The organism is Chishuiella sp. (genome assembly GCF_032109125.1).
In the GTDB taxonomy this organism is placed as follows: Bacteria; Bacteroidota; Bacteroidia; order Flavobacteriales; family Weeksellaceae; genus Empedobacter.
In genome coordinates, this window is record NZ_DAMCLZ010000002.1 from 173,015 (window position 1) to 230,685 (window position 57,671).

General features: G+C 27.9%; 59 protein-coding genes (2 of these 59 running past the window's edge). 27 read left to right on the forward strand and 32 right to left on the reverse strand.

Features of this window, described 5'->3' with window-relative positions; translation table 11 throughout:
• The 4 genes from RT575_RS03665 to RT575_RS03680 all read left to right on the forward strand — a co-directional run.
• Positions 1 to 426 carry the end of a cupin-like domain-containing protein gene (locus RT575_RS03665; RefSeq protein WP_313385307.1) on the forward strand. The gene continues 441 nt to the left of window position 1, outside the view, so 426 of the gene's 867 nt are visible here — the last part of the coding sequence; its start codon lies off the left edge, out of view; it ends in the stop codon at positions 424 to 426.
• Positions 427 to 528: 102 nt separating this feature from the next.
• Complete coding sequence (mnmA, locus tag RT575_RS03670) at positions 529 to 1,722, forward strand: tRNA 2-thiouridine(34) synthase MnmA (RefSeq protein ID WP_409515943.1); 1,194 nt, start codon at positions 529 to 531, stop codon at positions 1,720 to 1,722.
• Positions 1,723 to 1,788: 66 nt separating this feature from the next.
• The gene (locus RT575_RS03675; RefSeq protein ID WP_313578909.1) at positions 1,789 to 2,280 is read left to right on the forward strand and encodes a GNAT family N-acetyltransferase; all 492 of its coding nucleotides are present in this window, start codon (positions 1,789 to 1,791) and stop codon (positions 2,278 to 2,280) included.
• Positions 2,281 to 2,381: 101 nt separating this feature from the next.
• Complete coding sequence (locus tag RT575_RS03680; protein WP_313578911.1) at positions 2,382 to 3,416, forward strand: alpha/beta hydrolase; 1,035 nt, start codon at positions 2,382 to 2,384, stop codon at positions 3,414 to 3,416.
• 41 nt (positions 3,417 to 3,457) lie between these two features.
• On the opposite strand, the gene RT575_RS03685 is transcribed toward RT575_RS03680, so the two are convergent.
• Entirely contained in the window at positions 3,458 to 3,910 is a 453-nt protein-coding gene (locus tag RT575_RS03685) for an NAD(P)H-dependent oxidoreductase (RefSeq protein ID WP_313578913.1), read from the reverse strand.
• On the reverse strand, positions 3,894 to 4,385 hold the full coding sequence (locus tag RT575_RS03690) for a metallophosphoesterase family protein (RefSeq protein WP_313385313.1): 492 nt from the start codon (positions 4,383 to 4,385) through the stop codon (positions 3,894 to 3,896). The genes RT575_RS03685 and RT575_RS03690 overlap by 17 nt, the downstream gene beginning before the upstream one ends.
• A gap of 35 nt (positions 4,386 to 4,420) precedes the next feature.
• Here RT575_RS03690 and truA point away from each other — a divergent pair, with 35 nt between their 5' ends.
• From truA to RT575_RS03710, 4 genes are all read left to right on the forward strand, one after another.
• Positions 4,421 to 5,176 (forward strand): tRNA pseudouridine(38-40) synthase TruA, encoded by a 756-nt coding sequence (gene truA, locus RT575_RS03695; protein ID WP_313578915.1) that lies wholly within the window; start codon positions 4,421 to 4,423, stop codon positions 5,174 to 5,176.
• A complete protein-coding gene (locus tag RT575_RS03700) occupies positions 5,163 to 6,923 on the forward strand; it encodes an ABC transporter ATP-binding protein (RefSeq protein WP_313578917.1) in 1,761 nt (586 codons plus the stop codon). Before truA ends, RT575_RS03700 begins: the two co-directional genes overlap by 14 nt.
• Before the next feature lie 58 nt (positions 6,924 to 6,981).
• On the forward strand, positions 6,982 to 7,398 hold the full coding sequence (locus RT575_RS03705; RefSeq protein ID WP_313385318.1) for a hypothetical protein: 417 nt from the start codon (positions 6,982 to 6,984) through the stop codon (positions 7,396 to 7,398).
• A 119-nt stretch (positions 7,399 to 7,517) separates the two neighbouring features.
• Entirely contained in the window at positions 7,518 to 8,471 is a 954-nt protein-coding gene (locus tag RT575_RS03710; protein ID WP_313385320.1) for a LysR substrate-binding domain-containing protein, read from the forward strand.
• Positions 8,472 to 8,528: 57 nt separating this feature from the next.
• Here the strand turns inward: RT575_RS03710 and RT575_RS03715 are convergent, their stop codons facing one another.
• Positions 8,529 to 9,113, reverse strand: coding sequence for a porin family protein (locus RT575_RS03715; RefSeq protein ID WP_313385322.1), 585 nt, complete (start codon positions 9,111 to 9,113; stop codon positions 8,529 to 8,531).
• Positions 9,114 to 9,244: 131 nt separating this feature from the next.
• Positions 9,245 to 10,462 carry a glycosyltransferase N-terminal domain-containing protein gene (locus RT575_RS03720; protein WP_313578920.1) on the reverse strand — a complete coding sequence of 406 codons (1,218 nt, stop codon included), beginning with the start codon at positions 10,460 to 10,462 and terminating at the stop codon, positions 9,245 to 9,247.
• Positions 10,463 to 10,601: 139 nt separating this feature from the next.
• On the opposite strand from RT575_RS03720, the gene RT575_RS03725 reads away from it, so the two are divergent.
• From RT575_RS03725 to RT575_RS03735, 3 genes are all read left to right on the forward strand, one after another.
• The gene (locus RT575_RS03725) at positions 10,602 to 11,717 is read left to right on the forward strand and encodes a DegT/DnrJ/EryC1/StrS family aminotransferase (RefSeq protein WP_313578921.1); all 1,116 of its coding nucleotides are present in this window, start codon (positions 10,602 to 10,604) and stop codon (positions 11,715 to 11,717) included.
• Positions 11,718 to 11,814: 97 nt separating this feature from the next.
• A complete protein-coding gene (galE, locus tag RT575_RS03730) occupies positions 11,815 to 12,822 on the forward strand; it encodes a UDP-glucose 4-epimerase GalE (RefSeq protein ID WP_313578922.1) in 1,008 nt (335 codons plus the stop codon).
• A gap of 9 nt (positions 12,823 to 12,831) precedes the next feature.
• Positions 12,832 to 13,233 carry an NUDIX domain-containing protein gene (locus RT575_RS03735; RefSeq protein WP_313578924.1) on the forward strand — a complete coding sequence of 134 codons (402 nt, stop codon included), beginning with the start codon at positions 12,832 to 12,834 and terminating at the stop codon, positions 13,231 to 13,233.
• Positions 13,234 to 13,258: 25 nt separating this feature from the next.
• Here the strand turns inward: RT575_RS03735 and RT575_RS03740 are convergent, their stop codons facing one another.
• Complete coding sequence (locus RT575_RS03740) at positions 13,259 to 14,260, reverse strand: AraC family transcriptional regulator (protein ID WP_313385331.1); 1,002 nt, start codon at positions 14,258 to 14,260, stop codon at positions 13,259 to 13,261.
• A 94-nt stretch (positions 14,261 to 14,354) separates the two neighbouring features.
• Between RT575_RS03740 and RT575_RS03745 the strand changes: the two genes are divergently transcribed.
• Both RT575_RS03745 and RT575_RS03750 read left to right on the forward strand, forming a co-directional pair.
• Positions 14,355 to 16,775 carry a TonB-dependent receptor plug domain-containing protein gene (locus RT575_RS03745; protein ID WP_313578926.1) on the forward strand — a complete coding sequence of 807 codons (2,421 nt, stop codon included), beginning with the start codon at positions 14,355 to 14,357 and terminating at the stop codon, positions 16,773 to 16,775.
• A gap of 4 nt (positions 16,776 to 16,779) precedes the next feature.
• Positions 16,780 to 17,937, forward strand: coding sequence for a PepSY-associated TM helix domain-containing protein (locus RT575_RS03750; RefSeq protein WP_313578927.1), 1,158 nt, complete (start codon positions 16,780 to 16,782; stop codon positions 17,935 to 17,937).
• Between the two features lie 79 nt (positions 17,938 to 18,016).
• Here the strand turns inward: RT575_RS03750 and RT575_RS03755 are convergent, their stop codons facing one another.
• A complete protein-coding gene (locus tag RT575_RS03755; RefSeq protein ID WP_313578928.1) occupies positions 18,017 to 19,426 on the reverse strand; it encodes an amino acid permease in 1,410 nt (469 codons plus the stop codon).
• Between the two features lie 279 nt (positions 19,427 to 19,705).
• Here RT575_RS03755 and RT575_RS03760 point away from each other — a divergent pair, with 279 nt between their 5' ends.
• Positions 19,706 to 20,299, forward strand: coding sequence for a phosphoribosyltransferase family protein (locus RT575_RS03760; RefSeq protein WP_313385339.1), 594 nt, complete (start codon positions 19,706 to 19,708; stop codon positions 20,297 to 20,299).
• Positions 20,277 to 20,900, forward strand: coding sequence for an HAD family hydrolase (locus RT575_RS03765; RefSeq protein ID WP_313385341.1), 624 nt, complete (start codon positions 20,277 to 20,279; stop codon positions 20,898 to 20,900). The genes RT575_RS03760 and RT575_RS03765 overlap by 23 nt, the downstream gene beginning before the upstream one ends.
• Positions 20,901 to 20,912: 12 nt before the next feature.
• Here the strand turns inward: RT575_RS03765 and RT575_RS03770 are convergent, their stop codons facing one another.
• The 6 genes from RT575_RS03770 to rsfS all read right to left on the reverse strand — a co-directional run bounded on the left by RT575_RS03770 (position 20,913) and on the right by rsfS (position 25,906).
• Entirely contained in the window at positions 20,913 to 21,182 is a 270-nt protein-coding gene (locus RT575_RS03770) for a hypothetical protein (protein WP_313578930.1), read from the reverse strand.
• Between the two features lie 81 nt (positions 21,183 to 21,263).
• Positions 21,264 to 21,914 (reverse strand): phosphatidylserine decarboxylase family protein, encoded by a 651-nt coding sequence (locus tag RT575_RS03775; RefSeq protein ID WP_313385343.1) that lies wholly within the window; start codon positions 21,912 to 21,914, stop codon positions 21,264 to 21,266.
• Positions 21,911 to 22,759, reverse strand: a complete 849-nt coding sequence (locus RT575_RS03780; protein WP_313578932.1) for a phosphatidate cytidylyltransferase — start codon at positions 22,757 to 22,759, stop codon at positions 21,911 to 21,913. The genes RT575_RS03775 and RT575_RS03780 overlap by 4 nt, the downstream gene beginning before the upstream one ends.
• 2 nt (positions 22,760 to 22,761) lie before the next feature.
• Positions 22,762 to 23,370, reverse strand: a complete 609-nt coding sequence (locus RT575_RS03785) for a hypothetical protein (protein ID WP_313578934.1) — start codon at positions 23,368 to 23,370, stop codon at positions 22,762 to 22,764.
• Between the two features lie 132 nt (positions 23,371 to 23,502).
• Positions 23,503 to 25,515, reverse strand: a complete 2,013-nt coding sequence (ftsH, locus tag RT575_RS03790) for an ATP-dependent zinc metalloprotease FtsH (protein WP_313385348.1) — start codon at positions 25,513 to 25,515, stop codon at positions 23,503 to 23,505.
• Positions 25,516 to 25,537: 22 nt separating this feature from the next.
• Entirely contained in the window at positions 25,538 to 25,906 is a 369-nt protein-coding gene (gene rsfS / locus RT575_RS03795; RefSeq protein ID WP_313375582.1) for a ribosome silencing factor, read from the reverse strand.
• Positions 25,907 to 26,001: 95 nt separating this feature from the next.
• On the opposite strand from rsfS, the gene RT575_RS03800 reads away from it, so the two are divergent.
• From RT575_RS03800 to RT575_RS03815, 4 genes are read left to right on the forward strand one after another with little or no spacing between them, the layout of a single operon-like run.
• Positions 26,002 to 26,715 carry a biotin--[acetyl-CoA-carboxylase] ligase gene (locus tag RT575_RS03800; protein ID WP_313385350.1) on the forward strand — a complete coding sequence of 238 codons (714 nt, stop codon included), beginning with the start codon at positions 26,002 to 26,004 and terminating at the stop codon, positions 26,713 to 26,715.
• Between the two features lie 26 nt (positions 26,716 to 26,741).
• Positions 26,742 to 27,257, forward strand: coding sequence for an isopentenyl-diphosphate Delta-isomerase (gene idi, locus RT575_RS03805; protein WP_313385351.1), 516 nt, complete (start codon positions 26,742 to 26,744; stop codon positions 27,255 to 27,257).
• A gap of 12 nt (positions 27,258 to 27,269) precedes the next feature.
• Positions 27,270 to 27,680, forward strand: coding sequence for a 6-carboxytetrahydropterin synthase (locus RT575_RS03810; RefSeq protein WP_313385353.1), 411 nt, complete (start codon positions 27,270 to 27,272; stop codon positions 27,678 to 27,680).
• Entirely contained in the window at positions 27,677 to 28,129 is a 453-nt protein-coding gene (locus tag RT575_RS03815; protein WP_313578937.1) for a peroxiredoxin, read from the forward strand. Before RT575_RS03810 ends, RT575_RS03815 begins: the two co-directional genes overlap by 4 nt.
• Here RT575_RS03815 and RT575_RS03820 read toward each other — a convergent pair.
• From RT575_RS03820 to RT575_RS03830, 3 genes are read right to left on the reverse strand one after another with little or no spacing between them, the layout of a single operon-like run.
• Positions 28,126 to 28,308, reverse strand: coding sequence for a hypothetical protein (locus RT575_RS03820; RefSeq protein ID WP_313375589.1), 183 nt, complete (start codon positions 28,306 to 28,308; stop codon positions 28,126 to 28,128). The genes RT575_RS03815 and RT575_RS03820 overlap by 4 nt on opposite strands.
• A gap of 16 nt (positions 28,309 to 28,324) precedes the next feature.
• Positions 28,325 to 28,717, reverse strand: coding sequence for a hypothetical protein (locus tag RT575_RS03825; RefSeq protein WP_313375591.1), 393 nt, complete (start codon positions 28,715 to 28,717; stop codon positions 28,325 to 28,327).
• Between the two features lie 14 nt (positions 28,718 to 28,731).
• Positions 28,732 to 29,457: a YiiX/YebB-like N1pC/P60 family cysteine hydrolase gene (locus tag RT575_RS03830; RefSeq protein WP_313578939.1), complete on the reverse strand. Its 726-nt coding sequence runs from the start codon at positions 29,455 to 29,457 to the stop codon at positions 28,732 to 28,734.
• A gap of 43 nt (positions 29,458 to 29,500) precedes the next feature.
• Here RT575_RS03830 and RT575_RS03835 point away from each other — a divergent pair, with 43 nt between their 5' ends.
• Positions 29,501 to 29,863 (forward strand): hypothetical protein, encoded by a 363-nt coding sequence (locus RT575_RS03835; protein ID WP_313578941.1) that lies wholly within the window; start codon positions 29,501 to 29,503, stop codon positions 29,861 to 29,863.
• Between the two features lie 81 nt (positions 29,864 to 29,944).
• Entirely contained in the window at positions 29,945 to 31,021 is a 1,077-nt protein-coding gene (gcvT, locus tag RT575_RS03840; RefSeq protein WP_313578943.1) for a glycine cleavage system aminomethyltransferase GcvT, read from the forward strand.
• Positions 31,022 to 31,382: 361 nt separating this feature from the next.
• On the opposite strand, the gene RT575_RS03845 is transcribed toward gcvT, so the two are convergent.
• From RT575_RS03845 to RT575_RS03925, 17 genes are all read right to left on the reverse strand, one after another.
• Positions 31,383 to 31,826, reverse strand: coding sequence for a PLDc N-terminal domain-containing protein (locus RT575_RS03845; RefSeq protein ID WP_313578945.1), 444 nt, complete (start codon positions 31,824 to 31,826; stop codon positions 31,383 to 31,385).
• Positions 31,804 to 33,612 carry an excinuclease ABC subunit UvrC gene (gene uvrC / locus RT575_RS03850; RefSeq protein ID WP_313578947.1) on the reverse strand — a complete coding sequence of 603 codons (1,809 nt, stop codon included), beginning with the start codon at positions 33,610 to 33,612 and terminating at the stop codon, positions 31,804 to 31,806. The genes RT575_RS03845 and uvrC overlap by 23 nt, the downstream gene beginning before the upstream one ends.
• The gene (locus RT575_RS03855; RefSeq protein WP_313578948.1) at positions 33,605 to 36,718 is read right to left on the reverse strand and encodes a UvrD-helicase domain-containing protein; all 3,114 of its coding nucleotides are present in this window, start codon (positions 36,716 to 36,718) and stop codon (positions 33,605 to 33,607) included. Before RT575_RS03855 ends, uvrC begins: the two co-directional genes overlap by 8 nt.
• Positions 36,719 to 36,973: 255 nt before the next feature.
• Positions 36,974 to 38,269, reverse strand: coding sequence for a TlpA disulfide reductase family protein (locus tag RT575_RS03860; RefSeq protein WP_313578950.1), 1,296 nt, complete (start codon positions 38,267 to 38,269; stop codon positions 36,974 to 36,976).
• A gap of 66 nt (positions 38,270 to 38,335) precedes the next feature.
• The gene (locus RT575_RS03865) at positions 38,336 to 38,578 is read right to left on the reverse strand and encodes a hypothetical protein (RefSeq protein WP_313578952.1); all 243 of its coding nucleotides are present in this window, start codon (positions 38,576 to 38,578) and stop codon (positions 38,336 to 38,338) included.
• A 5-nt stretch (positions 38,579 to 38,583) separates the two neighbouring features.
• A complete protein-coding gene (locus tag RT575_RS03870; RefSeq protein WP_313578954.1) occupies positions 38,584 to 40,632 on the reverse strand; it encodes a T9SS sorting signal type C domain-containing protein in 2,049 nt (682 codons plus the stop codon).
• 104 nt (positions 40,633 to 40,736) lie between these two features.
• Positions 40,737 to 41,885, reverse strand: coding sequence for an ATP-dependent Clp protease ATP-binding subunit ClpX (gene clpX, locus RT575_RS03875; RefSeq protein ID WP_313578956.1), 1,149 nt, complete (start codon positions 41,883 to 41,885; stop codon positions 40,737 to 40,739).
• Positions 41,886 to 42,123: 238 nt separating this feature from the next.
• Positions 42,124 to 42,789: an ATP-dependent Clp endopeptidase proteolytic subunit ClpP gene (gene clpP / locus RT575_RS03880; RefSeq protein ID WP_115001487.1), complete on the reverse strand. Its 666-nt coding sequence runs from the start codon at positions 42,787 to 42,789 to the stop codon at positions 42,124 to 42,126.
• 50 nt (positions 42,790 to 42,839) lie between these two features.
• Positions 42,840 to 44,162: a trigger factor gene (tig, locus tag RT575_RS03885; RefSeq protein WP_313578958.1), complete on the reverse strand. Its 1,323-nt coding sequence runs from the start codon at positions 44,160 to 44,162 to the stop codon at positions 42,840 to 42,842.
• A 238-nt stretch (positions 44,163 to 44,400) separates the two neighbouring features.
• Positions 44,401 to 45,765 carry an acetyl-CoA carboxylase biotin carboxylase subunit gene (gene accC, locus RT575_RS03890; RefSeq protein WP_313385375.1) on the reverse strand — a complete coding sequence of 455 codons (1,365 nt, stop codon included), beginning with the start codon at positions 45,763 to 45,765 and terminating at the stop codon, positions 44,401 to 44,403.
• Between the two features lie 21 nt (positions 45,766 to 45,786).
• The gene (gene accB / locus RT575_RS03895; protein WP_313385376.1) at positions 45,787 to 46,263 is read right to left on the reverse strand and encodes an acetyl-CoA carboxylase biotin carboxyl carrier protein; all 477 of its coding nucleotides are present in this window, start codon (positions 46,261 to 46,263) and stop codon (positions 45,787 to 45,789) included.
• Between the two features lie 124 nt (positions 46,264 to 46,387).
• A complete protein-coding gene (gene rpmF, locus RT575_RS03900; protein ID WP_313385378.1) occupies positions 46,388 to 46,585 on the reverse strand; it encodes a 50S ribosomal protein L32 in 198 nt (65 codons plus the stop codon).
• A gap of 54 nt (positions 46,586 to 46,639) precedes the next feature.
• Positions 46,640 to 47,212, reverse strand: a complete 573-nt coding sequence (locus RT575_RS03905; protein ID WP_313578961.1) for a DUF177 domain-containing protein — start codon at positions 47,210 to 47,212, stop codon at positions 46,640 to 46,642.
• A 71-nt stretch (positions 47,213 to 47,283) separates the two neighbouring features.
• On the reverse strand, positions 47,284 to 48,357 hold the full coding sequence (pdxA, locus tag RT575_RS03910) for a 4-hydroxythreonine-4-phosphate dehydrogenase PdxA (protein WP_313578963.1): 1,074 nt from the start codon (positions 48,355 to 48,357) through the stop codon (positions 47,284 to 47,286).
• A gap of 9 nt (positions 48,358 to 48,366) precedes the next feature.
• Positions 48,367 to 48,843: a hypothetical protein gene (locus RT575_RS03915; RefSeq protein ID WP_313578965.1), complete on the reverse strand. Its 477-nt coding sequence runs from the start codon at positions 48,841 to 48,843 to the stop codon at positions 48,367 to 48,369.
• A gap of 9 nt (positions 48,844 to 48,852) precedes the next feature.
• Complete coding sequence (locus RT575_RS03920; protein ID WP_313385384.1) at positions 48,853 to 49,239, reverse strand: RidA family protein; 387 nt, start codon at positions 49,237 to 49,239, stop codon at positions 48,853 to 48,855.
• A gap of 12 nt (positions 49,240 to 49,251) precedes the next feature.
• Complete coding sequence (locus tag RT575_RS03925) at positions 49,252 to 51,864, reverse strand: putative LPS assembly protein LptD (protein WP_313578967.1); 2,613 nt, start codon at positions 51,862 to 51,864, stop codon at positions 49,252 to 49,254.
• A gap of 72 nt (positions 51,865 to 51,936) precedes the next feature.
• Here RT575_RS03925 and RT575_RS03930 point away from each other — a divergent pair, with 72 nt between their 5' ends.
• From RT575_RS03930 to RT575_RS03955, 6 genes are all read left to right on the forward strand, one after another.
• Entirely contained in the window at positions 51,937 to 53,235 is a 1,299-nt protein-coding gene (locus tag RT575_RS03930) for an N-acetylmuramoyl-L-alanine amidase (RefSeq protein WP_313385388.1), read from the forward strand.
• 60 nt (positions 53,236 to 53,295) lie between these two features.
• Positions 53,296 to 54,249, forward strand: coding sequence for an MlaD family protein (locus RT575_RS03935; protein WP_313385389.1), 954 nt, complete (start codon positions 53,296 to 53,298; stop codon positions 54,247 to 54,249).
• Positions 54,250 to 54,292: 43 nt separating this feature from the next.
• Positions 54,293 to 55,618, forward strand: coding sequence for a 4Fe-4S dicluster domain-containing protein (locus RT575_RS03940; RefSeq protein WP_313579162.1), 1,326 nt, complete (start codon positions 54,293 to 54,295; stop codon positions 55,616 to 55,618).
• Between the two features lie 69 nt (positions 55,619 to 55,687).
• Positions 55,688 to 56,116, forward strand: coding sequence for a phosphoheptose isomerase (locus tag RT575_RS03945; protein ID WP_313385391.1), 429 nt, complete (start codon positions 55,688 to 55,690; stop codon positions 56,114 to 56,116).
• 41 nt (positions 56,117 to 56,157) lie between these two features.
• Positions 56,158 to 56,949, forward strand: a complete 792-nt coding sequence (locus RT575_RS03950) for a (Fe-S)-binding protein (protein WP_313385393.1) — start codon at positions 56,158 to 56,160, stop codon at positions 56,947 to 56,949.
• Positions 56,950 to 57,395: 446 nt separating this feature from the next.
• Positions 57,396 to 57,671: the 5' portion of a cold shock domain-containing protein gene (locus tag RT575_RS03955; RefSeq protein ID WP_313385395.1), read on the forward strand. It continues 144 nt past the right edge of the window; only the first 276 of its 420 coding nucleotides appear in the window; it begins with the start codon at positions 57,396 to 57,398; its stop codon lies off the right edge, out of view.

Below are 57,671 nucleotides of genomic sequence, written 5' to 3' on the forward strand. Positions count from 1 at the left end.
GCTAATATCTTGCATTTCCATTTTGCAGGAAATAAAAGATGTATTATTGTACCTCCTCAGGATACGAAGTATATGTATAAAATACCTCATTCTGTTATTTGCCGAGAAGATATTGATTTTGATAACCCTGATTTTGATAAATGGCCAGCTCTAAGATATATTAATCCTATGTATGCTGATTTAAAACATGGAGAAATGCTTTACATGCCTGAAGGTTGGTGGCACTATATGAAGTATTTGACACCAGGCTTTTCAATGAGTTTAAGATCATTAGCACATAAACCTAAGAATCTTTCTGAAGCTGTATATAATGTATTTTTAATGAGGACTTATGATAATATCATGAGAGGAATAAAAGGTCAGCAGTGGATCAAAGAAAAGAATGAAAAGGCAATTATTAATACGAATAAGCTTATTTTAAAATAGAGATATATAGATATATCTTATTGAACAATTAAAACAATAGAATAATAGATAACTATTTTCAAGAATTTTATTTTGTAACTTTGTCGTCTGAAAAAATATAAAATGAAAAGAGTTGTCGTAGGACTTTCTGGAGGAGTAGATTCAAGTGTTACAGCATATTTGTTAAAAGAACAAGGATATGACGTAATAGGTTTATTTATGCGTAATTGGAATGATGCATCTGTAACATTAGAAGATGAATGCCCTTGGATAGAAGATAGTGCAGACGCCTTGCTTGTTGCAAAAAAATTAGATATTCCTTTTCAAGTGATTGATATGTCTGATTCGTACAAAGAGCGAATAGTAGATTATATGTTCAATGAATATGAACAAGGGAGAACACCAAATCCTGATGTTTTATGTAATAGAGAAATAAAATTTGATCTATTCTTAAAAACAGCATTAGATCTTGGCGCAGATTATGTTGCAACAGGACATTATGCACGAAAAACATCAACGATAGATGAAAATGGAAAAGAAATTTTTCAATTATTAAAAGGTGCTGATAATAATAAGGATCAATCATATTTCTTATGTCAGCTATCTCAAGAACAATTAAGTAAATCATTATTTCCAATCGGAGAGATAGAAAAACCTGAAGTGAGAAGAATTGCTAAGGAGCAAGACTTAGTGACAGCCGATAAAAAAGATTCTCAAGGTTTATGTTTTATAGGTAAGGTAAGCTTACCAGAATTTTTACAACAACAATTAAAACCTAAGGAAGGTGTAATTGTAGAAATTGCAAAAGATTGGAAACAATATAACAGAGAAATACCAGTATTCAATAATAAGTATGAAGAATTAGCTCACGAAGCAAATGGTTTTTCTTACACTAAAGAAGATGGAGAAATTGTAGGTAAACATCAAGGAGCTCATTATTTTACTCGTGGTCAAAGAAAAGGACTTGGAGTAGGAGGGAAAGTAGAACCTTTGTTTATTATTGATACAGATGTTAATGAAAATATTATTTACACTGGACAAGGTGCAAATCATCCTGGTTTATTAAAAAAAGCTTTATTTATTAAAGAAGACGAAATTCATTGGGTTAGAGAAGATTTGACTTTAAAAGAAAATGAGGTAATGGAAGTTTTAGCTCGTATTCGTTATCGTCAACCTTTACAAAAAGCAATTTTGCATAAAGCAAAAGATGGTATGTTTGTAGAATTTGAACAGCCACAATCTGCAATTACAGAAGGTCAATTTTGTGCTTGGTATTTGGGAGAAGAATTAGTAGGTTCTGGAGTTATAAATAACTAGTAAGAATTAAAAAATATAAAAAAAACGTTTAAGATTATTCTTGAACGTTTTTTTTATATTTAATATATGGGAGAAACTATTTTTTTAAAATCATATCATAAAAGTCATTATGATGAATTAATAAAATTTGATTTACCTCAAGATCAAATTAATTTTACTGCATTACCTGGACATGCAATAGAACAAATGAATAATCGAATAGATCAAGAAAATTTAAAAGCTATTACAATAGTATTGAAGGATAAACCAATCGGTTTTTTCATTTTAGATTATGGAAAAGATAAATTAGAACTTACTAATAATATTAATTCGCTTTTATTGCGTTCTTTGTCTATAAATCATCTTTACCAAGGCAAAGGCTATGGTAAAAAAGCAATGTATTTATTAGATGAATTTATAAAAAGCAATTATACAAATATTGAAGAATTAGTACTTGCTGTTAATTTTAAAAATAAATCAGCTTATCAATTATATTTAAAAGTTGGTTATATAGACGAAGGAAAATCAAGAGAATGGTTACAAGGATTTCAGCACTTATTAAAAAAGAAATTAATATAACCTCATGTTGTTATTAATGAGTTATATAACTTTAATTTTGTATTTGATATTTTTTTATTTATTGAAATTTTAGTATTTAATTTGCAAAATATTCAATCCAAATGAAACCTATATTTTATCTATTTTTAATAAGTATTCTTACTTCTTGTGCTGCAATACATAATGTGCCAGATTCTCAGCGTCCTAATAATTTTATCCAACCTAATACAACAAGTTCTTTTGTTGATCAAAATGGTAATTTTTATCCAGATAGTTGGTTAAAAGAATTTGGGAAACCTCCAAGAAATGCAAGTAGAAATGATTATTCTTTGATGAAAATAGCTACAGAGAAAAGTTTTCAAGATGAATTAATTAATTACGAAAATCTAAGATTGAAAGCTATATCTGAAAGAATTAGGAATAAAAAAAGAGTTATCATATTTGTTCATGGAATAGATAATGATTATTTGTCTAGCTTATCTAGTTATAATAAAGCTAAAAGCTACATGAACATTAATAATTCTAATGATGAAATTCTTAATTTTTATTGGGATGGATTAGTAAATGAAAGTTTATTTGGAGCAGCTAAAGTTTGGGTTTCTGCAACAACAAATAGTCAATTAGCAGGTGTTTTTGGATTGAGGAGAATATTGAATTCTATTTCTAACAAAGATGTGTATCTTATATCTCATAGCCGTGGGGCATCTGTTGTTCTTAGTGCTTTAGTAAATCCTTCTTTAAAAAGTAGTGAAATAAAAAGAGCTAAAAAAGTTCATCATGTTGATTATTCGGATGCCTTAGAGTTAAAAGAAAATAATAATAGGTTCTATAGTATTATGCTTGCTCCTGCAATTGGTAGAGTAGATTTTGTAACAGATGCAGATGAATTAAAACAATTTACTCCTCAATTAAAGAAAATGCATATTACTATAAATAATACAGATTATGTTTTAGGTAAAGGAAGAGTAGGTTTTCTTTCACGTAGTTTTACACCAACAGATTTTGGTTATAAAGATGATTTATATAATGAACTTAATAAAACATATACTTTTTTAGAGAAAACGGATTTTACAGGACAAGATTCTCACGAATTTAAAAAATATATAAACAATCCTAAATTTATAACAATCCTAAAAGAATTTAAATTGAGTAAATAAGATAGTTAAGACAGTATATATTGTCTTAACTGTCTTATAAATTAATAATGTTTACCATCAATATATTCTAAGTGTAGATAATCAGCAGTTTCTTTAAAAGGTAAAAAGAAATTATCACCAAGATTATTCCCGTTAGAAGTTGTTATTACTTCTATTTTTTTACCCATTAATTTTCTACCTAATTCTTCTTGCGTACCAATTAAATCAGTTATTCTATCAAAGAAAATTTTCATTAAACTACTCATAGAATACCAATATACAGGAGTAGCAAAAATTATTTTATCGTATTTAATAATTTCATTGATAATCAATAAAAATTCATCGTCATCAGAATATTTTTCATCATAATTATATAATTCTATTTTATAATCAATAAGTTTAATTGATTTTGAATTAGGATATAATTTTTTAATTAATTGAGATGTATTACCATCTTTATTATGAGTTGAATTAATGATGATTTGTGTTTCTATTTTTTTATTTTTTAAATTCAATAACTTCTAAATTTTCAATTTTTCCATCATTCAGCTCGAATCGTAACATTGTTCGTACTTTCTGGAAGCCATGTTTACCAACAGCACCAGGATTCATGTGTATTAAGCCAAGTTGTTTATCTGGCATTACTTTTAAGATATGAGAATGTCCACAAATAAATAATTTGGGAGGATTAGAATAAATTTCTGAACGAATAGAAGGATTATATTTACCAGGATATCCACCAATATGTGTTATCCAAACATCTACATTTTCTACTGTAAATCTATTATTTAAAGGAAAATCAGCTCTAGCTTTTTGATCATCAATATTTCCATAAACTGCACGGAGTGGTTTTATAGTAGCTAATTGATCAGTTACAGAAATATCTCCAATATCTCCAGCATGCCAAATTTCATCAGCTTGTTTAGCATATTCTATAATTCTATCATCAATGTAAGAATGTGTGTCCGAAAGTAAAAGAATTTTCTTCAAAAGGTTGTATTTTTGTATTTTCAAATTTACAACAATTGCGTTATTTTTTAGAATTAGCATACAACGGAAAAAATTATTTTGGTTATCAAATTCAACCTAATCAAATTTCAGTTCAGGAAGTTATAGAAGATCGTTTATCTAAAATACTTAGAGAAAAAATATCTATTGTAGGAGCTGGCCGTACAGATTCTGGTGTTCATGCAAAAAAAATGTTTGCTCATTTTGATTATGAACAAGATTTGAATATAGATTTAATCAAAAAATTAAATTCTTTTTTACCAAAAGATATAGCTATTTATTCTATATTTTTAATGGATGATGAAGCTCATGCACGTTTTGATGCTACTTCAAGATCATACAATTATTTTATTTCACCATTCAAAGATCCATTTTCTTTTGAAAGCGCTTGGGTTTTTAGCCGTGAATTAGATATAGAAAAAATGAATGAGGCTGCTAAATTTTTAATAAAAAAGGGAGACTTTGGAAGTTTTGCTAAATTACATACAGATGTAAAAACAAATATCTGTGATGTTAGAGAAGCTTTCTGGAAAAAAAATGAAAATGGACAGCTTGTTTTTCAAATAACAGCGGATCGTTTTTTACGTAATATGGTAAGAGCAATTGTAGGTACATTGGTAGAAGTTGGTTTAGAAAGAATTTCTATCCAAGAATTTATAGAAATCATTGAACAAAAACAACGTTCATCTGCAGGGGCTTCTGCACCAGCTCATGGATTATATTTAGTTGATGTTCAATATCCAAAAGAATTATTTAAAAATGAGTTCAAATAACGAAAATTCATCGTTTGATTTTAATGGATTAAAAAGGGTATTACAAATTGGGGCTCAAAGTAAATATTTATTTTGGTCTGTTATTTTTGTTGCTGTTTTTAGTGCATGTTTTTCTGTTTATAGACCTTACTTAACAGGAAATATAATAGATGATTATATACAAACTAAAAATTTACCTGGGCTTAAAGTTCAAATTATAAAATTAGCTTTAATTCTAGTTTTCGAAGGGATTTTGTCTTTTTTCATGGTTTATTTAGCAAATGTAGTTGCGCAACGTGTAATACGTTTACTTCGCGTTCGCTTATATAATCATCTTATCAAGTTTAAACTTGGTTATTTTGATAAAACACCAAATGGTGTTTTAGTTACACGCTCTGTTTCTGATATAGAAACTATTGCTGAAGTTTTTAATGATGGAATTTTAGTCATGATGGGTGATGTATTGAAAATAGTCTTCATTGTTTTTGTTATGTACTGGATGAATTGGGTTTTAGCAACCGTTGTAATTGTGATTCTACCATTAATGATGATTATAACAAGGTTTTTTCAGAAAGCATTAAAAAATGTTTATCAAGAAGAGAGAACAATTGTAGCAAAATTGAACACATTTGTACAAGAACGATTAACAGGAATGAATATTATTCAAGTTTTTAATCGTCAGCAAGCAGAATATAATAAGTTTGTAACAATAAATGATGATCTTAAAAAGAATTATCTAAAAACTGTTTTTTATTTTTCTTTATTATTTCCTGTTGTCGACATTATTTCCGCATTAGCAACAGGTAGTTTAATTTGGTTTGGAGGATTAAGGACAGCTGTCTATGGAGATGTTTCTGTTGGAGATTTAATAGCTTTTACACAATATGTAACTCTACTTACAGCACCTATGCGAGCAATTGCAGAACGATTTAATACAATTCAACGTGGTTTAGTAGGAGCTGATCGAGTATTTAAAATTTTAGATGACGACCAAACTTTACTAGATAAAGGAAAAATAGAGCTACAAAATGTAAAAGGAAAAATAGATTTTGAAGATGTAAAATTTTCTTATGTTCCTAATAATTTAGTTTTAAAAGGTATCTCTTTCTCAACTCAGCCAGGAGAAAAAATTGCCATTGTAGGAGCTACAGGAGCGGGGAAATCAACCATAATTAATTTATTAAGTCGTTTTTACGATATCGATTCAGGAATTATAAAAGTAGATGATGTTGATATCTATGATATGAATTTGAAAAATTTAAGAGAGCATGTAGCAGTAGTTTTACAAGATGTCTTTTTATTTAATACAACAATATACGACAATATTGTTCTAGGCAATAAAGCAATTACATTAGATGAAGTACAAAATGCAGCAAGAATAATAGGTATTGATGATTTCATAAATTCTCTCCCAAAAGGATATTATAGTGAGGTAAGTGAACGTGGTGCGACACTTTCTGTAGGACAAAGACAATTAATATCTTTTTTAAGAGCATATATATACAATCCGGCAATTTTAGTTTTAGATGAAGCTACTTCTTCTATTGATACAGAGTCTGAAGAATTAATACAAAAAGCTACAGATAAATTAACAGAAGGACGAACTTCGATTATAATAGCACATCGTTTAGCTACAATACAAAATGCTGATAAAATTATAGTAATGGATAATGGGTTGATTGTTGAGCAAGGAACACATGAAGAGTTATTAGCAAAACATGGGTATTATTCTAACCTATATGAAGTTCAGTTTTCTAAAGAAAGTTAAATAAAAAATAAAAAATAATTATACATTTACAATTATTAACTCGATAATACTTAAACTAATGAATAAATTTTTTATAGCTGTTGCTGCAATTACTGTTGTTTCTTTTTCTTCTTGTAAATCAAAAAAAGAAAAAGTTGATGAAAATGTAGAAAACACTCAAAAACAACTTGAAGAAACTGTAACTGATCAAATCAAAAAAGGGCAAGAAAATGTAGATAAAATCGATGATTTTATTAATGATATACCAACATTTTCTTCTCCTGAAGCAAATGAGTGGATAAAAAAATACGGAGAATTAGCTAAAGAAATGAAGGTTGCTGCAACAACAGGTGACCAAGATAAATTAGCTGAATTAACTAAGCAAGCAGTGGATTTATCATCTGAGTTAAGAAAAATTACTCAGAAGTTAACACCAGAAGATGCTAAAAAATTAAATGACTGGACTTCAAAAATTCAAAATGAATTAAGTAAGTAAAATAATAAAATAAATGAGGCTCGGTTTTCCGAGCTTTTTTTATCTCTATTAATTATATATATTAATAATATTATTTCTTACCTTTATCACAAATATTTATAGAATATTATTCTTAATATATGACATTAGTACAATTACAATATGTATTAGCAGTAGCAGAGCATAAAAACTTTACAATTGCTGCTGAAAAATCATTTGTTACTCAGCCAACGCTAAGTATGCAAATACAAAAATTGGAAAAAGAATTAAATATTGATATTTTTGATAGAACTTCTCATCCAATTAAAATAACTCAGATAGGAGAAAAAATAGTAGCCCAAGCAAAAACAATTTTGATGGAGGCTAATAGAATGAAACACCTTGTAAACGAAGAAAAAGGTTTACTAGAAGGTGATTTTGTTATTGGAGTTATTCCAACTGTTTTACCCTCTCTAGTTCCATTATTTTATAAAACTTTTCAGAAGAATAATCCTAAATCTAATCTTATAATAAAAGAATTACAGACGGATAAAATAGTAAAAGGAATAAAAGACGGTTCGTTAGATTTTGGAATTGTTGTATCTCCATTATATGAAGATCAGATTATAGAAAAACCATTATATTATGAACCTTTAATTGCTTATGTTCCTAAAGGACATCGTTTATCTGATAAAGATAGAATTAAAGAATCTGATTTGGATACAGCTGATTTATTAATTTTACAAGAAGGTCACTGTTTTAGAAATAATGTATTAGCTTTATGTGATACTTCTCATATGAAGAATAGACCAATAAAATTAGAATCAGGTAGCTTTGAAGCTTTAATAAAACTTGCTAATGATGGATATGGAATGACTTTATTACCATCTTTAGTTGCAGAAGATTTACCAAATGATTTAAAAGGTAATATAAAAGATTTTGAATCTCCTGTTCCTACAAGAGAAGTTGCTTTAATCTATCATCAATCTCAATTGAGAAACTCTTTTGAGAAGGAATTAATTAATACAATCCAAAGTATTTTACGAGGTAAAATATTTTTAGAAAAAGATCAGAGAATAGATTCTAATATGATCTCACTTCCAACAAACAAATAATTAGAATACATAAAAAAAACTTCAATTTTTTAATTGAAGTTTTTTTTATGTATTCTTTTAAAGTTCAGATAACTTATAAGCTATTCCAATATTAAAATAGGTATTGGTTGTTTTTCGACCGTCAGGATTATGATTGATATCTGTAAGCCCCTTAGTGATACGAGCATTTATTTCTATTTCATCCGAAATTTTGTATCCAGCACCAAAATTAAGACCAAAATCAAATGTCTTAAAATTATCAGTTACATTAGTTTTTATATCTGTTTTCCCATCTTTAATTTTTTGTTGAGCAGAAACTAAGAAACCTAATTGAGGACCAAACTCAACATTGAATCCATCCATAATTTCGTAACGTCCCATTAATGGAATATTAATGTTATGAGTGACTAATCTAGATTTAGCATTAGAATTTGTTTTTAAACCTGCACCTTGTTTAGAATATAAAATCTCTGGTTGAAAACTGAATTGGTCAGTAATTGCGTAATTAGCATATCCTCCAAGAGAATAATCCACTTTAAATTTTGAAGTTGGATAATTAGATAGTGTTGAAAAATTAATTCCTCCTTTTACACCTAAATCAATTTGTGCATGTGCTGTATTTAAACCACCAAATATTGCTAGTCCAAAAATTAGTTTTTTCATGTATATTATTTTAATATGTTACAATAGCTTGTATTTGTAATTTTGCTAGAGTAAAGCTATATCCATAGTTATAGTTGAATAGAATTAAACAAGAATACAATTTTTGTGCCTATTTGTAACTTCTAATTAAATTAATTGAAATTATATTTTTCTAAGTACTGTAATATAATTTTGGTTGAGTTAGGGGAATTCATAACAAAATTTTTAGCCTTATGACCAGCTTCAGTTCTAAAGCTTTCATTATCCATTAATTGTTTAAAAATGGTATTGAAATCTGTTTGGTTACTTATAGAAAATCCACCTCCTATTTCTACTAAATCAACAGCTTCTTGAAATTTTTTATATCTAGGTCCAAAAACTACAGGATTCCCAAATGTTACAGCTTCTAAGGTATTGTGTATTCCAGCACCAAATCCTCCACCAATATATGTTATATCTGCATAAGAGTAAACTTTCGATAGAATACCAATTGTATCAAGTATAAAAACTTTTGCTTTTGATAAACTTTCTAGTGATGTTTTCTCTAAATCAGAAAATTTTACTGTGGATTGATTGATTTTAGAAATAAAAGAATCTATTTCGTTGTTATTTAAGTTATGTGGAGCAAAAACAATTTTCCAATCATCATTTAATTTATTTGTGATTAATTCTATAAATAATTCTTCATCTTTTGGCCAAGAACTTCCTACAACAATTAATTTTGAATCATTTTTGAATGAATCCATAAAGTCTAATTGATTGTTTTGATGAATGATTTGTTTCACTCGATCAAAACGTGTATCTCCAGCTATTGTAACTTGTTTAATATTTATTGATGATAGTAAATCTTTTGACTTTTGATTCTGAACAAAAAAATGATTAATTAAACTCAATTTCTTCGCAAACCAATTATTCCCATTTTTTTTGAAAAAATTTTGACTTTCTCTAAAAATAGATGAAACAACAATTGTGGGTATTTTATTAGTATTTAGTTCTGTAATTAAATTAAACCAATATTCGTATTTTACCAGTATTAATATATCAGGATGTAATAATTTTATTAATTCTTTGGTGTTTGATTTTGTATCTAATGGTAAGTAAAAAATTAAATCTGCACCTTCATAATTTTTTCGAATTTCATAACCAGAAGGAGAAAAAAATGATAAAGCAATCTTGTGTGTAGGATATTTTTCTCGTAAAGCTTCTATAACTGGTCTTCCTTGTTCAAATTCCCCTAAAGAAGAGCAATGAACCCATAAAATTTTATCATTTTTTTGGATTGAAGATATTATTTTTTCTTGCCAATTTTTGCGTCCATCTACCCAAAGCTTAGCTTTCTTATTAAAGTTTGAAGCCAATTTTAACGCCATTCCGTACGCCTTAATTGATATGTTATAAAATTCTTGCACAATGTTGCAAAGTTAAAGATTTGTAATGAGCTTTTTTTGTACATTTGTTTGAATAGTAGCAACTTTTTTTAGTTGCGTTTTTTGAAAGATTCATTGCATTATGAAAAAAATACAAATGGTTGACTTACAAAGTCAATATCAAAAAATAAAAGAAGATGTAGATACTGCGATTTTGAATGTATTAGGATCTGCGGCATTTATTAATGGACCAGAAGTAAAACAATTCGAAACAGAATTACAGGATTATTTAGATGTAAAACATGTAATACCTTGTGCTAATGGGACAGATGCTTTACAAATAGCTTTAATGTCTTTAGGGTTAGAGCCAGGAGATGAGGTTATTACAGCAGATTTTACATTTGCAGCAACAGTAGAAGTTGTTGATTTATTGAAGTTAACTTCTGTATTAGTAGATGTTGATTATACTACTTTTACAATTGACATTGAAAAATTAAAAGCTGCGATTACTCCTAAAACAAGAGCTATTATTCCTGTTCATTTATTTGGTCAATGTGCTAATATGGATGAGGTAATGGCTGTAGCAAAAGAATACAACTTATTTGTAATAGAAGATACTGCACAAGCTATTGGTGCTGATTATAAAGGTAAAAAAGCAGGTACAATAGGACATATTGGTTGTACATCTTTCTTCCCTTCTAAAAACCTTGGTTGTTATGGAGATGGAGGAGCAATTTTTACAAATGATGATGAATTAGCTCACAAACTAAGAGGAATTGTGAATCATGGAATGTATAAAAGATATTACCATGATGAGGTTGGTGTAAATTCTCGTTTAGATTCTGTACAAGCTGCAGTTTTACGTAAAAAATTACCTTTATTAGACAGTTATAATGAAGCTCGTAATAAAGCCGCTGCTTATTATTCTGAAGCTTTTAAAGATATTGAAGAATTACTAACACCAGAAGTAAATGAAAACAGTACACATGTTTTTCATCAATATACTTTACGTGTTACAAATGGTAAAAGAAATGAATTACAAGCTTTTTTAACAGAAAAAGAAATTCCTGCGATGATTTATTATCCAGTTCCTTTACGTAAGCAAAAGGCATATAATAATGGACATTATAACGATGCAGATTTCCCAAATACAAATAAATTAGTAGAAGAAGTAATTTCTTTACCAATGCATACAGAATTAGATGAAGAACAATTAATGTTTATTACGTCTGCTGTAAAAGAGTTTTTTGGAAAATAATTTAAAAAAAATATTTTTATTTAAAAGCTTCTGATTTGTTTCAGAAGCTTTTTTAATTTTTATACATTTGGATAACTAAAAAACTAGAAATAAAAAAATGAATAAAATACTTGTCACAGGAGGATTAGGATATATAGGATCTCATACAGTTGTCGCACTACAAAATGCAGGTTATGAAGTTGTTATTATAGATGATCTTTCTAATGCGAATGTAGATTTTGTTGATCGTATTACATCTATCACAAATATAAAACCTTCTTTTTATGAAATTGACTTAAAGAATCAAGAAAAAGTAAATCAATTTTTTAATGAAAATAAAATAGATGGTATTATTCATTTTGCAGCACATAAAGCTGTAGGAGAATCTGTAGAAAAACCATTAATGTATTATAGAAATAATTTAGTTGGATTACTAAATATTCTTGATGGAATGAAAGATTTCAATACAGATAATATTATATTTAGTTCATCTTGTACAGTTTATGGGCAAGCAGATAAAATGCCTATAGATGAAAATACATCACTTAAAAAACCAGAATCTCCCTATGGTAAAACAAAGCAAATGGGAGAGGAAATTTTAGAAGATTTTTCGAATGCTTTTAATAAAAAAGTGATTTGTTTGAGATATTTTAATCCTGTTGGAGCTCATTCATCTTTAAAAATAGGAGAACTTCCTAATGGAATACCAAATAATTTAATTCCTTATGTTACACAAACTGCAGCTGGTATTAGAGAATATTTGTCTGTTTTCGGTGGTGATTATCCTACAAAGGATGGAACTGCAATCAGAGATTATATTGATGTAAATGATCTTGCTGATGCACATGTTCTAGCTATAGCACGTTTATTAGAAAATAAAAATAAAACGAAATTAGAATTTTTTAATTTAGGAACAGGAACAGGATCTACAGTTTTAGAAGTTGTACACGCTTTCGAAAATGCAAATAATATTAAAGTTAACTATCAAATAAAAGAAAGAAGATTAGGTGATATCGTGGAAGCCTATGCAAATAACTCTTTAGCAGCACAAGAGTTGAATTGGCAACCTAAAATATCATTGACGGAAAGTATGCTTACTGCTTGGGAATGGCAAAAATCTATCTAATTTGTTATCATGAATAGTCTTTATACATCAGGATTACTTGTGTTAGATCATAATAAATTATTGCTAACTTATAGTAAGAATAAAAAAGCTTGGTATTTACCTGGTGGTAAATTAGATAATAATGAAACATCTTTAGAAGCTTTAGTTAGGGAGATAAAAGAAGAGTTGAGTTTAGAATTAAATTCAAAAGAATTAACTTTTTATACTCATATTTCTGCACCAGCATACGGAGAAGATAATTTACAAATGGAACAAGATTGTTTTCTTTATGATTTGAAAACAGAAATAAAACCAACAAATGAAATTGAAGCGATTAAATATTTTAGCTTTGATGAATATAAAGAAGAAGAAATTCAAGTAATTGGAGTTCTTCAGGTATTTGAAAAATTAATTAAAGATAGTTTGATATAGCAAATATCAAAAAAAGAGTAATTATTTAATAATTACTCTTTTTTGTATTTACTTTTTTTTGTCTTATTTTATTAGGATTGACTCCACATTCTTTTTTAAATGCAACAGAAAAGGCAGATGAAGAAGAATAACCTGTTTTATATGCTATTTCTTTAATAGATAAATCACTATTTTTTAAAAGTTCTAATGCATACTTCATATGTACTTGTGATGAAAATTGATAAATTCCCATTCCAAATAATTCTTTGAATCCTTTTTTTAATTTAAATTCATTTATGTAAAATTGATTAGATAATTGTTCAATTGTGTAATATTGTTCAGGATTCTTTTTTATGAAATTTTGAATATCATTCAATATATTGATATCATCATTTTTTAATCTAGAATTATTTTCTTTTTTTTGATTAGACAGCTTCTCATCAATCCATTCAAAAATCAATTGAAGAAGATACATGATACGTGCTTTTATAAAATATTCTTTTGATATTCCTTTTAATTCACATTCTTTTATTTCTTTTAAAGCATAAAACATTTGTGGGGATATAGGAATTCCATCATTTATTAAACGTGTAAATTTTTTACTATCAATTGATGATATAAAAGGATCAATGTATGATGTTTTTTCAAAAAAGTCATGAAAAAAATCTGGAGAAACATAGATATCTAAATTACGATAAGTTACATTCTTTTTATAATAAATTTCAACATTAACTCCATTAGGAGTATAGTAGATATAATTATGATTTGGTAAATAAATATTTTTTTTATCATTTATTTTATCTTCAATAACTTCATCATTCAATATAAAAGCAAGTTCAATATGTTTACTAGATGAATTTGTAATAGATTTTAATGTATAATCTTTAAAATAAGTATATTTATATTCATTTATAACAAAATCAGAATTATTAAATATTTTATTTACATGAAATTCTACTAATTCATTTTTTAAATAATTATTTTTATTCTGACTTAAAAAGTTAAAAAATTCTTTCTCTGATGTAGAATAAGTTTCTACTGCTCCCATATTCGAATGTTTTTATTCTAAATCCTAAATTTTAACAAGATTTTTAGAATTATTTTTGCCTCAAATTTAATTAAACTAATTCTAAATAACTAACATGTTAAGAAAGAAAATGTTATTGAGTTTAATTGCTTTACCAGCAATTGCATGGGCTCAAGAAAAAGGAAGTGTAGAAGGGAAAGTAACAAATCAAAATAATGAAATTGTTGCAAATGCAAAAGTATTGTTAAATAATGGAGAGCAAGTTACATATACAAATAATTTAGGAAATTATAAATTTGATAATTTATCCAAAGGAAATTATACAATTAATATAGAAGATCCAGAAATATTAGACACGTATACATTCACTATAGATGGTAATAATACAATAAAATATAATTTTGTTCGATCAGATGTTGATTATCAATTATCAACTGCAAATGTCGTTGCAAATAGAACAACAATTCCATCATCTACATTACGTTTAGGAGAAAATTTATTAGTAACTCCACAAAATATACAAGTTATTGATCAAAGATTATTAAACGATCAAATGATTTTTACAACAGCAGAAGGTTTATCAAGAAATGTTAGTGGTGTAAGAACTATACTTCATCAAGAAGAAGGTAGTGTAGGTATTGCTGTCAGAGGTTTTCAAGCTTCAAATTTAAGAAATGGTATGGATGTTAGTGGTAGTTTTGGTCCACTAAGAGAGGATATGTCATTTGTTGATAGAGTAGAGTTTGTAAAAGGACCTGCAGGTTTCATGATGGGAAATACTCAACCAGGAGGTTTTTATAACATAGTGACTAAAAAGCCAATGGGGAACAATAAAAAAACTGTTCAAATGACATTAGGTAGTTATAATTTATATAGAGCTACAGCTGATATAGATCAAGTATTATCTAAAGATGGAAAGTTTTTAGGGAGATTAAACTTAATGGGAACTAAAAAAGGAAATGTTCAGCAATATACAGATAATGAGCAATTTGTTATAAACCCATCTTTAAAGTATAACATTTCTGATGATACAAATGTAACATTAGAATATATTTATTCTCAAAATAATTATACGGGAGGATTTTCTAAATATATTTATGGAATAGATGGTTTTAAAGAAGTTAAAAAATCTTTCACTTTTAGTGACCCTATTATTGACCCAACAAAATCTTGGGAACATAATGTTTACGGGACAATTAACCATAATTTTAATCAAGATTGGCTATTAACAGCTCAATTTGGTTACATAAGATCAGAGATGGAAGGTTCATCACTTTATGCTCAGTATAATAATATAGCTCTTAAGGATGATCCAGATAAAGGAGTTAAAAAAGGTGATGTTGTTAGAAACTTAAGCATAGGAGATGCATTAAATACTTCAACTGTAGGTCAGGTTTTTACAAGAGGTAAATTTAGAACTGGTAATGTAAATCACAATATATTAACAGGTTTAGATATGGGGAAAAAATTCTATGTCGCTGATTGGTCAATTGCAGGAACTATAAAAGATCCTTCAGGTAAACTACCTACAAATGAAAAAGGTGAAGTTATTTTCAATATTTATAATCCTGTTTATGGCAATTTAACAAAGGATATGATTCCAACATATGATCGTTCTAAATCTTTAAGAGAACGAGGAGCAATGTATCTATCTAATTATTCTTATACATCATTTCATATTCAGGATGAAGCACGATTTTTAGATGATAAATTAAGAATTGCAGCAGGTATTCGTTATACTTCTACAAATAAAGAATCTGCAGCAAGTAGTGGAAAACAAGTTAAAAATAATGCATTTACACCTCGTTTTAGTATAACAGGTTTGATAACTCCTACTTTTACAGCCTATGCATTATATGATGAATCTTTTCAAGAGCAAGTAGGTGTTCTTGTAGGGGGAGGTGCAGCAGATCCTTCTTATGGTAAGAATAAAGAAATAGGAGTGAAGAAAACATGGTTTGGAGGACGATTAATGACAAATTTAACTGCATATCATCTTACAAAAACAAATATACTTACTTCTGCAGGAGCTGATTATCCAGGAATGTCTGAGCAATCAGGAAAAGCAGTTTCTAAAGGGATTGAGTTGGATGTAAATGGTTCTATAAATAAAAATTGGAATATTATGTTCAATTACTCATATACAGATGCTAAAGTTACAGAGGATAATGATCCAACAAAAATTGGAGGTATGTTGTATGGTACAGCTCGTCATATTTCTAATGCTTGGATAAAATATACAATAACAGAAGGAGAATTAGAAGGTTTAGGATTTTCTGCTGGTTATGAGTATCAAGCAAAACGAGCTGTATGGCCAGTTGTTAAAGATCATAAATTTTTACCAGATGATTTATTTTCAATTGATTTAGGAATGTCATATCAAAAAAATAATTATCAAATCTCACTTCTTGTAAATAATGTAACAGATCGTTATAATTATGTAGGTTTTTATCCAGGAGCTTGGAGTTATACACATTATGGTTGGAGAGTTGTAAATCCTTTAGGATTTAAATTAAACTTATCATATACATTTTAATAAAATGGAAAAAAGACAGAGTAAGGTTAAAAAAAAAGTAAATAAAAGAAGTTTATTCTATCGAATATCAGCCTGGCTACATTTGTGGCTAGGCTTATTTTCTGGAATAATAATCGTTATTATAGCTATTACAGGAGCTATATTATCTTTTAAAGATGAAATATCAGATATTATTTATCCTGAGTTAATAGTAAGAGATGAGGGTTTACAAATGGTTTCTCCTAGTGAATTATATTTATTAGCTAAAAAAGAATATCCAGATAAAGAAGCTACTTTTATTTGGAGACCGACTGGACAAGCAGCTGCAATAGGTTTTGGAGAAAGAAATACAGGTTTCTTATTGTATGTGAATCCATTTTCAAAAGAAATTATAAAAAGACCATCTTTTCAAAAAGAATTTGATTTTTTTAGTTGGGCCTTAAAAGGTCACCGTACACTTTGGTTACCAAGAGAAATAGGTAGACCAATTATTAATTATAGTACACTAATTTTTCTTATTACTTTACTTACAGGTTTAGTTTTATGGTGGCCCAAAAAATGGACTAAAGCAATAAAAAAACAAAGTTTTACAATAAAATGGGGGGCAAAAACAAAACGTTTAAATTATGATTTACATAATGTATTAGGATTTTACTCTTTAATTATATTAATCATTATTTCTATGACAGGTATGTTTTATGGTTTACCTTGGTTTAATAAATTTTTATATTGGTCTACATCTTTTGGAAAATCAATAGAAAAACCAAAAGAATTAAAATCCGATATAACGAATTATAATCCTGATAAATTATCAGAAATGATGCATATTTCATGGGAAGATGCAATAAAATCTTCTAAACTGAAAGGTTATTACTTCACAATACCAAAAGATTCGGTTTCGACAATCAATATTTTTTCATATCAATCTCATCGTAAATTTTATGATATGAAAATGGCTTCTTATGATAGAAATTCAGGACAGAAATTAGATGATGGATCTATTTATGCACAAGAATTTAATCAAGCAGATTTTGCGGGAAAAATTGTAAAATTAAATTATGATTTACATATAGGTTCATATGCAGGTTTATTCGGAAGAGCAGTTTATTTTTTTATAACATTAATAGGAGCTTCATTACCAATAACAGGTTTTCTAGTATGGTGGTTTAAGAAGAAAAAATAATATTTGATATTAAAATATAAAAAAAATCAGATTAAAATAATTTTAATCTGATTTTTTTATATGAATGTATTATTTTTATCTAATCATCAATTTTGCTATGTTTTTTACCATAAAAGAAATAAATAAAAACACCTATAATTAACCATATTATAAGTCTATACCAACTTTCTTTTGTAAGTGAAGTCATTAAATAAACACATACAACAACACCTAAAACAGGGATTAATGGAACTAATGGAACTTTAAATTTTCTTTCTGCATTAGGCATTTTTTTACGCATAACAATAATACCAACACAAACTAAACAAAAAGCAAATAGTGTACCTATACTAACCATATGACCTAATTCTTTTATAGGGACAAATCCTGAAAAAATACTTACAAAAACTAAGAAAAATAAATTAGTCTTCCAAGGTGTATGAAACTTTTTATGGATATTTGAGAAAAATGGAGGTAATAAACCATCATTGCTCATACTATAAAAAACACGACTTTGTCCAAGTAGCATAACTAAAATTACAGACGTATATCCTGCAATAATAGCAATAATTAATATTGTTTGTAAAAATGTATATCCAGTTGCAGCAAAAGCTGTAGCCGCAGGTGAAGCATCACCAGCAAATACAGTATAGGGAACTAAGCCTGTCATAACCCAAGAAAATAATACATATAGTATAGTACAAATTACTAAAGATCCTAAAATTCCAATAGGCATACCCTTTTGAGGATTTTTAGCCTCCTGAGCAGCTGTAGATACTGCATCAAATCCAACAAAAGAAAAGAATACAACTGCAGCTCCAGCTGCTATACCAGTCATCCCCCCAAAGTCTGTTCCAGGAATATTTTTAGGAATAAACGGAACATGGTTAGCTGGGTTTATATGGCTCCAGCCTAAAGCTATAAACACTATAACAACAGTAATTTTTAAAATAACTAAAATATTATTTATTATTGCAGACTCTTTTGTACCTCTAATTAGAACTAGAGAAAGTAAACAAACAATAATAATCGCAGGTAGATTTACAATTCCTCCATCAGCAGGAGCATGTAATAGTTCTTGCGGAATATGAATATTAAACTGGAGTAGTAATTTATCTAAATATGCCGACCAACTAACACTAACGGTTGCTGCAGCTAATGCATATTCTAAAACTAAATCCCAACCGATAATCCAAGCAACAAATTCTCCCATGGTAGCATAAGAGTATGTATATGCACTTCCTGCAACAGGTATCATTGATGCAAATTCAGCATAGCAAAGTCCGGCGAAAGCACAACCAACAGCAGCGAGTACAAATGATAATGTTACAGCAGGGCCAGCATGATCAGCAGCTGCAATTCCAGTTAAACTAAATAAACCTGCGCCAATAATAGCACCAATACCTAAAGCTATTAAAGCTCCTGAGGAAAGAGATCTTTTTAAACCACCATCAGACTCTTTAGAATCTTCAATTAATTTTGATAATGGTTTAATTTTCCAAATAGACATAAAATGAGAGTTAATAAGATTAATAAATTATTTTTTCAATATATTACTATTACATTAATATTTAATTTAATATATAAAATAAAAGTTAAATAAATAAAAAATATGTAATTATCATCCTTTTTTTATGATATAAATGTAATATATTGTGCTCTTATTTCTTAGTAATTAAATTATTCATAATTCAACAGAGATAAGTAAAAAATAAATTTTATTTTTTTTGTTTTACAGCAATAGTTATAGACAATATTAGTTAATATATTAGATTGATTCTAAATTTTAATGGAAGTACTTAATTTTAATCATAATTTATTTGATAAATTTTTAACGAATAAAATTTCTAAATTTTTAGATAATGATACAACGTGTTTAGTTATAGGTATCAAAGAAGGAGGAATGCCTTTAGCTGAGATAGTAGCACAAAAGTTACAATCTTATACATCAGAAAAAGTAGATTTAGTAGGAGTCATATGTCAACGATCTTCAACTAAAATTAAAAAAAATAAAAGAACAAGATTTATTTTAAAGAAAGGTCTTAATATTTTACCTGAATTACTATTAAATAAATTGAGAGTTTTAGAGCATTCAATTTTAATTAATAATAAGGATTTACATAGAGATATATTTATACCAAATGATATTGATTATTTGAAATATGACAAAATATTGATTGTTGATGATGCTGTTGATTCTGGTGCAACTCTTAAAAAAGTACTAGAAGGAATTAATAAATATATTAATTCTGATATTAATATTACAACTTTATCTGTTGTAGTTACTGATACAAAAGCATCAATTATTCCAGATTATTATTTATATTCAGATGTATTAATTAGATTCCCTTGGTCATTGGATGGACAAAAAAGCAATTTTTGATTTTGATAAAACTTTAATCTCTGTAAATTCATTTACTTATTGGGTTTTATTTCTTTGGATAATTAGTTTAAGAAAATTTAATTTTAGATTATTTTTTAAAATATCGTATTTAATTTTTTTAAGAAAAATAATAAAAAAAATATCTCACAAAGATTTTAAGAAGGAATTGTTATTACTTAATTATGAAGAGAAATATGATATAATTTTTTGTGAAAAATTACATAAATATATTAATCATGATGTATTAAATGAATTAATAAAGTTAAATAATTTAAATTATAGTTTAGCGATTTCTTCTGCTGCTCCAGAAAAATATTTAAAGAAATACATAAAAAATTATTTAAAAATTGATACTATTTTAATCGTAGGATCTGTCGTAAAAAATGGATTGCTTTTAGATAATTTTAAAGAAAATAAATTATCTAACTTAATTAAAAATAACTTTCTTACTAACGATGAGGAATATGATTTTTTATTTACAGATTCTAATGATGATATTTTATTGGCTAAAAATGCAAAAAAAATATATTTAATTTCACCCAATAAAGAAACTGTACAAAGCTATGTTAATCTTTATTCATCAAAAATAGAAATAAAATAAAAAAGCTGAATCTTAATGATCAGCTTTTTCTGTATTTTCTTTTGCTTGAGCAGATTCTTCTGTTGCAACTTTCGTAGAATCTTTTACTTCTTCTTTATGAACTTCTGCTGCTTCAACATGCTCTTCGTGTTCTTCATGCTCAGCATGTTCAACTTTATGGTGCATTTCTTCAGCAGTAGCTGGCTCATGTTCTAGTTCTATTACTCCATGATTTCCACTTGCTTTGAAATTACAAGAAGTAGCAAGAGCTGCAATAGCTACTAAAAGAGTTAATTTTTTCATGTCGTACAAATTTATTGTAAGGTTATTTTTACTATTGTTTACTACAAAAGTAGTCAAAAACATTGATTTCTACTAAATGATTTATCTTAATTGAGCAATTTTTTGAATTCCTCCTTTGGTTTTATCTCCAACTTTTACATTGATTTCAGTATCAAGAGGTAAAAATATATCTACACGAGAACCAAATTTTATAAATCCATATTCTTTTCCAGCGACAGCAATATCATTTTCTTTACTGTAACAAACAATTCTACGTGCTACAGCACCAGCGATTTGTCTAAAAAGAACTTTTGTTTTATCTTCATTTTCAACAACGACAGTTGTTCTTTCGTTTAATTCTGATGATTTTGGATGAAAAGCTACTAAAAATTTTCCAGGATGGTATTTAGAATAAATAACTTTACCATTGATTGGATAACGAGTAACATGAACATTAAGCGGTGTCATGAAGATTGAAAGTTGAATACATTTTTGATTTAAATATTCATTTTCAAAAACTTCTTCAAGTACAACTACTTTACCATCAACAGGTGCAATTATACAATTTTCTGAAGAATCTGATTCTCGAATAGGATTGCGAAAGAACCACACAATAAAACCATACAAAACCCATAAAGGTAAAGCGAAATATAATCCATAAATTGGAAAAAAGTGATGCAAAACTACTGTAGCTATTGCAAAAATAATTAAACAGCCTATTAAAATTGCTGTTCCCTCTCTGTGAAGTTTCATAAAGTATATATGAATAAATAATATAAATAAACAAATGGAACGACAAATATAAAACTATCTAGTCGATCTAAAAAACCACCATGTCCAGGAATTAAATTACTACTATCTTTTACATTAAAAAATCGTTTTAATTTAGATTCTGTTAAATCTCCTAAGGGTCCTAAAATAGCGATAATAAGACTTATAATAATCCAATTACCTTGTAGATTACCTTTAAAAAAGGTTTCAATAATAAATCCAGCTATTAGTGTGAAAATAATTCCTCCAAAAAAACCCTCCCATGTTTTACCGCCAGAAATTTTAGGAGCAAGTTTATGTTTTCCTATTAAACTTCCTGTAAGATAAGCAAATGAGTCACTACACCAAAGTAATAAAAATATAAAAAATACTTCATAATGCATAACTTTTTCTCCTAAATTGTAATCGTAACTTGGTAAAGTTAAGGCTAGAGCAAATGGACAAATAATATATGTTATACTTAATGTAAATTTACCAAAGTCATTTAGTAATTCATTTGTAGACTTAAAAATAATATAAATACTGAATACAAAAAGAACTGGTATAATAAAGTATAAACTTTTTAAATAAAAAAAGTAATGATTTGAAATTTCAAATGAATTTAGAAATTCTTTACTATAATAAGCAAAAATTACTATAGTTGTTAATATAGAACCAAATTGGAATAATTTATTTTTAAGATTTGTAATTTTTAGAAATTCATACAAACAGAAAAGACCGAAAATCATCATCAAGACAATTAATCCCTTTGGATGTATAGTGGTTCCTAAATAAATGAAAAGAGCATAAATAATACCTGAAATAGCTCTCATTGAAAAATTCTTCATAGTTATTCTTCAACCAATAACAAATAAATATTCTTCGCATTCTGGATGTTCGTGAATCTGTGCATATTCTTGCCGCGAATGGAAGTTATTTTAGATGGAAGGTTTTCTTTTTTTAATGTTCGTAATTTTTGTAATGCTGCACCTACATTCTCTACTAATTGAGATGGGCGTGCATAGATAATAAAATTTGATGGAAAATCATCTATATTTCTTCCAGAAGTTTGATGAGCTGATAACATTATACTACCATCAAATGCGATCAAAAATTCACAATTAAGAAAACTAAGCGTATATGGTGAATTTGTGGGATTGCTAACAAAAGGGATATTGTTTTTGTATAAAATATCTTGTAAATTACTATCCAAACAAATTAATTCAGTAACATTTTCATACTTTATAATTTCTTTTAAATTTTGAAAGGCTTCATTATCATTTTCACAGAACAAAAAGTGTCCACCACCAGCATTAAAGTTTGTTGCAAAAACTTCATCTACAGATGTATTATTTTCAGAGTAATTTGGATGAAATAAATCAATATGATTTTCTTCATTTGTATTTTCCTCAGTTATTTTTGTTGCTTTTTTAAGTAAATTTTTAATTGCTTTCCACATGAATATCTTTGACTTTTAGAATCAGAAAATTCAATTTAAATTTAAAGGTACTAAATTTAAATTGAATTAGTAGTATGCAAAAAAAAATCGTCTTAAACAAGACGATTTTTTTTATATATAATAATGAATTAATTAGATATCATTTCCAGCTTCTGGCTGAATTACTTGTTCAGGTCCAGCTTCAATGGCTTCTTCTTCTTTTTCTTGAATTTGATCTAATTCGTTCACAAATTTTCTAGGTCCAAAGATTTCTTCTAAATCTTCTCTAAAAATAACTTCTTTCTCAATTAATTTTTGAGCTAAAATATCTAGTTCACCTTTGTGTTCTCGTAAAATGTCTTTTGCTCTTTCATATTGAGCTTCGATCATTTTTTTAACTTCTTTATCAATTGTTTGAGCTGTTTGTTCAGAATAAGGTTTACTAAATCCATATTCATTTTGTCCAGAAGAATCATAGTAAGAAACGTTACCAATTTCTTTATTTAAACCGTAAATACTTACCATTGCAGAGGCTTGTTTTGTTACTTTTTCTAAGTCACTTAAAGCTCCTGTAGATATATTATTAAATATTACTTCTTCTGCTGCACGACCACCCATAGTCATACACATTTCATCCAACATTTGTTCTGTTGTAGTAATTTGTCTTTCTTCTGGTAAATACCAAGCTGCACCTAAAGAACGTCCTCTAGGAACAATAGTTACTTTTACTAATGGAGCAGCATGTTCTGTTAACCAACCAATAGTAGCATGTCCAGCTTCATGATAAGCGATACGCTTTTTCTCAGAAGGTTTAATAACTTTATTCTTTTTCTCTAATCCACCAATAATTCTATCAACAGCATCTAAGAAATCCTGTTTTTCAACAACATCTTTGTTTTTACGTGCAGCAACTAAAGCAGCTTCATTACAAACATTAAAGATATCAGCTCCAGAAAATCCAGGAGTTTGTTTAGCTAAAAATTCAATTTCAACATCTTCTCCTAATTTTAAAGGACGTAAATGAACTTGGAAAATTTCTTTACGTTCATTTAATTCAGGTAAATCTACATGAATAATACGATCAAAACGACCTGGACGCATTAATGCTTTATCTAATACATCAGCACGGTTTGTAGCAGCAATAACAATTACGTTAGATTCTGTTCCAAAACCATCCATCTCAGTTAATAATTGGTTTAATGTATTTTCACGTTCATCATTAGAACCTGTAAAGTTAGATTTTCCACGTGCTCTACCAATAGCATCTATTTCATCAATAAATATGATAGAAGGTGATTTTTCTTTAGCATTTTTAAATAAATCTCTAACGCGAGATGCTCCAACACCAACAAACATTTCTACGAAATCAGAACCAGATAAAGAATAAAAAGGAACTTTTGCCTCTCCTGCAACAGCTTTTGCTAATAATGTTTTACCTGTACCAGGAGGGCCTACTAATAATGCTCCTTTAGGAATTCGACCTCCAAGTTTTGTAAACTTGTCTGGATTTTTAAGAAACTCTACAATTTCTTCTATTTCTTCTTTTGCACCTTCTAAACCTGCAACATCTTTGAAAGTAGTTTTGATATGATCTTCTCCTTCAAACAATTTAGCTTTAGATTTACCTACAGAAAAAATACCGCCTCCGCCTCCAGCAGAACCTCCAGCACCCATTCTTCTAAATAACAAGAAGTAGATTAATCCAAAGAAAACTAGAGATACAAAAAGATTCATGAATAATCCTCCAAATCCACTAGGAACCTGAGTATTTAATTTAGCAGTTTTATTAGGGCTTTTTTCTACGTTATCGTAAAAATCTTTTTCAAAATTTCCAGCATCAGCAACATTAAAAACAAAATTTGGTGTTGCACTAGAAAAAAAGTTTAATTTTTCGTTAGAATTTTTGAATTTTTTAAATTCTTCAGTATTAAGAGCTGCATCTGTTAAGAAAACACTTACTCTACCTGTTTCTTTTTCTAAATCAGCTTCTTTTACGTAACCTTTTTCTACATATGATAAAAACGTAGTACGGTCAATACTTTTTGTAGTACTTCCTACTCCACCTATATTATCAGAAAATAATAAAAAGGCAATCAGTAATAATCCTATAATGGCATAAATCCAAGTAGGATTAAACCCCGACGGTTTAAAATTATTTTTTTTCAATTTTTTTTGGTTTCAGTTATGATTAATATTCCATTTCGATACGTGTCTCTATAGCATCGCCCCAAAGACTTTCGATATCGTAATATTCTCTTTGTTCTTTTTGAAAAACATGGACTATAACATTAGTATAATCTAATAAAATCCATTGATTGTTTTGAGTTCCTTCTACATGAAAAGGTCTTTCTGACATTTCTGTTTTCACAGTTCTTTCTACAGAAGCTGCAATACCACTTACTTGTGTATTTGAATTACCTGTACAGATGACAAAGTATTGGCAAAATGCGTTTTCAATTTCTCTTAAATCTAAAATAGTGATTTCTTCACCTTTTACGTTTGTAATTCCGTCAACAATGCTATCTAGCAAGTCCTTTGTATATTGAGTATCTATCATTTTTAATTTTGTAATCGACAAATTTAGTGAATCCTTATTAAAGTTTTGAACATTTTAAAATAACTTTAACCTCTGTATAAAATTAATAAAAAAAAATGAACTTAATAAGTTTTGATTCTTTGCCTAGTACCAACGAATATTTAATTGATTTATCCAAAAAAGATGCCAACAGTTGGACTGTCATACATACTAAAAATCAAACAAAAGGTAAAGGTTATGCTGGTAACGAATGGAAAGTTGCTGCAGGAGAAAATTTGACTTTTAGTTTTTTACTAAAAACAAATTATTCTTTTCAGGAAATGATTTATTTTAATGAATGGATTTCTAATGTTATATGTTTATTTATAAAACGTTATGGTTTTGAAACAAAAGTAAAATGGCCAAATGATATTATACTTAATCAAAAAAAAGTTTGTGGTATTTTGATTGAAAATCATAGGTCAAATAAAGTTATGAATTCTATTATAGGGATAGGCTTAAATGTAAATCAAACTGATTTTAATCACTTACCTAAAGCAACTTCTATACAGAATGTAACTGACAAAAAATATGACATAAATGAAATTTTGACAGATTTAATGTCACTATTTAAAGATCAATATTATATTTTGGAAGAAAAAAAAATCGAATTGATTCATAAAACTTATTTAGATAATTTATTCAAAAAAGATGTTGTTTCTGAATTTAGATTAAATGGAGAATTAATTAATGGAATAATTCGGGATGTAAATGATGCAGGAAATTTGATGATTGAGATTAATTCAGTTTTAAAAGAATTTAAACATAAAGAGATTGAACTTATTTTTTAATTCTATAAAAAAGCTATTTTTGTTATATGAAAGAATTTGTTGTATTAGTAGATGAAAATGATAATAAACTTGGGTTGATGGAAAAACAACAAGCTCATGTTGCAGGTTTATTACATCGTGCGTTTTCTGTTTTTGTATTTAATTCTAAAGGAGAATTAATGATACAACAACGTGCAGCAAGTAAATATCATTCACCAACATTATGGACAAATACTTGTTGTAGTCATCCAAGAGAAAATGAAACCTATATAGAAGGTGCTCATAGACGTTTGGAGGAAGAAATGGGATTTGATTGTGAATTAGAATTTAAATTTAGTTTTATTTACAAAGCTCATTTAGATAATAATTTGACTGAGCATGAATTAGATCATGTTTATATAGGTATATATAATAATGAGCCAAATCTTAATCCTGATGAAGTTATGGCTTATCGTTGGGTAGAATTGGATGAATTAAAAAAAGACATCGAAAAGAATCCTCAATTATATACAGCATGGTTTAAAATAATTTTTGAACACTATGTTTCGTATATTGAGGCATAAAACTATAATAAGATGAAAGTAACTGTAAATAGAAAAGCTCATTTTAATGCAGCGCACAGATTATTTAATCAGAATTGGAGTAAAGAAAAAAACTTCGAAGTTTTTGGAAAGTGTTCTTATCCTAATTATCATGGTCACAATTATGAACTTATTGTTGCTGTAAAAGGAGAAGTAGATCCAGAAACAGGATTTGTAATGAATTTAGATGAGCTTCGAAAAATAATAGAAGTAGAAGTAGAAGATTATTTAGATCATAAAAATTTGAATGTAGATATAGAGGAATTTAAAAATATAAATCCTTCTGCAGAGAATATTGTTATTTTAGTCTGGAATAAAATTAGAGCCAAGCTTTCTAAGGAATTAGAATTAAAAGTTACGCTTTATGAAACACCAAGAAATTTTGTAGAATACGCTGGAGAATGAAAATAGGAGAACATATACCAACTTTTTCGTTGGAAGATAATAAAGGGAATTGGTTTAATTCGGATGAATTTTTACATAAAAAATATTTTGTGTTGTTTTTTTATCCAATGGATTTTACACCAACTTGTACAAAAGAAGTTTGTGAATTTCGTGATTTGAATGCAGATTTTATAGAATTAGATGCAATTGTTGTAGGAATTAATGGACAATCTACATCTTCACATGAAAAATTTTATAATAAACATCAATTAAATTTTCCGTTATTGTCGGACAAAGGAGGGAAGCTATCTAAACTTTTAGGTATTAAAAAGAAATTTGGATTGCTAACACCAAGAGAAACCTTTGTATTTAATAAAAATGGATTTTTAATAGAACATATTGTTTCAAATTTAGCAAATACTCATATAGAAAAAGCAATTGATGCAATAAAAAAAGACCAAGAAAATTAATCTTCTTGGTCTTTTTGTTTATATAAATATTTACGTACAATAACTCGGTAAATAAAAAATATAGCTGTTCCTATAAGTGAAGTTATCAGCATAGATTCTGTATCACTTTTATCAAACAAGTATTTTAATCCAAATAAAACGAAGAAAAATACAATAGAATAAATAATGTTCTGTTTCATGTGGTAAAAATATACATTATTTAACAGCTTTTATACTGTTTTGTTGACTGTCCTTCAAAATATCTTTTTGTATGTTAGTATCGCTCAATAATAAGATTTGAAAAATTGTTATTAGAAGTGGGGAAATAATTCTAAAAATGATAAATCTAAATTTTATGAATTTTTCAGTACCATTAATTTTATCATTTAAAGGAGCATATTTTTCAAATAATTTAGCAAAAATAGTTCCTACTGAAAATAGTAAAACTAAATATATAATAAATGAGTTTTCAAATGTTTTAAAAATCAGATTTAAAGTTATAAATCCAAGTGCTAATAAAATAACTAGAATAATTCTATTCTTTATTTTAATATTTAAGGCTAATAATAAATTGATTGATAGTATTGTTAAGATGTTAATTAAAAGCATTTTTTTGATTTTGTTTAATAACGTTTCGACATGCTCAACGTGACGGCCGTCTTTTTGTTCTTTTTTACCTTTCTAACCACTAAAATTCCAATTTTATTTAATTTATCCGAATTTGCTAATTGATTTGGATTTGTACCAGGTTCATCTTGTGGTATATTTTTTCCTTGTTTTTTATAAAAATTTATCCAAAAATCATCAATTTTTCCTGTTTCACTATTTTTAAAATTCATAGGTATTAATTCAAAAATTTTATCATTTCGGAAAGCTCGTTCAATAAAATCTGAACAATAATATTGATTTTCGTTTAAGATATATAACCAATTATAAGGTTTTCCTAACATTGTTTTTGCTTTCGTAATGGCATTTGGGATAGAATATTGAAATTCTTTTTTTAATCTATAAATCTCTAATTGATTATTGTTTTTATGATTTTTAATATAGAAGCTACCTATGTTTTCTCGTTTAGAACCTCCATCTGTAGTTGCGTGTAAAACAAAAATAGAATCTTTTGTTTTTTCTATTAATCCAATATGGTCAAAATTTAAGTTTTTGGATGTTCTAGTTACTCTGTTTATAGCTCCAGATAAATTTTCTTTTTGTGCACCAACAAAAATTAAATCTCCATTTTGTAATTTATTTAATTTAATTGTTTTATTATCAATTGTTTTTGTGCTACAACTATTCAATATCAATGTAAATAATATTGAAATGATAGGAAATAAAGCGAATATTTTTTTCATTCGGAATGAATTATTACATTTAATCTACGAATTAACCAAAAAGATGAATTATAAAAAAATTTTAACCATATCAATTGTTACATTATTGATATTAGTTGGTGTTGCTATTATAATTGGTAGTAATAAATATAGACGAGTTTTTTTTATAGATAGTTTTCATAATCCAATCGAGAGCAAAATTTCATCAAAGCCAAATAAAGATTATTCTTATGAAATTGTAAGAATAAAAGGAAATACCAATGATACAATAATTATTCAACCTTGTCAAAAATGTGAAGCTGTAAAACTTTCTGGAAAAATAAATCAGAAGTTTATGAATGAATTTAAAACAGGAGAATCAATCATGTATTTTCAGCCTTATAAAGCAACGGAAGGTAAACTGAAAATTGTTCATAAAATAAGATAATAATTTTATCAACTAAAATATTTCTAAAAATTAATTCCTTATTTTTGGGATATTTATAAAGTAATACAAAGCAAACAAACAATGAAAATAACTGCATTAAACCAAAAGCACAAAGATTTAGGTGCTAAAATGGTTCCTTTTGCTGGATATGAAATGCCAGTACAGTACTCAGGTGTTAACCAAGAACATTTTGTAGTACGTGAAAAAGTTGGTGTTTTTGATGTTTCTCACATGGGACAATTTTTCTTAAAAGGCGAAAAAGCAACAGATTTATTACAATATTTACTAACAAATGATGTAAGTAAAGTTGCTATTGGTCAGGCGCAATATAATGCAATGCCAAATGAAAAGGGAGGAATTGTAGATGATTTAATTATTTATAAAATCTCTGATAACGAATGGATGGCTGTTGTAAATGCATCGAATATCGATAAGGATTGGGAATGGATGAACAAACACAATACTTTTGGAGTTGAATTGACAAATAAATCTGATGAGATGTCTTTGTTAGCTATTCAAGGTCCTAAAGCTATTGAAGCAATGCAATCTTTAACAGATGTTAATTTAGCTGAAATTCCTTTTTATCACTTTGCAATAGGAACTTTTGCTGGAATAGAAAATGTTATTATTTCTGCTACAGGATATACAGGATCAGGAGGCTTTGAAATTTATTTTGCAAACGAGCAAGCTGATGCAATGTGGGACAAAGTAATGGAAGCTGGTAAAGATTTTGGGATCGAGCCTTGTGGTTTAGCTGCTCGTGATACATTACGTTTGGAGAAAGGATATTGTTTATACGGAAATGATATAAATGATGAGACAACACCATTAGAAGCAGGACTTGGTTGGGTAACAAAATTAGATACAGGTTTTATCTCTTCCGATATTTTAAAAGCACAAAAAGAGGCAGGAGTAGAAAAGAAACTTGTAGGTTTTAAAATGATTGAAAGAGGTATTCCTCGCCATGATTATAAAGTTGTAGATGATTATGAAAATACAATAGGTATTGTAACTTCTGGAACACAATCGCCTATTTTGAAACAAGGAATAGGTTTGGCTTATGTTCATATTGACTTTGCTAAAATTGGAACAAAAATTAGAATACAAATACGTGATAAAAATATTTTAGCAGAAGTAGTAAAATTACCTTTTGTATAAAAATATAAAATGATAAAAAAAAGTCTGTTTTAAACCATTAAAACAGACTTTTTTTATTTAAAAATTATTATTTCCTACTTAAATTGTAGAGTTTTATTTTCGTTATTAAATATCTTAAAAAAAATATGTGAAATTTTAGCTTGATAATTTTAATTTTTTCTAAAAAATATAGTTTAATTATATTAATGTGATAAAAATGTTAAATAATATTAAAGTATTCTTAAAAACATTTGTTGTAGACTATTAAATAACATACTTTTGGCAAGTTAATAATTACTAACACAGTAGAAAGTAATAATTAAAATTAACACTAATTATGATCTTAAGAGGCTTTTTAATTAAAGTCTCTTTTATTTTCTAATTAAACTTCATTTGAAAATAAATCAACAATAGGGCGAGGATTTTTTCTTTTTATTTGTATTAGCCAATAAAAAAATATTCCAAAAACATTAGAAAAAATAATTGCTAATATCCAAAGTAATCGGTCATCATTTTTTGTAAGATTAGGATTTTTTAAAGCATGTACAATAAAAAATACAAAAGACACAATACCTATAAAAAAACTCATTAGTACTAAGAAGATAAATATAATTAAGTTTCCTAAAAAAGCTGTTAATAATGATTTTGAATTTCCTATGTGTCCTAATTGTGTATCAAGTGTATTAAACATAGAAAAAAATATTCCAAAATAGCTAAGTATAGCTAATAGAAATAAAGCTATTGGAACAATTGCTAAAATAGCTTGTAATTTTTTATTATTTATAAGAGAAGTTAAATCTCTATCAATCAGTAGATTTTTCATCATTCGAAAAATAATCTTTAATTTTTTTTGCTTTAGATTTCCCTATTAGATCGGTTAGTTCTAACAAAGATGCATTTTTTATTTTTTCTACCGACTTAAAATTTGTTAATAATTCTTTAATTGTTTGTGGGCCTATTCCTTCAATTTCTTCAAGCACAGAATTATAAGCATTTTTACTTCTGCGATTTCTATGTCGTGTAATTCCAAAACGGTGAGATTCGTCACGAACATGTTGTAGGACTTTTAATGTTTCAGAATTTTTATCTAAATACAATGGATAAGGATCATCAGGATAATAAATCTCTTCCAAACGTTTCGCAATTCCTATTACAGAAACTTTTCCTCGTAATCCAAGGCGATCAATTGATTTTAGAGCAGAACTTAATTGCCCTTTTCCTCCGTCAATTAATATAAGTTGAGGTAAAGGTTCTCCTTCTGCTAAAATACGAGTGTATCGTCTTTCAATAACTTCTTCCATTGTTGCAAAATCATTTGGACCTTCGACTGTTTTTACATTAAAAATTCGATAATCTTTTTTACTAGGTTTTCCGTTTTTGAAAACAACACACGCAGAAACAGGATTTGTTCCCTGAATGTTAGAATTATCAAAGCCTTCTATATGTCTTGGTTCTTCTGGTAGACGTAAATCAATTTTCATTTGATTCATAATACGATTGGTATGTCTATCAGGATCAACAATTTTTGTTTGCTTCAATTGTTCCAATCGATAAATTCTTGTGTTTTTTAAAGATAAATCTACAATATGTTTTTTATCTCCAATTTTAGGAACTGTAATTTTTCTGAATGGAATTTCGATGCTTAATTCAAAAGGAACATAAATTTCTTTAGAATTTAAATTGAATCTATCAGAGAAATCAATAATTGCGCGTTCTAAAATATCTTCATCTGTTTCGTCCAATTTCTTTTTCCATTCTTCTGTATGTGATTGAATAATAGAACCATGATATATTTTCATGAAATTGACATAAGCATATTCTTCGTCAGAAGAAACAGAAAACACATCAACATTTGATATTGTTGGAGAAACAATGGTAGAACGAGCTTGATAATTTTGTAAAGCTTCAATTTTTTCTTTAATAATTTGAGCTTTCTCAAATTTTAATTCCGAAGCATATTTAGTCATTTGATTAACTAAATACTGCTTTGCTTCATTAAATTCTCCTTTTATAATATTTCGTATAGCAGAAATTTGTTCAGCATATTCTTCCTCAGTTTGGTAACCTTCACAAGGACCTAAACAATTCCCTATATGATACTCTAAACAAACTTTATACTTATTATTTTCTATATTTTTTTCGCTCAAATCATAAGAACAAGTTCTTAATTGGTACAATTCTTTGATTAATCCCAATAAAACTTTCATTGTTTTGAGACTAGAATAGGGACCAAAATATTCTGAACCATCTTTGATTACATTTCGAGTAGAAAAAATACGAGGAAAACGCTCATTTTTGATACAAATCCAAGGATATGTTTTGTCATCTTTTAATAGAATGTTATAACGTGGTTGATACTCTTTAATTAAATTATTTTCCAGAAGCAAAGCATCATATTCCGAATTGACATTTATAGTTTCAATATTCTCTATGTTACTCACCAAAACACGTAGGCGCTTAGAATCATGTTGTTTATTAAAATAAGAACTTACACGACGCTTTAAGTTTTTTGCTTTACCAATATATAATAAATCACCTTTTTTATTATAATATTGATAAACCCCTGGTGTTTCTGGTAAACTGGCTAATTTTAATTTTATAGTATCATTCATTAATCTCTACGACATTTATTTTTTGCTGAGCATCATCTATATATATTAATAATTTAGATTTGATTGTATAACCTAAATTTCTAAAAAAATCTGCATAACGATTAACTTGAAAATGATGATCTAATTCTGGTTGACCTGTTTTATAATCAATAATAGAACAATAATTATCCTTGTCAATTACTACACGATCGGCTCTAAAAACTTGCCCGTTTTCATCAATAAAATCTCGTTCATTAAGAACCGTTAAATCATCAGCAAAGTAAGGTGCTAATTTAGGTTCTTGTAATAGATTTTGCAAAGTTTTTTCTAAATGTCCCACATTCTCTAAAGAAATAGAACCTTTTTGTTTTTCAATTTCTATCACTTTATGCAAATCATGTGCTTTATTTACTTGTGATAGAATAGAGTGAACAGTATTCCCAAATTCTGTAAACTTTAGTTTTTCTTGTGCTCTTTCAGAGTTTGTATTAATCACTAAACGTGTATTCCAATCAGAAGAATAAAGTTTTAGTTCAGAAGAAGAATTTTTCTTATTTTTTATTTCTGATACACGTTTTGGAGATCCCTTCAGAATAATTTCATCACCAGAAAATCCTTTAGAAAAAGCAAAATCATGAAGATAATTAGCAATTGATCTTGATGTAGATTTTTCTTTTGGTTTCTGAGCCATCAAATATAATTGTTCCTTGGCACGAGTTGTAGCAACATATAATGTGTTGATTTCATCGAGCTGAACTAGATTTTCTTCTTTATCTATTTCATGTTTAATTTTTTCATTTTTTGTTGATTTTAATTCTTTATTAATTCCAACATAAAATGTATCAAAAGGTGTTTCTTCATTTTTTTCTAAAGGAATCCAGATTTTAGAATTTTTACTTTGCCAATCTAAAAATGGAAGAATAACAATTGGAAACTCTAAACCTTTTGATTTATGAATTGTCATAATTTGTATTGCATCAACACCTTTTGGAGTTTTTATACTCGCTTTATCTTTTATGGTATCCCAAAATTCTAAGAACGAATTAAGATCAGATTCATTTCGAGAAGAATAATCTAAAATAACATCTAAGAAACTTAATATGTAAGCAGGAGATCTTTCCTCTAAAGAAAGTGTACGGATTGCTTTTTCAGTAAAATCATACAGAGATAAGTTTTGATCTTTTATAAAATTAATGTCAATCCCTAAGGCTTTTGTTTGTTGAATAAATTTATTTAAACCTCCTTTCAGTGCATTTTCTACAGTAATTGTTAAATCTTCTGTTTGGAAAAGTTGTAATTCATAAGCAACCATTAAGAAACGAACTTTTGATTGATCGTCTATCGGATTGGCTGTAATTTTGAAAAGATAATGTATAAGTTGTATTTCAAATGAATTTTTTAAGAGTAAAGCTTCATTAGAAATCACCACTAAATTATTTTCTGTTAAGTGTTTTGCTAATAAAATACCTTGTGCATTATTTCTTACTAAAATAGCAATATCACTTAGCGTAAAACCATTTTCTAAACATTCATGAATAGTTTTGAGAACTAATTCTAAATTTTGTTCTTTAAATAAATCTTTAGATCGTCCTTCTTGTTCAATGAAATTTAATTTTACAAAACCATCTTTTTGATGATTTGTTAATTGATTATTTCCAATTTCGTATAAATTTTGAAATTTTGGTAAATTTAAACTCGGAGCAATAAAAGTATATAATTCATTATTGAATTGGATAATATTTTCATGACTTCGCCAGTTTTTATCTAATTCTTCAACACTAATTTTTTCATCTTCTTTATTTTCTATTAAGTCAATCATTTGCATAGGGTTTCCTCCACGCCAACGATAAATAGATTGTTTAGCATCACCAACCAACATAATTGTATCAGATTGTGCTCTTGCATTTTCTATTAAAGGATCTAGATTATTCCATTGTAAAGATGATGTATCTTGAAATTCGTCAATAAAATAATGATTGTATCGCGAACCAATTCTTTCGTAAATGAAATTAGCAGGTTGTTCTTGTAAATTTTTACTAATAATGGTATTGAATTCATTAATCAATAAAACATTTGAATCTTTTTTTATTGAATCTAACGATTTTTCAACTTCATTAATTAGTGATATAGATGATATATTTTTCTGAATAGAAGTAAATAATACTAAATAATCATTAATTGTTCCTGCTTTAATAAATAATTCTTTAATCTCAGGAAAAATAGCTTCAGCTGTAGCATCTTTTACTTTATCCAAATAAATACCTTCCTCAATTTCTTTAGTATTAGAATCACTTGGTAAAATTAATCCAGAACCGTCATAATTTTTTAACTTATTGAAAAAACTATATATACCTCTCGTTTTATTTGGTAATTCATTTACGGAAATACCATTTTTTGAAAGTAATTCAAAAAATTCTTCCCCAATAAGTACTAAACCATTTTTTAGGTCTTTTATATTTTGATAAATTGTATCTCTGTAGCGAATAAATTCATCTAAAGAAACTTTTTTCAGTTTTTCTAAATCTTGTAAATGTTTATCATTTGATATATCATTCGTATCCTCAGATAGTGCTTTTCTAATGTCCCAAGATTTATTATCATCCATATTATCTAGCGCAATTTTTATCATGGTTTGCGTAAGTTTTTCATCTTCACCGATTTTAGAATAAAGTAAATCGACAGATTCAGAGATAATTTCGTTGGTATTCATTTCAACATCAAAATTCATTGATAATCCTAAATCTTGTGCAAAAGATTTCATTAATCTTAGGTTGAATTTATCAATGGTTGAAATAGAAAATTTAGAATAATTATGTAGGATAGCTATGAGTATATGATGAGCTTTCGTTTTTATTATTTCAGGTTTTAAATTCAGTTCGTTCGATAAATCTAAGATGTATGCATCTTCTTTTGGATTTGTTGTATTTGCGATTTCTTCTAATTTTTCTACAATACGTTCTTTCATCTCTCCTGCAGCTTTATTGGTAAATGTTATTGCCAATATATGCTCGAAATGATAATCGCTTTCGTTGATTAGTAATAATGAAATAAATTCTTTTACTAATGTATAAGTTTTACCTGCACCAGCTGATGCATTGTAAATTTTGAAATCGCCTGCTTGTAACAATGTTCTGAATTTTTATGAAAGTTAAACAATCTTCTCAAATATAGAAAATGAAAATGCCAAAACATGACGCATAAAAAAGTTGTTATATTTTTTGATTGCAATAGGGATTGCAGTGGAAATCCTTTCCTAATTAAATATATTTTGATTTCTGCTAAATAATTAGAAAAGATTGAAACATAAAGCCCGCTGCGTAGCGATTGCCCAATTTATTTAATAAAAAAAGATTAAAAAATAATCTTTAACCTTTTCTATATTTTATTTTGCTGCTTCAAATTCTGAAATGTGATGTGCAATTTTTATTAATTTATTATCTTTATCTACTAACAATAAAGTGGGAGTAGATTCAACACCAAATTGTTCTACAATTGGAGAATCCCAACGTAATAAATCTGTATAATTGTACCATGAAAAATCTTTGATTGCTTTATCAAATTCGTTTTTATCATAATCTAAAGATATAGCAACGATTTCTCCTCCTTTTGCTTTAAATTCTTTATAATATTCTTTGATATATGGAATTTCTTGTTGGCAAGCAGGGCACCAAGAAGCCCAAAAAACTATTAATTTCTGGTTTGCTTTGATATCATATAAAGATTTCTTCCCTTTAATAGCTTGATCGAAAGTTATATTAGGAACTTTGGTACCTATTTTTATACTAGATGATTGTCCAACTTTCTTTTTCAATTGATCAGTAATTTTACATGTCAATCCATTTACTTTATCGACATATTTTTTGTGAAAATTTGGGTATTGATCAGCTGGTACAAAGTTTAGAATTGTTGTTAGAACATTTTGTCCTCTTGTTGTCTGTATATCTGTTTTATTAAGAATATTATCAGTTGCTAAAATAAGATTGTTTTCTATATCTTTTCCTCCAGCTTTTGAAATACTAGAATTGATATAGGCAAAAACTAAATCACTAAATAAGCCAGATTGCTCTAATTTTTCGTCATCATTTACAAAATGTTTTATGATATTTTCTTCTAATTGAGGATCTGTATTATTTTGAGCTTTTTGTTTTAATTCTTTTAGACTATTAATGTAGCTAACTAAAGGAGTGAATTTAGTATTGTTTTTTATAGAATTAATGCGCTTGTCTTCTTTAATCATTGCAACATAGAATTCATCAGTAGGTTTGTACATTTGCATTAAGTATGGAAATACTTGTGCTTGTACATCATTTAAAGGTTGTAATTCTTCTGCTTTAACTAAATCTTTTTGAGCATCACCTTCTATAACAGTTAAATTTTTAGCAAAATCTTGTCCTGTTGTTGTTTTAAACTCAATGTTTTTATTATCTGTTAATAGCGCAACGTTTTCTCCAGTAGGTAAATCAACACGTACTATTCCAGTATATTCTTTTGGGACATTAGCAGAAAAATTTCCTTGATTATCTGTTTTTGTATTTTTTAGTAATTTAAGCTCTGCATTATCATATATTTTTACAAGAACAGTTTTTTCTGGGTAATTTTCAAATTGTCCTGAAACTGTAAATTGTCCAAATGCTGAACTCCCTAAAACTAAAACTGGGAGTATATATTTATTTTTCATTTTTGGTTTGTTTTTGTAGTATAAAAAAACCTCAATCAATTTGATTGAGGTTTTAAATTTAAGAATTTATTTTTGAATAAGTTTTCTTTGTTTATAAGAATATATACCTGCTATTGTAACTGCTGTAATAATTAACACAGGTAAATAACCATCAATTGGTGTTCCTGGATTACCAGGTGTATTTGTATTAGGGTCAGTTGGAGTTGGAATACAATCAGGATCTTCAGGATCACAATCTTGAGCAAAAACATTTACATTTATTACACAAAAAGAAATTAATAGTAAATAGAATTTTAAAGAATTTTTCATAGGTGTTATTTTTTGATTATTTTCTTGGTTACTGTTTTACCATTCTTGTATGTAATTTTTACAACGTAAATAGACGAAATATTATTTAAATTCAATTGATAATCTGAACTTGTTGTAACAGCATTCTTAGATAATATTTTACGTCCAGTTAAATCAAATACATCTATATCTGCAGTAGTATTAGACTGTTCAAATTTAACAAATTGATAATTGTTATCTGTGTATATAAACGTAGAATTTATATTGTTTATATTATTTAGACTAGGTTTCTGCTTCCAATATAATTCATATTGGTCATATGTTTTAGAATTAGCAATGAAATTGATTTTAGATTCAGAATTAATTTCTGTAACATTATTTTTAACTTTATCTAATAAATAATAATTACCAGTACTAAAATTTTTAACTTTATTTAAAATAGATTTTTCAAAAAATCTCAAATTAATTGTATATTCCTGACCTTCAATTAGATTATTGAAACCAATTTTAATAGGTTTTCCAATATAATCATCTGAGTTAAATTGATTAAATAATGTTTCTGATTCTAAGATTATAGATCCATCTTTGTTTTCTTCATGTAAGAAAATAGGATTATATGTAAAAGATTCCTCAAGATTATCTCCAGTTTTATAAAAACTAGAATTAACTAAATATATTGCATCACCTTGGGAGTTTTCTTCATTAAATAATGATAATTCTAATTGAGTAAAATCATTACCAGCAATTAAACCTTTAGATTCAATAATGTCTTCATTAGAATTATTAGCACTATTTCTAGAATAAACACCAGTTGTATTATTTTTGTATTTATATTCATTCTCAAATGTTTTTTGAGAGTCAGAAATGTTAAAATTAGCTTTTACCAAATTACTATTTCCATTTCTTGCTTTAATCATTGTGTAATAATCAATTTCAAAGTATTCGAAAGGCTTTATTATTAAAGCATCTGGATTTCCTGCCCAAAAATATGGTGTAGATTGATTTGTTCCTTTTTGTAAATAAACACTAATTCGAGTGATGTTAGGATTACTACCTCCATTTTCGATATTCCAATTAGAATTATTACTAGTTAGTTTATTTAATTTAAATTTTATTGCTGTAGGATCAAAAGTTTGTGTAGGACTTTTGACTACTCCATCAATTATAAACTTAATCCATGAATTATCTATAGATATATCACTCAAGTCTAAATTAGAAGTAAATGGATTAGAAAACCTATGTAAATTTTTTCCATATCTAGCATTTGTATCAGCGACATTGTTTCCTAAGTAAGAAACGTATTTTTCATTATAATTATTTAAAAGATTTTTCCAGTTACCCCATGTTAATTCAGAGAATTGAGACTCAGATTTATTAACAATTCCACTTTCTATATTATCTAATATAAGATTTTTATTATTAGGTTTACCATAGGTACTAAATTTATTACTAGAAGAAATATTAATAAGAAAATTTCTAAATTCACCATTTCTAGTATTTATAATATAATTACTACCAGGAATGATTTTACTACCTAGAGGTACATGGTCATATTCTGTTTCATGTATATCCCACAATAATAAAGTTTCATTATATCTATTAGTACCGCAATTTTGATTAACTTTACAATCACCTTTAAATGTACTATTAGAACCAGTTATATTATTTATAATATCTTCTATATTATCATCTTGAAAAGGTAATCCGAAGTCATAATACTCACCTTTTGTAGCATCAAAATTAGGTCTTTCGATTGTTATCTTACCTGTTACATCTCCCACATCGTTAATTTTTAATTGGGCATAAGAATTTGTACTGATATATCTATTAACAAAGTTTTTACCTGTAGTATTAGCGTTTGAAAAGTTACCTTCAATTTGTATATTACCTTCATTAATGATTTTTTCTGTTGTAGCAGTTGTATTAGTTGTATTTACAGCTACAGCTCCTCCATTATAGAATAAAGTATTAGGATTCACTTTTACAACAACAGCGTCATTAATATAGGTATCTTGTGCATAAGTAGTACTAAATATTCCACTTAATGCAAATAAAGCAAGTAGATTCTTTTTCATAATTATATGTTGTTTTTTTTAGTTAGTTGTTAGTAGTATTAATTATAATTAATACTACTAGTTACAAATATATGATTTTTTTTAAAAAGTTATAATACAGTTGATTATATTATTACTTTTTCTGGTAAATCTTTAATGTTATACATGAAATCTGTAAAAATTTCTTCTGTTACAGCTCTTAAACCACGTGCTCCTAAACCTAATTCATCAGCTCTATCAACAATTTTATTTAATGTTTCATCAGTAACAATAAGTTCTTTATTATCTAGTTCAAATAATTTAGTATATTGCTTAATTAATGAATTTTTTGGTTCAGTTAGGATAGCTCTCATAGCTTCTTTATCTAAAGCTTTTAGATAAGTTATAATAGGTAAACGACCAATTAATTCAGGTATAATACCAAAATTTTTCAAATCTTGAGCATTAACTTCATCTAAAAGATTTTCTATTTCTTTATGATCCTCATTTTTGAAACCTATAACATGTTTCTTTAAACGATCAGCAATATGTTTTTCTATACCTGAAAATGCTCCACCAGCTATAAATAAAATATCTTTTGTATTAACTTCTATGAATTTTTGGTCTGGATGTTTACGTCCTCCTTTCGGTGGTACATTAACTATTGTACCTTCTAAAATTTTTAATAGAGCTTGTTGTACACCTTCTCCTGAAACATCTCTTGTAATAGAAGGGTTATCACTTTTTCTTGCAATTTTATCAACTTCATCGATAAATACAATTCCTTTCTCTGCTAATTCTAAGTTATAATCAGCTGCTTGTAATAAACGAGTAAGAATACTTTCAACATCTTCTCCAACATATCCTGCTTCAGTAAGTACAGTTGCATCAACTATAGCAAAAGGTACGTTTAATAACTTTGCAATTGTTTTAGCTAATAGAGTTTTCCCACTTCCTGTTTCTCCTACTAAAATAACGTTAGATTTATCAATTTCTACTTCGTTATCACGATCTAGTAATATTCTTTTATAATGATTGTAAACAGCAACAGATAATATTTTTTTTGCTTGATCTTGTCCAATTACGTATTCATCAAGAAATTCTTTAATTTCTTTAGGTGATTTTAATGCTAATGGTTTTATTAAATCATTATTATCTTTGAACTTAGATTCTTCTAAAACTATACCATGAGCTTGTTCAATACAATTATCGCAAATATTACCGTCTATACCTGATACTAAAATATTTACTTCGTTTCTGCTTTTTCCGCAAAAAGAGCACTTATTTTCTTCCAATTTTCTATACTTAATTAAGATGCAAAGGTATTTATTTTCTTTTAGATAGAAAATATTTATTTGTTAATTTCTATCAGTATAAATTATGGTAAAATAAAGGATTAAATTATCCTATTTTAGACTATTGTTTTTTATGCTTCATTCTTATGATTTTACAAATTTTTAAGTATTTGTAAACGAAAAAAAGGATACTCAAAATTTTGAGTATCCTTTTTTTGTATTTGTATTGAATTTAAAATTATTTACGAGGCAATAAAACTTCGTCAATCATTCCATATTCTTTTGCTTCTGTAGACGTCATCCAGTAATCACGTTCACCATCTTTTTCGATTTGCTCGAAAGTTTGACCAGAATGAGTTGCAAGAATATCATATAATTCTTTTTTCAATTTCAAGATTTCCTTCAATGTAATTTCCATATCAGTTGCTTGTCCTTGAGCTCCTCCTAAAGGTTGGTGAATCATCACGCGAGAATGTTTAAGTGCCGAACGTTTTCCTGCTGCACCTGCACACAATAAAACTGCTCCCATAGAAGCTGCCATTCCTGTACAAATTGTTGCAACGTCAGGTTTTACTAACTGCATTGTGTCGTAAATTCCTAATCCTGCATAAACACCACCACCTGGTGAGTTAACATAAATCTGAATGTCTTTTGTTGCATCCACACTTTCTAAGAACAATAATTGCGCTTGAATAATATTGGCAATTTGATCATCGATACCTGTTCCTAAAAAGATGATTCTGTCCATCATCAAACGAGAGAAAACGTCCATTTGTGCAACGTTCAATTTTCTTTCTTCAACGATGTAAGGCGTTGTATTTTGGATGTAACTCTCCATATGTAAAGAGCTAATTCCTTTGTCTAACAGCGCATATTTTTTAAATTCTTCTCCTACGTTTTTCATTATTAAATTTAGATTTTAAATGAAAGGTATAAAGAATTTTTTAGAAGTGATTAAGCTTCTGCTAATTCTTTATTTTTTTCTGTAATAATGTCAACAAACTCGTCAAATGTTACTTCTTTCTCGTTCAATTTTACATTGTTTTTGAAGATGTCTAACATTTTGTCTGTAAACACTTGGTATGATAAACGGTTGTATTCTTCTTGATTCTGTAAAGCAGACATTGCAATTTGTTGTAATGTTTCTTCTGGAATAGAAGTTTGACCGTACATTTTTAATTGATCTTTGATTGCAGCAAAAGCAGCTTCTTTTACTTCCTCAGCATTTACTTCTACATTGTTAACTTCAGCAATTTTAGCTTCGATTAATTGGTAACGTAAACCTTTGTCCATTTTTACCAATTCTTCTTTCGCTTGCTCTTCAGAAGTTACATTTTCGTTAGAAGTGATTAACCATTTTGTTAAAAATTCTGTTGGTAAATCAAATTGAACTGTATCTAATAATTTAGCTACAACATCATTGATAATTTGTTTGTCAGATTCTTTGTTGTACATGTTTTCTGACTCTTCTTTGATTTTGTTACGGAATGCTTCTTCTGAATCTACAGTTCCTTCTCCGTATACTTTATCAAATAATTCTTGATTGATCTCTGATTTTTCAGTTTTGTTGATTTCTTTAATTGTATAAGTAACTTTTATACCTTCTTCAGAAACTTCTGCATTTAATTCTTGAGCAGCTTCTTCAGCTGTATCAAAAATATCATTTGTATTTACTTCAACAACATCACCAACTTTTTTACCAATAAAAGCAGATGCATCTTTTAAATCTTCTAGACGAACAAAAGTCGCTTTAGCTTCTTCTTGTCCTTCAACTTTAGCATCAACTTTTAAAACAGCTTCAGCTTCAGCTTCAGCTAAAGATTTTAATGATCCAAAACGAGCAGCAAAATTATCTACATATTTTTGAACTTCTTCGTCAGCAACTTTTACTTTATAGTTTTCAATTTCTATTTTAGATAAATCTACATCAAATTCAGGTGCTAAACCTAACTCAAAGTCAAAGTTTAATTGGTCAGCATTCCAATCAATATCTTTGATTACAGGAACTGGATTCCCTAAAATTGATAATTTTTCTGTATTAATATAATCAGAAACACTTTTTTGTAATAAATCATTTACAGTATCAAAAATTACAGCTTGTTCGTATTGTTTTTTAACAAAACTCATAGGAACTTGACCTTTACGGAATCCTTTGATATCTGCTGTTTTTCTGTATTGGTTTAATACTTCAACTACTTTTTCTTGATAATCTGCCTTGTCAACAGTTACAGTTAATACTGCGCTTAAATCTCCTGTTGTATTTTTAGTAATATTCATCTACCTTAATTTGGGTGCAAATGTATAAAATTTTAAATTATTTTTAATAGAAGAAAATGAAAAGTTAAGCATTTCATTTTCTATAATTTAGTTAAAAACTTAAATTTTATAAATGTTTTATATTTTTTTAACTATTCAAGAATTAAACCATTAATTATAATAAGACATTTTGTCATTTTAAGAATAAAAAAAGCCAAAACAATTATTGTTTTGGCTTTTATATTTTGATTGTCTTTTCTTAAAATTCACCGTAGTTTGCGTAAGATTCGTCAAAAACGAAATCTTCCATAAACTTAGTTGTATAATTCCCAGCAATAAAATCAGGATGATCCATTAATTGTAAATGGAAGGGAATTGTTGTTTTAATTCCTTCAATATAAAACTCTTCTAATGCACGTTTCATTTTATGAATTGCTTCTTCACGAGTTTGAGCAGTTACAATTATTTTAGCAATCATAGAATCATAATTTGGCGGAATTGAGTAACCAGCATATACATGAGTATCAATTCTAACACCATTTCCTCCAGGAATATTAATCGATGTAATTTTTCCAGGAGAAGGGCGGAAATCATTGTAAGGATCTTCTGCATTAATACGACATTCTATAGAATGTCCTTGAGGGAAATAGTTTTTCCCTGAAATAGATTGTCCATCTGCAAGCATAATTTGCTCGCGTACTAAATCAAATCCAGTTACTTGTTCAGTAATAGGGTGTTCTACTTGTATACGAGTATTCATTTCCATGAAATAAAAGTCTCCATGTTTATCAACTAGAAATTCTATTGTACCAACACCTTCATAACCTATATATTCGCAAGCTTTAATAGCAGCTTCTCCCATTCGTTGACGTAAATCGTCAGTCATAATAGGGGATGGAGTTTCTTCAGCTAATTTTTGATTACGGCGCTGTATAGAACAATCTCTTTCAGATAAGTGACAAGCTTTACCATTTTGGTCACTAGCAACTTGGATTTCTATATGGCGAGGTTCTTCAATTAACTTTTCCATATACATTCCATCGTTTCCAAAAGCAGCTGCAGCTTCTTGACGAGCAGATTCCCATGCATGTAGCAAGTCCTCTTCTTTCCAAATAGCACGCATACCTTTACCACCACCACCAGCTGTTGCTTTCATCATGACAGGATATTTTATTTCGCGAGCAATTTCAAGAGCTTGTTCGTAACTTTCTAATAAACCGTCAGAACCAGGAACAACAGGAACACCAGCTTCTTTCATTGTTGCTTTTGCATTTGCTTTATCTCCCATACGGTCGATATTGTCAGATGAAGCTCCAATAAATTTTATTCCATTAGATTGACAAATTTTAGAAAAAGTTGAATTTTCAGATAAAAATCCATAACCTGGATGTATAGCATCTGCATCTGTAATTTCAGCAGCTGCAATAATACTAGACATTTTTAAGTAAGAATCTTTACTTGCAGCAGGCCCTATACATACTGCTTCATCTGCGAAACGAACATGTAATGATGTTTCATCAGCCTTAGAGTAAACGGCAACTGTTTTAATTCCCATTTCTTTTGCTGTACGTATTATACGCATAGCAATTTCTCCTCTATTTGCAATTAATATTTTTTTAAACATAATCGTAGATTTAAAAAATTATTAAGAAGGATCTACTAAGAAAAGAGGTTGATCGTATTCAACAGGACTTGCGTCGTCAACTAATATTTTTACGATTTTACCAGAAACTTCAGATTCAATTTCATTGAATAATTTCATAGCCTCTACAATACATAAAACTTTTCCGTTACTAATAGAATCACCAACATTTACGAAAGCATCTTTACCTGGACCAGCTGAACGGTAGAAAGTACCAATCATAGGTGATTTTACAGTTATAAAGTTGTTATTTTCTTCTTGTGTAGATTCAGTAGAGTTGTTTGCTTCTTGTGCTACAACTGGAGCTTGAGCAGCTGCAGGAGCTTGTTGAGGTACATAAAATTGTTGAGAAGCAACTTGTGTAGGAACACTCGCTAATGTTTTGATTTTTATTTCAATGTCATCTTGTTTGATGCTTACTTCAGCTACTTCAGCTTTTGAAACAAATCTAATTAAATTTTGAATGTCTTTAATGTCCATATAATACGGTTTTTAATTTGACCTTTTCGTTATATTTTTGTTAAACGAAATCAAAGGTATTAAAAAAAAAAAAATAAGCTGCTTCTTTTTTAAGAAACAGCTTCAAAATTTTTTCAAGATAGTCTTATTCAGTAACTTCTTGTGCTTTTTCTAATACTACTTTTCCTTTGTAATATAATTTTCCATCAGCCCAATGAGCTCTATGGTATAAATGAGCTTCACCAGAAGTTTTATCGATTGCTAATTGTGGAGCTTCGATTTTGTAGTGTGTTCTACGTTTATCTCTTCTTGTTGACGACTGTCTTCTCTTAGGATGTGCCATATCTAACTACTTTTTTTCTTTATTTCTATAATTTATTATAACTTATAAAACCAATTAAGGTTTTAAATCTTTTAATTTTGCCCAACGAGGATCGATTTCATCATCGTCGTCGTCTTCGTTATTTTTAATATCACTAATGTCTTCAGTATCCTCATTTAATTCATAAATACTGTATTGGTCAAGTAAATCCATCATTTCAGAAGTACTATCTCCATTTAAGACATCTGGATGTATTCGTTTTGTTGGAACTGATAAAATAGTTAGTTCATAAAGAACTTGTGCTATATTTATTTGGTATTCTTCTCTAGGAATAACCCAAATTTCATTATCAGTATCATCAAATTCGTCCCCAAATTTAACAATTAATTCTGTATTGTTTGAAATTTCTTGTTCAAATAATTCTCCTGTTAAATCACAAGGAACGGTTATATTTCCTTTTATTTCGATTTTTAATTCAAGCATTGTTGATTTTTTTTCTAAAATTACTTTTGAAATAATTTTAGGATCTTCAAAATCTTGCTCTATATCAAATAAATCAAAGAACGATTGTGACAGTTCGAACTCAAAATCACTCTTACCTAAAGGTAAACTAGTGAATATAATATTGTAATTTTTTAACTTGTCCATATCACAAAAAGGTGTGCAAAGATAATCTAATTTATTTAAAATTAATAGTTCTTTGTAAGTTTTTTAATTTTTTATTCTTTATTATCTCCCTTTTCTAATTTTAAGGGAATATGCTGAAGTACATTTTTTGTTAATTCTTTATATTCAGCACGGTTTTTATATAATTCAATTGCTGTGTAAATTGCTTCTTTGAAAGATTCTTCATTTGCAATTCCTTTACCTGCAATGTCATAAGCTACTCCATGATCAGGTGAAGTTCTTACATATTTTAAACCTGCAGTATAATTAACCCCTTCATCAAAACTAATCGTTTTAAATGCAACTAAACCTTGGTCGTGATACATAGCTAATACTGCATCAAATGCATCTAGATTTTTAGGGGTAAAAAAACTATCAGCTGGATAAGGACCAAAAATTAGTTGATTTTTTTCTATACAACTTTTAATAACAGGAATTATTATTTCTTTTTCTTCTGCTCCTAATAAACCGTTATCACCCGCATGAGGATTAAGACCAAGAACTGCAATTTTTGGTTTTTCGATTGCATAATCTTCAATTAAACTTTTATGTATTTGTTGTATTTTATAATATACAGATTTATTGGTAATTTGTTTTGCTACATCTTTTATTGGAACATGTTGAGATACTAAACCTACTTTTAATTTTTCTGAAACTAAAAACATTAGAGCTCTTCCTTTCCAAGTTTCAGCTAAATATTCTGTATGACCTGGAAAATTAAATTCATCTGATTGTATATTATCTTTGTTAATGGGAGCTGTTACTAAAACATCTGTAAAGCCATTTCCTACTGATTCTGTTGCAGCTTTTAAAGATTCGAAAGCATGAGTTCCAGCTTCTTTTGTTACTTTACCAAATTGTACATCTATTTGATCCTTCCAAAGATTTACTACATTTATTTTTCCATCAACAATTTGACTAGGATCTTGAATTCCTTGAAAATTTATTTTATCAAATTTTAAACGATCTTTTTGATAAGATAAAAGTTTTGTAGATCCAAAAATGACAGGAGTAAAGAGTTCTGTAATCTCTTTTTCATGTAATGTTTTAAGAATAACTTCAATTCCTATTCCATTATAATCACCAATAGAGATGGCTACTCTTATTTTTCTACTTGCTTCAGACATAATTATATTTTAATAAGATTGACTTATTGGTTTGTGTTTTTTTAAAAATTTCTTATAAATTAAATCTACTATTAGTCCACCAATCCAAGATGAAAAAAATAAAACAGGACAAATAGAAATTTCATACCAAGTAGGATGATTAGGAGTAATTAATATATCTCCTAATGCTACAAGAAAAACAATAAATCCTACAAACATTGTGTAAGCTTGCTTAGCTCTCTTTACAATTGTAGCAGTTATTATTCCACCTACTAAAGCAGCAAATCCACTGATTACTAGCATAGATCCGAAAAATTGGACTTCGTGTTTTTTTCCTATACCATTAGAGAAGTATTTTATGATATGTCTCCATTCAGGAAAGACTTTTTCATCCCAACCTAATCTATTGGCATTAAAAACAAGTCCAAATTGAATAATTACATAGATTATAACTAATCCAATTATTACTGCAATTGTATTTCTTAATATATGATTGTCTTTAGGCATAATTTATTTTTAGTTAGCTAATGCGATTACAGATATTTCAACATTTACATCTCTTGGTAATCTAGCAACTTCAACACATTCTCGTGCAGGATAATTTTCATCAGTAAAATAAGAAGCATAAACTTCATTTACATCATTAAAATCATTCAAATCTTTTACGAAAATAGTTGTTTTTATGATATTATTTATATTAGTTTTTCCAGCATCTAAGATTGCAATGATATTTTTCATTACTTGATGTACTTCATCTTTTATGCCAGTTGTTACTAATTCATTTTTATTTACATCAAAAGGTATCTGACCTGATGTATATAATAATCCATTAATTTTTATTCCTTGAGAGTATGGCCCTATAGCTTCAGGAGCTTTAGTTGTATAAATAATTTCTTTTTTCATGTTTTATGTTTTTTAATACTGAAGTCTTGATCTTTCAGTATATTTTAAATCTTGTAATATATTTGCTTTTATACCAATAAAAAAGTCATAACTTTTATATGTTCCCATTGGAGTCCAGTTGAAAGAAAAAGTAAAACTTCGTAAATCTCTTTCGAAACCAAAGCGAACATAGGTGATATCATTTTTTATAAAATCATATGTTGCATTTGCAGAGATAGCCCAGTATGGTGTTGGTGAAATTTTACCGTTCATTGCGATTGACCCTGTGCTAGTTCCTTCTCTTTGAGTACCTTTAGTATAATTATAACTTAAATTAGCTGTTAAACTCCAAGGAATAGCGTATTGCGCATAATTATCATTATCATAATAGAAGTTTTCATCACGAACAGTACCTCTTTTTTTATAATTTTTAGCATCAAAACGTTTTCCTCCAAAAGTACTATTGTCAAAAGTGTATCCTGTACCTATTGTCATATTAGATACTCTAAGATTTCCAAGTCCCAATTTGTCTACATATTCAGAAACTTCTGTTCCTGCTGCATTTATGTAACGTCTTATTTCATAAGGATTAACTGTTGAAGAAAATTGAACATTAACTTTTCTATCAAATAATGATGTCATACCATTAACAGAAATAGGTGATAATTTAAATTCATCTGCAGAAAAATTGTAGGCAGAAGTAAATCTTAAATATTCAAAGATTTTAACTTTTTTAAATCCTTTGGAATCTTTTTCATCTTTTACTTTCATTTCAAGATTGTTCGAAATACCAAAATTAATGGAGTTAGTAAGACCAGGAATACTTACTCCATAAAGCATATTTTGATATTGGTTATACCAAACTTCTTCTTGATTTTTATCTTGATAAGATTTGTAATAACTCCAATTAGGTGATTGAAAATCGGGAGTGTATGTGTATCCAATAGAAGGACTAATAACATGCTGAACTCCTAATATTGTAGCATTTTTATTTGGATTGATATACGTTCCGTATATGTTAGTTGATAGAGAAGCATTAAAGTTAAATGTTCTATATGAATTGAAGCCTTTAATAGTTGTATCTTCAACTTTACCATTAACAGAGTTGTATGATCTAGTTATCTTATTATCTCCCCAAACTTCATTATAATCTGAAGATAATGTTAAAGGGAAATAATTTGCTAGCGTAATACCAGTTTGTAATCCAACTTTATGACTTGCTCCTGTACGCATTTGTTCTTTCCACATTTTTTGTGTAAGAATATCATTATCAGTTGTGTTTACTTCGTTACCTGCTTGCATACTATATGTTAAACCTAGATTTTGTAATAATCCTTCTTTTGGCATATTCTTTTTTGCAAAAGGATATATACGAGACATAGTAACATTTAATTTAGGAAAAGCAATGTTTATAGCTCCAGTATTATAGTTTTGAGAATGAGACATACTCATTTGAGCTGTAAAAGGTGAATTCTCGAAATTTTTAGTTAAATTAATCGAAGAGTTAACGTTGTTAGTGAAAACTTGACCATTATTAATGTATTGATTTCTTACAGATTGACGGTAATACTTGGAACTAGAGAAATTAACATTAGCGTTAAACAACAAATAAGGATTTGCTTTTGGATCTTGAGAATGAGTCCAAGTAATTCCGAATAGATTTTGCTTAGAGAATGCATTTGTTCCTTCAGTTAGTCCTTTTATACCTGTTAATCTATTTTCTATATTTACCGCAAAACGCCCATTGTATTTATATCTATTTTTATAATTAGATTCAGCTCTTAAAGCCCAACTCCCTTTTGTATATATATCTCCAGAAAGCTTCAAATCAAATTTTTCACCAAAAGGTACATAAAAGCCTATATCTTCGATGAAAAAACCAAGAGTTGTTCTTTCTCCAGGTCTAGGCATTAAAATTCCTGCAGCTCTATTTTCACCCATAGCAGGCATATAACCAAAAGGTAAAGCTAATGGTGTCGGAACATCATAAATCCACATATTCATTGGACCAGTAATTAATGTTTTTTTTCCATTTTTCTCAATCATTTTACCTTCCTGAGCTCTAAGAAAATAATCAGGACGAGAATCTTTGTTTTCCTTAAAGTAAGTATCTGTAGTAAAATCAGCTTTTCTAAGTAACATAACAGAATCATTAACGCGTTTAGCTTTGTCAGCTATAATAACACCATCTTGCTCTGTCATTCTAATATTATAAGCAATACCAATTTTAGTTTTAAAGTTTACTTTAAATGCATCTTGCAAGATTTCTTGATTATTTTGAGTAAACTTTGTTTTTTCTATAATATTACCTAAGGAATCTCTTTTTCCTTCAGCATATACATCTCCAGTGTCCCAGTTCAATTCTACATAATCAGCATCTATAATCATATCATTATAAACAACATGAGCTTTTCGTAATAGATAAGTCATTCGTTTTTTACGATTATGGATTTCATCTTCGGAATTGTGTTCTACTATATACTCTAATTTTTCTTTCACAGGAATAATGGTATCTAATTTGATAGAATCAGATACGTTCTTAGAGTGATCTTTATCGTTGTTTTTATTTTCTATTTGTCCAAAGGAAACAGTACAAACCATAACTGGACTAAAAAATAAAATCGATTTAATTGCTTTTGTAAACAAATTGAAAAACTTATTTTTTATAAATTGCGTCAAAATTAATCAAAAAAACAAACCTACAGTATGAGTTTAAAAATGATTAACATACAAAAGTATTTATTTTTTGTTATGATACTAACATTTTCTATAGTTTCATTTGCACAAAAAAATCAAAAATTTGTAATTGTTATAGATGCTGGTCATGGTGGTCATGACACAGGAGCGAGAGGTGTTGCTGATTTGGAGAAGAATATAGCATTAGATGTAGCATTGAGATTTGGAAATTTAATTCAAGCGAATTATAAAGATGTTAAAGTTGTTTGGACTAGAAAAACAGATGTATTTTTAGAATTGTCTGAACGTACTGATATTTCAAATGCAAACCATGCTAATTTATTTGTTTCTGTTCATTGTAATTCTGCTTCTAATACGTCAGCATCGGGTACAGAAACTTTTGTGATGGGATTGAATAAAATGAGTCAGACAGACGATGTTTCTCGTAGAGAAAATTCTGTTGTTTTTTTAGAAAAAGATAAAGAAAAGTATGAGAAATTTAATCCTAATGATCCTGAAGCTGTAATTGCTTTTGAAATAATGAATGCTGCTTATAAAGAACAAAGTTTACGTTTTGCAGATTTAATGGAAAAAACTTTTATTAATCAAGAAGGAAGGAAAAGTAGAGGGGTTAAACAGGGAAATTTACATGTTCTTAGAAATAATGCATCTCCATCAGTATTAGTAGAAATAGGTTTTATATCAAATCAAGATGAAGGAACATATTTAGCATCTGAGGAAGGTAAGCAAAAAGCAGCTGAATCTTTATATAAAGCTTTTCAAGAATATAAAAGAGAGTATGATCGTAGAAGTGGAGTTGATGGACAACAATCAAATGAAGATAAACCTATTAAGGTAGCAGAAACTCCTTTGGTTGGGAAAAAATTAAAAATTAGAGTAATGGATTCTAAAACTAAATTTTCTCCTACATCACCACAATTAAAAGGTTTAACAGATCTTGATGTTGTTCAGGAAGGAGATAATTATGTATATTATTTAGGAGAGACAGATTTACAATCCAGAGCTGACGAATTGTTAAACACTGTTAAACGTAAAGGTTTTTCTAAAGCGAAAATCGTAGAGGTAGAATCGAATAAAAAATTAGAAGGAGTACAAAATTATAGAGTTCAATTTATGACCTCAAATAAGAAGTATAGAGATAAAGACGATAAATTTAATGGTTTAACTAATGTTTTGCGAGTAAAAGAAGGTGGGCTTCAAAAATATTATTTTGGACAAGATAAAACCATGGAAGAAGCTCAAAAAACATTAAAACAAGTTCAAGAAAAAGGTTTCAGAAACTCTTTTATAGTTACATTTAATGGAGAAAATCCAATGTAATAATGAATAAAAGATGTTTCTTTAGAAATTAAATTTTAATTTTGTATAAAATAAAAAATAGTGAAGTTATCTAAAGAATTCAAAATAGGAATTGTAACGATTGTAACCTTAATAGGTTTTTTTATGTTGTTTAATTTTTTGAAAGGACAAAATATCTTTTCATCAGGACGATTATTTATCGTTAAGTTTGAAAATGTTAAGGGATTAGCTCCGTCAAAACCTGTTTCTATAAATGGTTTAAGAGTTGGACAAGTAAAAGAAATTAAAATTGTAGATGATGCAAAACCAATTTATTTTGATGTAGTATTATCTATTGATAAAGATATACAATTTTCTAAAAAGACAATAGCAGAAATTTATGAACCAGGTATTATGTCTGGGCCTGAAGTACGATTATTATTAGACTATGGGCCAGATATTGCTAAAAGCGGTGATTATCTTGAAGGTCGTGTTGCTGGAGGAATGATGGATGGTCTTACAAAGCAATTATCTCCAACACAAACAAAGCTAGATAGTGTTTTAGTTAGTTTTAATCATACTTTACAAGGTGTGAATAATATTTTAGATAAAGATGCACAGCAAGATGTAAAAGCAATGCTAAAAAATCTAAATAATACTGTAGCATCATTTGATAAAACAGCACAATCATTAACAGCAACTTCAAACAGTGCAAATAATTTAATTGCTTCAAATCAAAAAACTTTATCAGCTACATTAACTTCTGCAAAATCTACTGTAGAAAAATTTGGTCAAACTGCTGATAAATTAAATGAATTACAATTAGATCAAGTAATTAAAAATTTTGAGAATGTATCTAAGAATTTAAATGGACTTTTAGAAGATGTTAATAATGGAAAAGGTTCTCTAGGTAAATTAGCAAAAGACGATGGAATTGCTAATGAATTAGAAGCAACTATTAAGAATATGAATTCTTTGGTTGAGGATTTAAAAAAGAATCCAAGTAGATATGTTAATATATCAGTATTTGGAAAAAAACAACCTATACAGCCATAGTTAATTTTATAAATATCAAAACCACAAAAAGATATAAATAATGATTAAGTACATTCCAAATTTAATTTTTCTCTTATTAATGATAGGAAGTATTTGGTTTTTTACTAAAAACGTAAAAAAATTAATACGGAATATAAAACTAGGAAAAGAAATTACACGTTTTGACCATCCGAAAGAAAGATGGAAAACAATGATTCGAGTTGCATTAGGACAAGGTAAAATGGGAGTGAGGCCAATTCCTGCTATTTTACATAGTTTTGTCTATGTAGGATTTGTTTTAATTAATGTAGAAGTTCTAGAGATTCTAATCGACGGAGTTTTTGGAACTCATCGAGTTTTAAGTTTTTTAGGGAGTTTTTATAACTTAATGATAGGGTTTTTCGAAATCTTAGCATTTTTAGTTATGATTTCTTGTATTGTATTTTGGTGTAGAAGAAATATAGTCAAAATTGCAAGATTCTGGAAGCCTGAAATGAAAGGTTGGCCGAAGGAAGATGCAAATTATATTTTGTACATGGAAGTAGCTTTTATGATGGCTTTATTTACTATGAATGGAGCAGATCAAGTACTTCAACAAATGAATGTACCACATTATACACATGCAGGTTCTTTTCCTATTTCATCTTGGCTAACAGCGCCAGTTATTCGTCAATTTAATGATACAACATTTATTTATATTGTAGAAAGAACAGCCTGGTGGTTTCATATTATAGGGATTTTCTTTTTTTTAAATTATTTATATTACTCAAAACATTTACATATTATATTAGCTTTTCCAAATACTTGGTTTTCTAAACTAGAACCTAAGGCAGAGTTTAATAATTTAAAATCTGTAACTGATGAGGTTAAAATGATGATGGATCCCAATGCAGATCCTTATGCAACTCCAACTGAACCACAAGGAGAAGCTGAAACATTTGGAGCAAAAGATGTTTTTGACCTTAATCAAATTCAATTATTAAACGCATATACATGTACAGAGTGTGGTCGTTGTTCATCTGAATGTCCTGCTAATATAACTGGTAAAAAGTTATCACCTCGTAAAATAATGATGGATACTAGAGATCGTCTTGAAACAATAAGTAAGAATATAGATCTTAATGGTAAATATGTGGATGATGGAAAAACATTAGTTAACGACTATATAACACCAGAAGAATTATGGGCTTGTACTTCGTGTAATGCTTGTACACAAGCATGTCCAATAAATATAGATCCTTTATCTATTATTATAGATTTGCGAAGATATCTTGTTATGGAACAATCTGCAGCTCCACAAGAATTAAACATGATGATGTCTAATGTAGAAAATAACGGTGCACCATGGCAATTTAATAATGCGGATCGATTAAATTGGGCAAACGATTAAAAAATAATTCCATTTTCATTAACTATTAATTTACAAAACAAACAATAAATACACAAAACAACACGTAACATGAAAAACATTTTAGAAGAAAAAATTGAAAATGGAGAGAAAGTAAGTCCAATTTTACCTGAGCATATAAAAAATTATTTAATAGATATTGACGGGACAATTTGTGATGATATTCCAAACGAAGAACCAGAGAGAATGTTAACAGCTGAAGTTTATCCAGATGCATTAGTTACATTAAATAAATGGTTTGATGAAGGACATATTATAACATTTTTTACTTCTCGTTTAGAGGAGCATAGAGATTACACGGAAACTTGGTTAAAAAAACATGGATTTAAATACCATGGACTTTTGATGAATAAACCTAGAGGAGGTAATTACCATTGGATAGATAATCATTTGGTTAAAGCAACTAGATATAATGGTAAATTTACAGATTTAGTTGAAAAAAATGTTTCTATTCAAGTTTTTGATGATGGTAAACATTAATCAAAAACATTAATCAAAAAAATCACAAAGACGACAAAAAAATGGCAAGTATTACAGTAAAAACAATGGCTCAATATATGGCAGAGGGCTTACAACCAGAAATTTTATTCTGGGTTGGCTGTGCTGGTAGTTTTGATGATAGAGCCAAAAAAATAACACGAGCATTTGTAAAAATATTAAATAACATCGGACTTGAATTTGCAGTTCTCGGTACAGAAGAATCTTGTACTGGTGATCCTGCTAAAAGAGCAGGAAATGAATTTGTTTTTCAAATGCAAGCAATGATGAATATAGAGGTATTAAATGCATATGAGGTTAAAAAGATTGTAACAACTTGCCCACATTGTTTTAATACATTAAAAAATGAGTATCCTAATTTAGGAGGAAATTATGAGGTTTTACATCATTCTCAATTTTTACAACAATTAATTAATGAAGGTAAATTAAAATTAGAAGGTTCTGAAACGTTTAAGGGTAAGAAAATTACATTCCAAGATCCTTGTTACCTTGGTCGAGGAAATAATGTATATGAAGCTCCTAGAATATTGATAGAAAAACTTGATGCTGAACTTGTAGAGATGAAACGTTGCAAAACAAGAGGGTTATGTTGTGGTGCAGGAGGAGCTCAAATGTTCAAGGAATCAGAAAAAGGAAATATAGATATTAATATTGAAAGAACTGAAGAAGCTTTAGAAAAAGAACCTAATATTATAGCTACAGGTTGTCCATTCTGTAATACAATGATGACTGATGGTGTAAAACATTTCGAAAAAGAATCTTCTGTAGTCGTTAAAGATTTAGCAGAGCTTATAATGGAAGCAAAAGATCTATAAATAATCTTTTCTATTATATAAAAAACAATAAAGTCATCTCAAATGAGATGACTTTATTGTTTTAAAGAATTATTTAGTCTATAGTTTAATTTTTGTGCTTTTTATATCTATATTTTTACATTATTATCACAAAATAATTATGAATTAAGAGATATTGTAATTAAAAATAGGCTATTACAATTATAAGTTATACCTTTGTAAAATATTAGAGACAAGATTTATCTTGAAATTTACTAGGAATAAAATCTATTCCAAAATTTACTTTTTTTAATTTATTTTTTGACAAAAGTCAACTCATTTCATTAATTTCTGTACTTCTAAATAATAAATATATTAATTTTTTATACAATTTTATTTAGAATTTAAATTTCATTTTTTCTCTGTATAATTCAATACATTTAATAATCAACTTATAAAAAAGTTGAACAAAATATTTATATCCATTTATGGCAGATTCAACATCTAAAAAAGAAAAAAATAAAAAGAAAGCTCTAAAAAGATTAGAAAAATTAAGTAAAAGAGAGAATCGTAAAGAAAACAATAATAAAGGTAAATCATTAGAAGAAATGATTGTTTATGTTGATGTCCTAGGTAATTTTACAGATGTGCCTCCTCATTTACAGAATAAAGAAGAAGATTTATTAAAATTAGAAACTAATTCAGATAAAGAAGTTTTCATAAGTGGTATTGTTGATAATTATAACGATTCAAAAGGATTTGGA

Excerpts from the sequence above, each read along its gene's own strand:
- RT575_RS03740 (WP_313385331.1), bottom strand. The coding sequence starts at position 14,260 with ATGGGAGCAGTAGAAACTTATTCTACATCAGAGAAAGAATTTTTTAAC.
- accC (WP_313385375.1), bottom strand. The coding sequence starts at position 45,765 with ATGTTTAAAAAAATATTAATTGCAAATAGAGGAGAAATTGCTATGCGT.
- RT575_RS03860 (WP_313578950.1), bottom strand. The coding sequence starts at position 38,269 with ATGAAAAATAAATATATACTCCCAGTTTTAGTTTTAGGGAGTTCAGCA.
- RT575_RS03800 (WP_313385350.1), top strand. The coding sequence starts at position 26,002 with ATGAACTTAATAAGTTTTGATTCTTTGCCTAGTACCAACGAATATTTA.
- RT575_RS03755 (WP_313578928.1), bottom strand. The coding sequence starts at position 19,426 with ATGTCTATTTGGAAAATTAAACCATTATCAAAATTAATTGAAGATTCT.
- RT575_RS03920 (WP_313385384.1), bottom strand. The coding sequence starts at position 49,239 with ATGAAAAAAGAAATTATTTATACAACTAAAGCTCCTGAAGCTATAGGG.
- rsfS (WP_313375582.1), bottom strand. The coding sequence starts at position 25,906 with ATGATAGATACTCAATATACAAAGGACTTGCTAGATAGCATTGTTGAC.
- RT575_RS03930 (WP_313385388.1), top strand. The coding sequence starts at position 51,937 with ATGATTAACATACAAAAGTATTTATTTTTTGTTATGATACTAACATTT.
- RT575_RS03815 (WP_313578937.1), top strand. The coding sequence starts at position 27,677 with ATGAAAATAGGAGAACATATACCAACTTTTTCGTTGGAAGATAATAAA.
- tig (WP_313578958.1), bottom strand. The coding sequence starts at position 44,162 with ATGAATATTACTAAAAATACAACAGGAGATTTAAGCGCAGTATTAACT.
- RT575_RS03705 (WP_313385318.1), top strand. The coding sequence starts at position 6,982 with ATGAATAAATTTTTTATAGCTGTTGCTGCAATTACTGTTGTTTCTTTT.
- idi (WP_313385351.1), top strand. The coding sequence starts at position 26,742 with ATGAAAGAATTTGTTGTATTAGTAGATGAAAATGATAATAAACTTGGG.
- mnmA (WP_409515943.1), top strand. The coding sequence starts at position 529 with ATGAAAAGAGTTGTCGTAGGACTTTCTGGAGGAGTAGATTCAAGTGTT.
- RT575_RS03775 (WP_313385343.1), bottom strand. The coding sequence starts at position 21,914 with ATGAAACTTCACAGAGAGGGAACAGCAATTTTAATAGGCTGTTTAATT.
- RT575_RS03715 (WP_313385322.1), bottom strand. The coding sequence starts at position 9,113 with ATGAAAAAACTAATTTTTGGACTAGCAATATTTGGTGGTTTAAATACA.
- clpP (WP_115001487.1), bottom strand. The coding sequence starts at position 42,789 with ATGAAAAACGTAGGAGAAGAATTTAAAAAATATGCGCTGTTAGACAAA.
- RT575_RS03680 (WP_313578911.1), top strand. The coding sequence starts at position 2,382 with ATGAAACCTATATTTTATCTATTTTTAATAAGTATTCTTACTTCTTGT.
- RT575_RS03845 (WP_313578945.1), bottom strand. The coding sequence starts at position 31,826 with ATGATGAAAAATCTACTGATTGATAGAGATTTAACTTCTCTTATAAAT.
- RT575_RS03735 (WP_313578924.1), top strand. The coding sequence starts at position 12,832 with ATGAATAGTCTTTATACATCAGGATTACTTGTGTTAGATCATAATAAA.
- RT575_RS03915 (WP_313578965.1), bottom strand. The coding sequence starts at position 48,843 with ATGCCTAAAGACAATCATATATTAAGAAATACAATTGCAGTAATAATT.
- RT575_RS03830 (WP_313578939.1), bottom strand. The coding sequence starts at position 29,457 with ATGAAAAAAATATTCGCTTTATTTCCTATCATTTCAATATTATTTACA.
- RT575_RS03780 (WP_313578932.1), bottom strand. The coding sequence starts at position 22,759 with ATGAAGAATTTTTCAATGAGAGCTATTTCAGGTATTATTTATGCTCTT.
- rpmF (WP_313385378.1), bottom strand. The coding sequence starts at position 46,585 with ATGGCACATCCTAAGAGAAGACAGTCGTCAACAAGAAGAGATAAACGT.
- RT575_RS03945 (WP_313385391.1), top strand. The coding sequence starts at position 55,688 with ATGAAAAACATTTTAGAAGAAAAAATTGAAAATGGAGAGAAAGTAAGT.
- RT575_RS03820 (WP_313375589.1), bottom strand. The coding sequence starts at position 28,308 with ATGAAACAGAACATTATTTATTCTATTGTATTTTTCTTCGTTTTATTT.
- RT575_RS03770 (WP_313578930.1), bottom strand. The coding sequence starts at position 21,182 with ATGAAAAAATTAACTCTTTTAGTAGCTATTGCAGCTCTTGCTACTTCT.
- RT575_RS03750 (WP_313578927.1), top strand. The coding sequence starts at position 16,780 with ATGGAAAAAAGACAGAGTAAGGTTAAAAAAAAAGTAAATAAAAGAAGT.
- RT575_RS03700 (WP_313578917.1), top strand. The coding sequence starts at position 5,163 with ATGAGTTCAAATAACGAAAATTCATCGTTTGATTTTAATGGATTAAAA.
- RT575_RS03785 (WP_313578934.1), bottom strand. The coding sequence starts at position 23,370 with ATGTGGAAAGCAATTAAAAATTTACTTAAAAAAGCAACAAAAATAACT.
- RT575_RS03725 (WP_313578921.1), top strand. The coding sequence starts at position 10,602 with ATGAAAAAAATACAAATGGTTGACTTACAAAGTCAATATCAAAAAATA.
- RT575_RS03760 (WP_313385339.1), top strand. The coding sequence starts at position 19,706 with ATGGAAGTACTTAATTTTAATCATAATTTATTTGATAAATTTTTAACG.
- RT575_RS03825 (WP_313375591.1), bottom strand. The coding sequence starts at position 28,717 with ATGCTTTTAATTAACATCTTAACAATACTATCAATCAATTTATTATTA.
- RT575_RS03870 (WP_313578954.1), bottom strand. The coding sequence starts at position 40,632 with ATGAAAAAGAATCTACTTGCTTTATTTGCATTAAGTGGAATATTTAGT.
- galE (WP_313578922.1), top strand. The coding sequence starts at position 11,815 with ATGAATAAAATACTTGTCACAGGAGGATTAGGATATATAGGATCTCAT.
- RT575_RS03835 (WP_313578941.1), top strand. The coding sequence starts at position 29,501 with ATGAATTATAAAAAAATTTTAACCATATCAATTGTTACATTATTGATA.
- uvrC (WP_313578947.1), bottom strand. The coding sequence starts at position 33,612 with ATGAATGATACTATAAAATTAAAATTAGCCAGTTTACCAGAAACACCA.
- RT575_RS03810 (WP_313385353.1), top strand. The coding sequence starts at position 27,270 with ATGAAAGTAACTGTAAATAGAAAAGCTCATTTTAATGCAGCGCACAGA.
- pdxA (WP_313578963.1), bottom strand. The coding sequence starts at position 48,357 with ATGTCTGAAGCAAGTAGAAAAATAAGAGTAGCCATCTCTATTGGTGAT.
- RT575_RS03675 (WP_313578909.1), top strand. The coding sequence starts at position 1,789 with ATGGGAGAAACTATTTTTTTAAAATCATATCATAAAAGTCATTATGAT.
- gcvT (WP_313578943.1), top strand. The coding sequence starts at position 29,945 with ATGAAAATAACTGCATTAAACCAAAAGCACAAAGATTTAGGTGCTAAA.
- RT575_RS03765 (WP_313385341.1), top strand. The coding sequence starts at position 20,277 with ATGGACAAAAAAGCAATTTTTGATTTTGATAAAACTTTAATCTCTGTA.
- RT575_RS03905 (WP_313578961.1), bottom strand. The coding sequence starts at position 47,212 with ATGGACAAGTTAAAAAATTACAATATTATATTCACTAGTTTACCTTTA.
- RT575_RS03710 (WP_313385320.1), top strand. The coding sequence starts at position 7,518 with ATGACATTAGTACAATTACAATATGTATTAGCAGTAGCAGAGCATAAA.
- accB (WP_313385376.1), bottom strand. The coding sequence starts at position 46,263 with ATGGACATTAAAGACATTCAAAATTTAATTAGATTTGTTTCAAAAGCT.
- RT575_RS03720 (WP_313578920.1), bottom strand. The coding sequence starts at position 10,462 with ATGGCGTTAAAATTGGCTTCAAACTTTAATAAGAAAGCTAAGCTTTGG.
- RT575_RS03950 (WP_313385393.1), top strand. The coding sequence starts at position 56,158 with ATGGCAAGTATTACAGTAAAAACAATGGCTCAATATATGGCAGAGGGC.
- RT575_RS03745 (WP_313578926.1), top strand. The coding sequence starts at position 14,355 with ATGTTAAGAAAGAAAATGTTATTGAGTTTAATTGCTTTACCAGCAATT.
- RT575_RS03865 (WP_313578952.1), bottom strand. The coding sequence starts at position 38,578 with ATGAAAAATTCTTTAAAATTCTATTTACTATTAATTTCTTTTTGTGTA.